The sequence below is a fragment of the Sphingobium sp. FG58 genome (assembly GCF_057809055.1).
Map to the genome: position 1 here is coordinate 1 of NZ_JBMDJF010000012.1, position 57,671 is coordinate 57,671.

At 59.6% G+C, this 57,671-nt stretch carries 44 protein-coding genes (1 of these 44 running past the window's edge); 23 read left to right on the top strand and 21 right to left on the bottom strand.

Going from position 1 to position 57,671, the window contains the following annotated elements:
- From ACODR8_RS14215 to ACODR8_RS14260, 10 genes are all read right to left on the bottom strand, one after another.
- A partial coding sequence (locus tag ACODR8_RS14215) for a glycosyltransferase family protein (RefSeq protein WP_489007852.1) occupies positions 1–373 on the bottom strand: 373 nt, incomplete at its 3' end.
- Positions 374–1,312, bottom strand: a complete 939-nt coding sequence (gene cofD, locus ACODR8_RS14220) for a 2-phospho-L-lactate transferase (RefSeq protein ID WP_489007853.1) — start codon at positions 1,310–1,312, stop codon at positions 374–376.
- On the bottom strand, positions 1,309–2,082 hold the full coding sequence (cofE, locus tag ACODR8_RS14225) for a coenzyme F420-0:L-glutamate ligase (RefSeq protein ID WP_489007854.1): 774 nt from the start codon (positions 2,080–2,082) through the stop codon (positions 1,309–1,311). The genes cofD and cofE overlap by 4 nt, the downstream gene beginning before the upstream one ends.
- 81 nt (positions 2,083–2,163) lie before the next feature.
- Positions 2,164–2,829 (bottom strand): SDR family oxidoreductase, encoded by a 666-nt coding sequence (locus tag ACODR8_RS14230; RefSeq protein WP_489007855.1) that lies wholly within the window; start codon positions 2,827–2,829, stop codon positions 2,164–2,166.
- A 99-nt stretch (positions 2,830–2,928) separates the two neighbouring features.
- Complete coding sequence (locus ACODR8_RS14235) at positions 2,929–3,996, bottom strand: phosphotransferase (RefSeq protein WP_489007856.1); 1,068 nt, start codon at positions 3,994–3,996, stop codon at positions 2,929–2,931.
- A complete protein-coding gene (locus ACODR8_RS14240) occupies positions 3,993–5,162 on the bottom strand; it encodes an acyl-CoA dehydrogenase family protein (RefSeq protein WP_489007857.1) in 1,170 nt (389 codons plus the stop codon). Before ACODR8_RS14240 ends, ACODR8_RS14235 begins: the two co-directional genes overlap by 4 nt.
- 18 nt (positions 5,163–5,180) lie before the next feature.
- The gene (locus tag ACODR8_RS14245; RefSeq protein ID WP_489007858.1) at positions 5,181–5,945 is read right to left on the bottom strand and encodes an SDR family NAD(P)-dependent oxidoreductase; all 765 of its coding nucleotides are present in this window, start codon (positions 5,943–5,945) and stop codon (positions 5,181–5,183) included.
- Between the two features lie 16 nt (positions 5,946–5,961).
- Positions 5,962–7,998, bottom strand: coding sequence for a 3-hydroxyacyl-CoA dehydrogenase NAD-binding domain-containing protein (locus tag ACODR8_RS14250; RefSeq protein ID WP_489007859.1), 2,037 nt, complete (start codon positions 7,996–7,998; stop codon positions 5,962–5,964).
- A gap of 66 nt (positions 7,999–8,064) precedes the next feature.
- Positions 8,065–9,240 (bottom strand): acetyl-CoA C-acyltransferase, encoded by a 1,176-nt coding sequence (locus ACODR8_RS14255; RefSeq protein WP_489007860.1) that lies wholly within the window; start codon positions 9,238–9,240, stop codon positions 8,065–8,067.
- Positions 9,241–9,281: 41 nt separating this feature from the next.
- A complete protein-coding gene (locus tag ACODR8_RS14260; protein ID WP_489007861.1) occupies positions 9,282–10,796 on the bottom strand; it encodes an acyl-CoA dehydrogenase family protein in 1,515 nt (504 codons plus the stop codon).
- A gap of 90 nt (positions 10,797–10,886) precedes the next feature.
- Between ACODR8_RS14260 and ACODR8_RS14265 the strand changes: the two genes are divergently transcribed.
- On the top strand, positions 10,887–11,030 hold the full coding sequence (locus ACODR8_RS14265; RefSeq protein ID WP_489007862.1) for a hypothetical protein: 144 nt from the start codon (positions 10,887–10,889) through the stop codon (positions 11,028–11,030).
- Positions 11,031–11,033: 3 nt separating this feature from the next.
- Here the strand turns inward: ACODR8_RS14265 and ACODR8_RS14270 are convergent, their stop codons facing one another.
- Positions 11,034–12,305, bottom strand: coding sequence for an acyl-CoA dehydrogenase family protein (locus ACODR8_RS14270; protein ID WP_489007863.1), 1,272 nt, complete (start codon positions 12,303–12,305; stop codon positions 11,034–11,036).
- A gap of 318 nt (positions 12,306–12,623) precedes the next feature.
- Here ACODR8_RS14270 and ACODR8_RS14275 point away from each other — a divergent pair, with 318 nt between their 5' ends.
- The gene (locus ACODR8_RS14275; RefSeq protein ID WP_489007864.1) at positions 12,624–14,774 is read left to right on the top strand and encodes a molybdopterin-containing oxidoreductase family protein; all 2,151 of its coding nucleotides are present in this window, start codon (positions 12,624–12,626) and stop codon (positions 14,772–14,774) included.
- A 199-nt stretch (positions 14,775–14,973) separates the two neighbouring features.
- Positions 14,974–16,215 (top strand): acetyl-CoA C-acetyltransferase, encoded by a 1,242-nt coding sequence (locus tag ACODR8_RS14280; protein WP_489007865.1) that lies wholly within the window; start codon positions 14,974–14,976, stop codon positions 16,213–16,215.
- Between the two features lie 59 nt (positions 16,216–16,274).
- Here ACODR8_RS14280 and ACODR8_RS14285 read toward each other — a convergent pair whose 3' ends face one another.
- The 3 genes from ACODR8_RS14285 to ACODR8_RS14295 all read right to left on the bottom strand — a co-directional run bounded on the left by ACODR8_RS14285 (position 16,275) and on the right by ACODR8_RS14295 (position 20,607).
- On the bottom strand, positions 16,275–18,755 hold the full coding sequence (locus ACODR8_RS14285; RefSeq protein ID WP_489007866.1) for a CaiB/BaiF CoA-transferase family protein: 2,481 nt from the start codon (positions 18,753–18,755) through the stop codon (positions 16,275–16,277).
- Positions 18,706–20,229, bottom strand: coding sequence for an acetyl-CoA acetyltransferase (locus ACODR8_RS14290; RefSeq protein WP_489007916.1), 1,524 nt, complete (start codon positions 20,227–20,229; stop codon positions 18,706–18,708). The genes ACODR8_RS14285 and ACODR8_RS14290 overlap by 50 nt, the downstream gene beginning before the upstream one ends.
- 159 nt (positions 20,230–20,388) lie before the next feature.
- Positions 20,389–20,607 carry a hypothetical protein gene (locus tag ACODR8_RS14295; protein WP_489007867.1) on the bottom strand — a complete coding sequence of 73 codons (219 nt, stop codon included), beginning with the start codon at positions 20,605–20,607 and terminating at the stop codon, positions 20,389–20,391.
- A 57-nt stretch (positions 20,608–20,664) separates the two neighbouring features.
- Between ACODR8_RS14295 and ACODR8_RS14300 the strand changes: the two genes are divergently transcribed.
- The 10 genes from ACODR8_RS14300 (at position 20,665) to ACODR8_RS14345 (ending at position 35,706) form a co-directional block, all read left to right on the top strand.
- Positions 20,665–22,863, top strand: coding sequence for a TonB-dependent receptor (locus ACODR8_RS14300; protein ID WP_489007868.1), 2,199 nt, complete (start codon positions 20,665–20,667; stop codon positions 22,861–22,863).
- Positions 22,864–22,920: 57 nt separating this feature from the next.
- Entirely contained in the window at positions 22,921–25,044 is a 2,124-nt protein-coding gene (locus ACODR8_RS14305) for a hydantoinase B/oxoprolinase family protein (protein WP_489007869.1), read from the top strand.
- A 165-nt stretch (positions 25,045–25,209) separates the two neighbouring features.
- Entirely contained in the window at positions 25,210–27,303 is a 2,094-nt protein-coding gene (locus ACODR8_RS14310) for a hydantoinase/oxoprolinase family protein (RefSeq protein ID WP_489007870.1), read from the top strand.
- Positions 27,304–27,344: 41 nt separating this feature from the next.
- Positions 27,345–28,835, top strand: coding sequence for an AMP-binding protein (locus ACODR8_RS14315; protein WP_489007871.1), 1,491 nt, complete (start codon positions 27,345–27,347; stop codon positions 28,833–28,835).
- The gene (locus tag ACODR8_RS14320) at positions 28,832–29,617 is read left to right on the top strand and encodes an SDR family NAD(P)-dependent oxidoreductase (RefSeq protein WP_489007872.1); all 786 of its coding nucleotides are present in this window, start codon (positions 28,832–28,834) and stop codon (positions 29,615–29,617) included. The genes ACODR8_RS14315 and ACODR8_RS14320 overlap by 4 nt, the downstream gene beginning before the upstream one ends.
- Before the next feature lie 79 nt (positions 29,618–29,696).
- On the top strand, positions 29,697–31,112 hold the full coding sequence (locus ACODR8_RS14325; protein ID WP_489007873.1) for an aldehyde dehydrogenase family protein: 1,416 nt from the start codon (positions 29,697–29,699) through the stop codon (positions 31,110–31,112).
- A gap of 68 nt (positions 31,113–31,180) precedes the next feature.
- On the top strand, positions 31,181–31,759 hold the full coding sequence (locus tag ACODR8_RS14330; RefSeq protein ID WP_489007874.1) for a nuclear transport factor 2 family protein: 579 nt from the start codon (positions 31,181–31,183) through the stop codon (positions 31,757–31,759).
- Positions 31,760–31,774: 15 nt separating this feature from the next.
- Positions 31,775–32,857 carry an LLM class flavin-dependent oxidoreductase gene (locus ACODR8_RS14335; protein ID WP_489007875.1) on the top strand — a complete coding sequence of 361 codons (1,083 nt, stop codon included), beginning with the start codon at positions 31,775–31,777 and terminating at the stop codon, positions 32,855–32,857.
- Positions 32,858–33,262: 405 nt separating this feature from the next.
- Positions 33,263–34,405, top strand: coding sequence for a TonB-dependent receptor plug domain-containing protein (locus ACODR8_RS14340; protein WP_489007876.1), 1,143 nt, complete (start codon positions 33,263–33,265; stop codon positions 34,403–34,405).
- A 614-nt stretch (positions 34,406–35,019) separates the two neighbouring features.
- Positions 35,020–35,706, top strand: coding sequence for a TetR/AcrR family transcriptional regulator (locus tag ACODR8_RS14345; RefSeq protein ID WP_489007877.1), 687 nt, complete (start codon positions 35,020–35,022; stop codon positions 35,704–35,706).
- An 87-nt stretch (positions 35,707–35,793) separates the two neighbouring features.
- Here ACODR8_RS14345 and ACODR8_RS14350 read toward each other — a convergent pair whose 3' ends face one another.
- Entirely contained in the window at positions 35,794–36,561 is a 768-nt protein-coding gene (locus tag ACODR8_RS14350; protein ID WP_489007878.1) for an enoyl-CoA hydratase/isomerase family protein, read from the bottom strand.
- A 201-nt stretch (positions 36,562–36,762) separates the two neighbouring features.
- Between ACODR8_RS14350 and ACODR8_RS14355 the strand changes: the two genes are divergently transcribed.
- Genes ACODR8_RS14355 through npdG form a run of 6 tightly spaced genes read left to right on the top strand, consistent with a single transcriptional unit; the run spans position 36,763 to position 44,164 of the window.
- Positions 36,763–38,532 carry an N-acyl-D-amino-acid deacylase family protein gene (locus ACODR8_RS14355; protein WP_489007879.1) on the top strand — a complete coding sequence of 590 codons (1,770 nt, stop codon included), beginning with the start codon at positions 36,763–36,765 and terminating at the stop codon, positions 38,530–38,532.
- A gap of 27 nt (positions 38,533–38,559) precedes the next feature.
- Complete coding sequence (locus tag ACODR8_RS14360) at positions 38,560–39,594, top strand: zinc-dependent alcohol dehydrogenase family protein (protein WP_489007880.1); 1,035 nt, start codon at positions 38,560–38,562, stop codon at positions 39,592–39,594.
- A gap of 45 nt (positions 39,595–39,639) precedes the next feature.
- Positions 39,640–40,251: a peroxidase-related enzyme gene (locus ACODR8_RS14365; protein WP_489007881.1), complete on the top strand. Its 612-nt coding sequence runs from the start codon at positions 39,640–39,642 to the stop codon at positions 40,249–40,251.
- 1 nt (position 40,252) lies between these two features.
- Positions 40,253–41,053, top strand: coding sequence for a crotonase/enoyl-CoA hydratase family protein (locus ACODR8_RS14370; RefSeq protein ID WP_489007882.1), 801 nt, complete (start codon positions 40,253–40,255; stop codon positions 41,051–41,053).
- A 47-nt stretch (positions 41,054–41,100) separates the two neighbouring features.
- The gene (gene cofH / locus ACODR8_RS14375; protein ID WP_489007883.1) at positions 41,101–43,494 is read left to right on the top strand and encodes a 5-amino-6-(D-ribitylamino)uracil--L-tyrosine 4-hydroxyphenyl transferase CofH; all 2,394 of its coding nucleotides are present in this window, start codon (positions 41,101–41,103) and stop codon (positions 43,492–43,494) included.
- Position 43,495: 1 nt separating this feature from the next.
- Complete coding sequence (gene npdG / locus ACODR8_RS14380; RefSeq protein ID WP_489007884.1) at positions 43,496–44,164, top strand: NADPH-dependent F420 reductase; 669 nt, start codon at positions 43,496–43,498, stop codon at positions 44,162–44,164.
- A gap of 44 nt (positions 44,165–44,208) precedes the next feature.
- Here npdG and ACODR8_RS14385 read toward each other — a convergent pair whose 3' ends face one another.
- The 6 genes from ACODR8_RS14385 to ACODR8_RS14410 form a co-directional block, all read right to left on the bottom strand.
- Entirely contained in the window at positions 44,209–45,642 is a 1,434-nt protein-coding gene (locus ACODR8_RS14385; RefSeq protein WP_489007885.1) for a spinster family MFS transporter, read from the bottom strand.
- A 71-nt stretch (positions 45,643–45,713) separates the two neighbouring features.
- On the bottom strand, positions 45,714–46,682 hold the full coding sequence (locus tag ACODR8_RS14390) for a phosphotransferase family protein (protein WP_489007886.1): 969 nt from the start codon (positions 46,680–46,682) through the stop codon (positions 45,714–45,716).
- Between the two features lie 2 nt (positions 46,683–46,684).
- Positions 46,685–47,767: an Rv3169 family protein gene (locus ACODR8_RS14395; RefSeq protein ID WP_489007887.1), complete on the bottom strand. Its 1,083-nt coding sequence runs from the start codon at positions 47,765–47,767 to the stop codon at positions 46,685–46,687.
- 62 nt (positions 47,768–47,829) lie between these two features.
- On the bottom strand, positions 47,830–50,463 hold the full coding sequence (locus tag ACODR8_RS14400) for a TonB-dependent receptor (RefSeq protein WP_489007888.1): 2,634 nt from the start codon (positions 50,461–50,463) through the stop codon (positions 47,830–47,832).
- A gap of 70 nt (positions 50,464–50,533) precedes the next feature.
- Positions 50,534–51,490 (bottom strand): FecR family protein, encoded by a 957-nt coding sequence (locus tag ACODR8_RS14405; RefSeq protein ID WP_489007889.1) that lies wholly within the window; start codon positions 51,488–51,490, stop codon positions 50,534–50,536.
- The gene (locus ACODR8_RS14410; protein WP_489007890.1) at positions 51,483–52,061 is read right to left on the bottom strand and encodes an RNA polymerase sigma factor; all 579 of its coding nucleotides are present in this window, start codon (positions 52,059–52,061) and stop codon (positions 51,483–51,485) included. Before ACODR8_RS14410 ends, ACODR8_RS14405 begins: the two co-directional genes overlap by 8 nt.
- A gap of 303 nt (positions 52,062–52,364) precedes the next feature.
- On the opposite strand from ACODR8_RS14410, the gene ACODR8_RS14415 reads away from it, so the two are divergent.
- The 4 genes from ACODR8_RS14415 to ACODR8_RS14430 form a co-directional block, all read left to right on the top strand.
- Positions 52,365–52,958, top strand: coding sequence for an RNA polymerase sigma factor (locus tag ACODR8_RS14415; RefSeq protein ID WP_489007891.1), 594 nt, complete (start codon positions 52,365–52,367; stop codon positions 52,956–52,958).
- Positions 52,924–53,910, top strand: a complete 987-nt coding sequence (locus tag ACODR8_RS14420) for a FecR family protein (RefSeq protein WP_489007892.1) — start codon at positions 52,924–52,926, stop codon at positions 53,908–53,910. The genes ACODR8_RS14415 and ACODR8_RS14420 overlap by 35 nt, the downstream gene beginning before the upstream one ends.
- A gap of 187 nt (positions 53,911–54,097) precedes the next feature.
- Entirely contained in the window at positions 54,098–56,653 is a 2,556-nt protein-coding gene (locus ACODR8_RS14425) for a TonB-dependent receptor (RefSeq protein WP_489007893.1), read from the top strand.
- Between the two features lie 54 nt (positions 56,654–56,707).
- On the top strand, positions 56,708–57,671 hold the 5' portion of the coding sequence (locus tag ACODR8_RS14430) for an alpha/beta fold hydrolase (protein WP_489007894.1). It continues 65 nt past the right edge of the window; the window shows 964 of its 1,029 coding nt (coding positions 1–964); its start codon is at positions 56,708–56,710; its stop codon lies off the right edge, out of view.

Here is a 57,671-nt window from a genome sequence, read left to right on the forward strand (position 1 = left end):
AAACGCCGCAAAGCCTGACAGGCCGCGTCAACGCCACCTTCCGTCGGCACTTACGTAAGTCGCTACTGAGCGACAGGACGGCCTTCGCGCCAAGCGCGGCCGCAAATTTCGCACCCTGCGTGAGCGCAGCGTTGAGCCCCGGGACGCCGACCTCAGCAAGCGCGACAGCGCCTGCGGCGCGAGCCTTATCAAGCAGGTCTGGCGATCGGCTCACAACGATACACCTCAGCGACGAAACGTTGCCGATGACGGATAGCACATGATCAAACATGCGATGGTTCAACGCCACTCGCTGCACTGGCGACAGGATCGATGCAAGGCGGCTTTTGCCTGTTTCGGGCAGCTGTGCCGCAAGAATGGCGTAGGTCGTCACCTAACTTACCGAGACCGTGAGGCCCCGCGCGAAGGCGAGGGTTTCGGTGGCGAGTCGAGTCTGATCGGCATCGTTTTTCATCAACGTATTCGTCGCAAAAATTGACGGCCGATCTGCCAGCATGTCACCGCGATCGCCGCGATCAATTACCAGACCATCCAACAGGCCGTCATAGGCAGCCACTATCCCGGCTGCATTCGTCGCCAGCCCAAGTTCGGTGAAGATCTTGGCCGCGGGACCCTTGACCGCTTGACCCCCGATGAAAGGTGATACTGCGACTAACGGCACGCGGCGGCGGTTGAGGCGATCGTCGATGCCCCGCAACGCCAAGATCGGGCGGATGCTCAATATCGGGTTGGATGGGCAGAGAATGATCGCTTCGAGTTGGGGATCGTCGAGCGCATCGGAAAACGCCCGGCTCGGCCGTGCCGCCTCGACGCCTTCGAAGTGAATCGAGCGAAAGCGGGGCTCAGCACGGCGTCGAACGAAATAATCCTGAAAGGGGAGAGCGCCTTCGTCGGTATCGACAATCGATCGAACAGGCTCATCGCTCATCGGAGCGATTCTTTGTGTGACGCCAAGCCTTCCTGCAAGACGAGTAGTGACGTCTGACAGACTTGCCTCGCGCAGCATGACAGTGCGCGAAACATGCGTTGCGAGATCTCGGTCACCAAGGTTGAACCATGTTTCTCCTCCGAGCCCGCCGAGGGCCTCCATAAAGGCCCAGCTTTCGCCGGCTAGCCCCCAGCCTTGTGAGATGTTGTTGATCCCTGCCATGGTGTACATAACGGTGTCGAGATCGGGACAGATTGTTAGGCCCAGATGCTCGAAATCGTCGCCGGTATTGACGATCACGGTCAAATCTTCTGGCGAGAGCACTGCCGCTAGCCCCCGCGCGAGCTTGGCACCGCCGACACCGCCCGCGAGCGCGAGGATCATGGAAACAGGTCCATTTCACGAGATCGGATCAAATCTGCGGCGCGCCCGTCGACGCGATCGCCGCGTACACCGCGGATGAGAACGACGGGGCGACGTTCGTCGGCTTGCCCCATGACAAGAGAGGCTGTCGCTGCAATCTCATCGGCGAGGGCGAGTTCACTTGATTCAAGGAGGCGTCCGTGAAGGTCAGCGCGCCCGCGCAGATCAAGGACCCCAGCAATACCGCTAACTCCGATGGCAGTACCAGTCGTGCCGTTGCGCCAAGCCCGGCCAAGGCTATCGATAATCAGGACAGCAACGTCGACGCCCGTCCGCGTGAGAAGGTTCGCACGAATGCGGCGGCAACTTTCGTCGGGATCGATCGGTAAAAGAAGCGCCTTGCGGCGCCCGCCATGATCGATGTTCGATTGATCGATGCCGGCGTTAGCCAAAACCAGGCCCAAGCGGTGGCGAACAATGATGACGCCGGGCCGGATGCGCATCACCTCACTGGCTTCCGCCAAGATCAGTTCGACCAGTCGCGGATCCTTTTGAGCCTCGGCGGCCAGCGTCTTGGCGCGGTCCGTCGGCATCACGCCGTCGAGATCGACAATCCGTCCCTCTGCTTTTGAAACAATCTTCTGCGCGAGAACTACGATATCGCCTTGATCGAGCCGCGTGGCATTCGCATCAAGGGAGGCCGCGATCACCTCAGCAAGATCGTCGCCGGGCTTGATCAAAGGTACCGCGCCCAGCGCGAGCGCTGACAGGCTGGCGCCCATATCAGTCATTACCAGTCCCCATTGGAGCAATCGAACCAAATTTTCTTAAGCCCGGATACTTAACATAGCTCTTGTGACGCACAAATACATCTAAACCCGCCCCGTCACCGGAATGTTTGCACCCGTGATTGCCGACGCCTGCCTGGACAGCAGGAATGCGATCACTTGCGCAAGTTCGACCGGGACTACCCATCTGTCCGCATCGGCCTCTCCCATGTCCGCACGGTTCGCCGGCGTATCAATGATCGAAGGCAGTACCGCATTGACCCGTACTCCTTGGTCCTTCAGTTCCTCTGCGAGCGCTTCCGTAAGGCGCGCAACACCGGATTTGCTCGCTGTATAGGGGCCCATGCCAAGTCCGGCCTTGAGCGTCGCCGCCGCGCCCACATTGACGATGGCGCCTCTGGTCGCGGTGAGCGACGGGAGTAACGAACGGCTCATATGAAGTGCCGTCATTACATTGATCTTGTGCAGGAACTCCCAACTGTCGGGGCTGCCATCCGCGATGGTTTCCCAACGAAAACCACCCGCAATGTTGACGAGACCGTCGATTGGTCCATTCGCAAGGACTTTAAGGGCGGCGCCTTCTGCTCCCTCCGCAGTGGTCAGGTCTGTCAACCCGATGAAATTTCCCTGAAAGCCTTCGGCTTGGCTGGTGACATCAATTCCAGTCACCTCGTGACCTTTTTCGATCAGAACGCGTGCGACGGCCTTGCCCAGCACGCCAGCAACTCCAGTGACAACGGTATGACTCATGTAAACTCTCCTAAAATTATCTTTCGGCCGCACCGCGACACTCAGATCCAAGGTCCAGGCAACGCGAAGGGACGGCAGGTGTCTCTAAACAAGTAATTTTTAGCGCGACGCCAGTTCCGCCTGATGCCATGCCAGCGCGAAAAGCTCGGGCAACACCGCGACACGCTCCGTCGCCTGCGCGCTTGCCGCAGTCCCACGCAAGACCCGGCCTTTTATGCCGTGGAAGATCGCTCCCAGCCTGAAGAAGTTGAAAGCCATGTAGAAGCCGTAGTTGGGCATGGCTTCGCGCCCGGTTCGCGCGCAATAGGCCGCGACATAATCTTGCTCGGTGGGAATGCCCAGGGCAGCGATGTCGGACCCGCCAAGGCCTGCCACGATGTAGGGCGGCATCCGGTACATCATGGCGTTGTAGGCAAAGTCCGCGCCGGGATGCCCCAGTGTAGATAATTCCCAGTCCAGCACGGCCAGAACCTTCGGCTCTGTTGGATGGAAGATCATATTGTCGATCCGAAAGTCACCGTGGATTACGCTGGTCTCGTTGTCATCGACCGGCATGTTCTTCCGAAGCCAGGCGATGAGCCGGTCCATGTTCGGATCGCGCCCGGCGTCTGCGTCTTCCTCATATTGCTTCGACCAGCGGCCGATCTGACGATCGAAATAGTTCCCGGCACGGCCATAATCACCAAGACCAACGGCATCATAATCGACCCGATGCAATTGTGCCATGGCATCGTTCATCGCATCGAAGATCGCCGCCCGTTCAGCCTCGCCCACGCCGGGAACTGTCGCATCCCAGAAAATGCGGCCTTCCACCATGTCCATGACATAGAACCATGTGCCGATGATGCTGTCGTCGGTGCAGATGGCGTGGACGTGCGCGACGGGGTAGGCGGCCTTGGCCAGGCCGATCAGAACTTTCGCCTCGCGCTCCACCGCATGGGCGCCCTTGAGCAATTGTCCAGGCGGCTTGCGACGCAGCACATAGCTATGGTTCGGGGTCAGCAACTTATAGGTTGGGTTGGACTGGCCGCCCCGAAACTGCTCGACCTGCATCGGTCCGGTAAAGCCCGGCACGTTTGCCGCCATCCAGCGTGCGAGCGCCGCCTCGTCGAAGGCATAGCCCTCCCGTACGGCGGTCGTGCCGAGATTGTCGTTACTGCCACTCATACGCCCTGCGCCTTGAGGAAGTCGCGTTTGATCTTCTTGGCGAGCGACCATTTATGGACTTCGGTCGGACCGTCATAAATGCGGAAAGCACGAATCTCGCGGAATACCTGCTCTACGATCGTATCGCCCGATACGCCCGTGCCGCCCATCACCTGCACGCAGCGGTCGGCGACACGCATCAGCGCCTCGGACACGGCGACCTTCGCCATCGAACTTTCCGCCGTGCCGAGCGAACCGCCGTCCAGCACGTCGGCGCACCAGTCGATCATCAGTTCCGCCTGTTGCAAGTCGATCAGATTTTCCGCCAGCATGAAGCCGACGCCTTCATGATCCACCAGCAACTTCCCGAAAGCCTCCCGTTTGCAGGCATAGGCGGTTGCAATTTCCTGCGCCCGTGTCGCCGCACCATGCCAGCGCATGCAATGCGAGAGGCGCGCGGGGCTGAGGCGAACCTGCGCATATTTGAATCCCTCGCCGCTGGCGCCGAGCATCTGATCTGCGGGCACACGCAAATTGTCGATGGTGACGACAGCGTGGCCGCCCGGCATGGAACTGTCGATCGTGTCGAGCAGCCGTTCGATGCGGATCGCGGGGTCAGGCAGGTCAACCAGAAACAGGCAGGCGCCTTCCTGCGCCTTGGCCATGATGATGCCGACTTTCGCGCCTTGCGCGCCGGTAATGAACGCCTTGCGACCGTTGATGACCCAATGATTGCCATCGGGATGGCACAGGGTCTGCATCATAGACGGATCGGCCCCTGCGCCGCCTTCGGCCGCCGGTTCGGTCATGAAAAAGGCCGATCGGGCCTCCCCCGATACCAGTGGCGCGAGGAAATGGACCTTCTGTTCCGGCGTTCCGACCTTGCCCAGCAGGTACATATTGCCCTCGTCGGGCGCCATCGTGTTGACCGCAACCGGCCCAAGCGGGGAAAGTCCCGACCGCTTCAGAATGATAGCCGTCTCGCGCTGGGTGAGATGGGAGCCGTCGTCAAGAATGTGCGGGGTCATGACGCCGGCCGCCCGTGCCTTGGCCCGCAGTTCCGCGACCAGATCCTCCGGCGGTCCATGCCCATGGCTTTCGATACGCGCGTCCTTTTCATAAGGAACCACGATGTCGCGGACGAAGGCCTCTACGCGATCCGCTATGGCGAGGGCGCGATCAGTCATCTCATTGTTCCTTGTTTTTCAAAGCGTGCTGACCAGATGGCCGCCGTCCACCTCAATCACCGATCCGGTCATGTAAGCGGAGAGATCGGATGCGAGCAGCAGCAGCGGCCCTTCCAGATCGTCAAGTTGCCCCAGGCGGCGCTGCGGGATGCGTTTGATCATCGCCTTGCCGGCGTCACTGCGCCAGAAATCGTCGTTGAGTTCTGTCGCCAGATAACCAGGCGCGAGCGCGTTCACCCGAATATTGTAGCGCGCCAGTTCGAGCGCCAGTGCCTTGGTCATCTGGATCGCACCTGACTTGGACACGGCATAGGGCAGGACTCCGCCTGCCTGGCGCAGACCCAGAATCGACGCGATGTTGATGATGGACCCGCCTGTGCCGCGTTCCCGCATCGCCCTGCCGACCGCCTGCGACATAAGGAACATGCCCTTGAGATTGGTGTCGATGACGGCGTCCCAGTCGTCCTCCGATTGATTGAGGGCAGCGCCGTCCCGCACCAGTCCGGCATTGTTAACGAGAATGTCCACCCGCTCCAGCAACGGCGCGATTGCGGCGATGGAGTCAGCGCGCGTGACGTCGAGGCTTACGGTTTCACAAACGCCTCCCAGCGCAATGATCTCAGCTGCCACGCTTGCAAGTGAGCCCTGCCGACGTGCACCGATGATGACGGAGGCTCCCGCCGCCGCCAGTATCTTTGCGAAGTAGGCACCAAGGCCCCCAGATGCGCCCGTGACGAAGGCGACCTTGCCCTCCAGTCGCCAGCGTTGCACAATATTGTCCATCTCCAGGTTCCGCCTTTTATGCAGGATAGAAGGGTTGATAGCGCGACGATCCTTTTTTCAGCGAATCCGCAACCGCGAACAACGGGCCAAAGTGATCGCGATTCCGTTCGAGTCCGTCGATGATGCTTTCGATCCCAGCCTGTGTCGCCCACCAGAGCGGGCCACCCGTCCAGCGCGGCCAGCCGAAGCCCAGCATCCACACCGTATCGATGTCGGATGCGCGCTGAGCGATGCCTTCCTCCAGAATGAGCGCCGCCTCGTTGATCATGATATAGACGGTGCGGACCATTATCTCATCGTCCGATATAGCCCGCGGCACAATGCCGGTGTCGGCCCGGAACCGCTCCACGATCGCGTCCACGTCCGGCGATGATACGGGTCTGCGCCGTTCGTCATAGTCATAATATCCGCCGCCGCTTTTTTGCCCCAGCCGTCCCTTGGCACATAGCGCATCGTTCAGACTGTCGATCCGTGTCGGGTCGCGATGCCAACCGATGTCCACCCCAGCCAGATCGATCATCTGCAAAGGACCGATTGGCAGGCCAAGGCGCGTGCTGACCGCATCGATCTGCGCGATGGTAGCGCCTTCGAGCAGCAACTGTTTCGCCTGGTCGAGCCTGGGTAGCAACATGCGGTTGCCGATGAATCCGTAGCATACGCCGGAGAGGACAGGGGCCTTGCCGATCCGTTTGGCCAGATCCATGCAGGTCGCCAGCACGTCCTGGCCCGTCCGCGCGCCCTGGATGACTTCGACCAGCCTCATGATGTTGGCCGGGGAGAAGAAATGCAGGCCAACCACATCTTCGGGCCGCTTCGTGACGCCGGCCATCTCGTTGATGTCGAGGAAGGACGTGTTGGACGCAAGGATCGCGCCCGGCTTTGCGATCCGGTCGAGCGTGCCGAAAATCTCTTTCTTGATGGCCATGTCCTCAAACACGGCCTCGATGATCAGGTCGCTGCGGCTAAGCTCATCGAACGCTACCATCGGCGCGAGCAGGCCATTGGCCCGTTGCTCCTGATCTGCCGTCATCTTGCCCTTCGTAACGCTGGCGGCAAAAGTCCTGGCGATCGTATCGACACCGCGTTGCAGCGCGTCGGCTTCCTTTTCGACAAGCGTGACGGGCAATCCCGCGAGCAGGAAGTTCATGGCGATGCCGGTGCCCATGGTGCCCGCACCGATCACGCCGACCTGCGCGATGGGGCGCTTGGGCGTGTCCCTGGGCAGGTCCGCGATCGTGGCCGCGCGGCGTTCGGCGAAGAACGCATGTTGCAATGCACGGGCCTGGTCACTCTTGACGAGTTGCTCGAAGAGCGACTTTTCGAGGGCAAGGCCCTGTGCAAAGGGCTGCCGGGCCGCGGCCTTGACCGCTTCGATGCAGGCCTTGTGCGCCTCCAGCCCGCCAAATTTCCTGGCGTTCGCGGCAATGTGCACATCGACATCGTCGGCCGTGGCCGTCACGGAAAGATCGCGGGTCCGGCGCGGAGCGACGAGCGTTCGTGCATAGTCCAGCGCGGCTGCGGCAATGTCCGCATCATCGATCAGCCGGTCGATCAGGCCCAGCGCCTCTGCCTCCAGCGCGGTAATCGCCGCGCCGGTCGCGATCATGTCAACGGCCGCAACGGCACCGATAAGCCTAGGCAGCCGCTGAGTTCCGCCAGCGCCGGGCAGCAAACCCAGCGTGACTTCGGGCAAGGCGAGCCGCGTGCTGCGCGCGGCGATGCGGAAGTGACATCCCATCGCCACCTCCAGCCCGCCGCCCAGACATTGGCCGTGCAGCGCGGCAACCACCGGCTTGCTGCAATCTTCGATACGATCGACCAATGTCGAGAGGCCCGGTTCCTCCTCCGGCCGATCAAATTCGCTAATATCGGCACCCGCCGAAAACAGCTTTCCCCCGCCACGGATCAGGACGACGCGCACCAGCGCATCCTTTTCGGCCTGATCGATCGCCTCGAAAAGTGCGCGGCGCACGGATGCGCCGAGCGCATTCACCGGCGGGTTTTCGATAACGATTTCGAGGATATCCCCGATACGGCTATGGCTGAGCATCATGCTTCTCATTCTTTTTGGCTTGGACTGTCGGAGGAGGCGGAAGGCGTTGACCTGCTGTGAGACCCTTTAGAGCACTTCAAACAGTCCGGCTGCGCCCATGCCGCCACCGATGCACATCGTCACCACGACATGCCTTGCGCCACGCCGCTTTCCCTCGATCAGCGCATGGCCCACCATTCGCGCGCCGCTCATGCCATAGGGATGGCCGATCGAGATCGCACCACCATTGACGTTCAGCAGTTCATCGGGAATGCCCAGCGTATCGCGGCAATAAAGAAGCTGCACCGCGAACGCTTCATTCAGTTCCCACAGGCCGATGTCATCGATCGAGAGGCCGAAGCGCTCCAGCAGTTTTGGCACGGCAAATACGGGGCCAATGCCCATTTCGTCGGGCCGTGTGCCAGCGACCGCCATGCCGACATAGCGACCCAGCGGTGCCAGTCCACGGCGTTCGGCCAGCTTTTCTTCCATGAGTACGCACGCCGATGAACCGTCGGAGAGCTGGCTGGCATTGCCCGCGGTCACGATTCCGTCTGCGATGACCGGTTTTAGAGATTGGAGCGTGTCGAGCGTCGTCTCCGGGCGATTGCCCTCGTCCTTGCTCAGCGTGACCTGGACCTCGGAAACCGCCTTGGTCGCCTTGTCGACCTGCTGCATGGTCGCCGTCACGGCTATGATTTCGTCGTCGAACTTGCCGGCGGCCTGCGCCGCGGCGGTGCGTTGCTGGGATTGAAGTGCATAATCGTCGCAGGCATCGCGGCTGACGCCATAACGGGCGCCAACCACTTCGGCCGTCTGGAGCATCGGCATATAGACGTCGGGATGGCGCGCTTGCAGGGCCGGGTCCACCGCCGCCCGCATTTCCGGTGTCTGGATCAGGCTGATCGACTCCAGCCCTCCACCGATCGTCACGTCCATCCTGTCTGTCACGATCTGCTTGGCCGCTGTGGCGATCGCCATCAGGCCGGATGCGCATTGCCGGTCCAGCGATACGCCCGACACGCCATCGGGCAATCCGGCGGCAAGCAGCGCCATTCGGGCGACGTTGAAAGCGGCGTGGCCCTGTTGCAGCGCGCAGCCCATAACGACATCATCCACTTGGCCGGGATCGATACCCGCACGCTCGACGGCGGCCCTGATCGCGTGCGATCCGAGGGTCGGCACGGGCAGGGCGTTGAAAGCACCGCGATAGGCGCGGCCGATGGGGGTGCGGGCGGTGGAAACGATAACGGCGGAACGCATGGGCGGAACTCCAATGGGAATGCGGTGAACAGGCTGCCTTGTCAGGCCAGCAGGCCATTGTCGGGGACATCATAGAATAGTGCCGCGCCAGCTTGTGCGTCGGCGCGCAATCCCAGTGCTTCGGGCACGACGCAGCTGAGATAAAAGCGTGCCGCAGCCCGCTTGCCGGCGGCAAAATCAGGCGTTGTCGTGGCGTCCGTAACCAGCTGGTCCTGACGCGCCATCAACCATCCGCCGGTCAGAACCGCGACCATCGTCATGAACGGATAGCTACCCGCCAGCCGATCGTTGATCGGCGCTGCGATCATCCACTGTGCGACCTGTTCGACAGCGTCTGCCAGTGCGGCGATGGTGGGGACATCGGCAGCATCGCGCCGGACATCGGCCAGCAGGCTCGCCAGCCCAGCGCCCCCGTCACCCACAAGCTTTCGCCCGACTAGATCGGCGGCCTGGATGCCGTTGGTTCCTTCGTAGATTGGCATGATGCGGGCGTCGCGATAATGTTGCGCCGCGCCTGTTTCCTCAATGAAACCCATGCCGCCATGGACCTGGACGCCCAGTGCTGCCACTTCGCAGCCTATGTCAGAACCATAGGATTTGACGAGCGGGGTCATCAGGTCGGCACGAACTTGGGCCTGTGCATCGCCAAGATGTGCACGGTCGAGTTGGCCTGAAGCATAATAGAGCATTGCGCGCGCCGCCTGGGTCAGGGCGTTCATCCGCAACACCATACGTCGCACATCGGGATGACCGATGATCGCCACCGGCTCCATCCCTGAACTGCGGTCCGCACGAGGCGACTGGATGCGATCGCGGGCGTAGGCGACGGCGAGCTGGCGCGCACGTTCGGCGACCTGTATGCCCTGATTGCCGACGTTGATCCGGGCGTTGTTCATCATCGTGAACATCGCGCGAAGCCCGCCATTTTCCCCACCCAGCAGTTCGCCGAGGCAATCGTCATGGTCGCCATAGGTCATGACGCAGGTGGGCGAGGCGTGGAGGCCCAGCTTATGTTCGATCGAGGCACAATGCACATCATTGGCGCCGACTGGGTTACCGTCTGCATCCAGCCGCTGGCGCGGCACGATGAACAGGGAAATGCCCTTCGATCCGGGAGGGGCGTCAGGAAGCCGGGCGAGCACGAGATGGACGATGTTTTCGACCAGATCGTGCTCGCCGAACGAAATGAAGATTTTCTGGCCCCGGATCCGATACAGGCCGTTCCTGTCCGGTTCCGCCACTGTCCGCAACGCGCCAAGGTCCGACCCTGCCTGCGGTTCGGTGAGGTTCATCGTGCCAGACCATTGGCCTGTTATGAGTTTCGGGAGCCAGCGCGCTTTCTGCTCGGCCGAACCATGCGCCTCGATCGCCTCGATCGCCCCTGCCGTCAGGGTCGGACAGGCGGCGAAGCCCAGATTGGCGGCGCTGAGATTTTCGAGCACCAATGTGGCGAGGCTGAACGGCAGCCCCTGACCGCCGAAGTCCGACGGCGCCGCGATCGTACCCCAACCGCTTTCCACGAAACTGGCATAAGCTTCACGGAACCCGGTCGGCATCGTGACCCTGCCATCTGCCCATCGTGGCCCGGGATCGTCCCCGATCCGGAGCAGAGGGGCGAACTCGCCCTCCGCAAAGGCGGCGCTGCCATGGATGACGGCCTCGATCACGTCGTCGTCAAGGGCGCCGAAAGGCTCGCGCCCGATCAAATCGTGCACCCCCGCTATATGCCGCAGGAGGAAGCGCTGTTCGGCGACCGGACAGGCGAAAGTCATGACTGTCTGCTCCTGTAAGCGCTATTTGCGCGTGCCGAGCAGGCCGCGCGCGATCACCCACTTATGGACTTCGGTAGGTCCGTCATAAACGCGCATGGTCCGCAGCTTTGCCTGCATCAGTTGCAGCGGCACTTCCTTCGTCATGCCCATGCCGCCGAAGGCCTGCATGGCCTGATCCACCACGGTGTAGGCCATTTCCGTGGCATACCATTTGATCATGCTGATTTCGGACCGGACGTCGTGGCCATTGTCGAGCTTCCAGGCGCAATCATAAGCCATCAGCCGCGCGGCGTGGATCTTGGTTGCGGCTTCGGCCACCCAGAACTGTATAGCCTGCCGTTCCGACAACGGTGCGCCGAACGTTTCCCGTTGCGGCGCATAGCCTACCAGCATGTCGAGCGCGCGCTGCGCCATACCAATCGACCAGGCCGCCATTTGGATGCGCCGCGTGGCGAGCCGGGTTTGCATGGGGGCAAAGCCCTGTCCCTCGACGCCCAACAGCTTCCAGCCCTCGACGCGGCAGTCATCCAAAGCGATTTCATAGGTGGACTGGCCACCCAGCATCGGGATGCGGCGCAGGATGTTGAAGCCGGGTGTGTGTCGGTCGACCAGAAACGCGCTCATGCCGCCGCGCGCTCCCTTTTCAGGGTCCGTCACTGCCATCACGATCGTGAAGTCGGCCTCGTCGGCATAGGTAATCCAGATCTTGCGACCGTTGAGGATCCAGTCGTCGCCGTCGCGCACGGCGCGCGTCTTCATCATTGCGGGGTCCGACCCGGCGCCAGGCTCGGAAATGCCGATGGCCGATCTCGTCTTTCCGGCGGCGAGCGGAGCCAGATAGGCCTCTCGCTGACGATCATCGACCGTGGCGATGAGCATACGCAGATTGGGCGAATCCGGCGGCAGTACATAGGGCGTCACGGTGTAGCCGATCGCTTCCTCGACCCCCACCATGGCGACCATGGGCAGATCGGCACCGCCGACGTCCAGCGGCGCATCCAGGCCGAACAGCCCCAACTCGTTCGCCTTGGCGTCGAGAAAAGCCTGCTCCTCCTTGGTGACGTACATTTCCTTGCCGGCGGCTTCCCGCTCCATCACGGCGGACTCAAGGGGTATCATGAAGTCGCGGGCGAACTTCGTGACAAGCTCCTTGATCATCTGATGTTCTTCGCTCAGCTCGAAATGCACAGCCCATCCCTTCCCGCGTTTTGTTTGAACTCCAGCTAAGGCCTGTGCGGCGATTCGTGGCGTGGAGCTTTCCCGCCAAACAGCAATATATTTGAAGTTCGTCAAGTTAATGCTTGACAATTTTGGCCAGAATTACGCTTATTCCTGCCCGTAGGGGCACGCCCGGCAACAAAAAACAGCGTGTATCGGGTGTCAACACAGCCCATGAGCAGGAGAGAATGTGCCAAGCAAGGATCGCCGATGTTGCCGGACGCCGCGTCGCGTATCGAGCCCGGCAAGACTTTCATCAAGATTTTCACGCGCGACAGTTCGCAGCGGCCCATTGGATGCGGCGGCTGATCACAGTCGCGGCTTTGTCCGTCCAACATACGCGACGCGTGCGGACGCCGCCCATTTGTCCGCGGATTTTGGAAAGGATTGATCGTGAGCAGCAGCAATCTGGACAAGACGGTGCACACCTTCTGCCGGGTATGCGAACCGATGTGCGCTTTGGTTGCCACCGTAAAGGACGGTCGCTTGACGTCCGTGATAGGCGACAAGAACAGTCCTTATTCGCACGGCCATTTCTGCAAGAAAGCCACGGGTGCCGTGGAGGTCATGTATGATGAGGATCGCGTTACGCAGCCGCTAAAGCGTATCGGTGGACCAGGCGAATTCGCGCCGGTTTCCTGGTCGGAGGCGATGTCGGATATCGCCGACGGGCTTAAGAAGATCAGGCATCGGCACGGAGCCAGCGCCTTTGCGACGTTCCTGGGCCAGCCGCCGACGAACAGTTTCGCCACGGCGGTCTGGTTTTCAGCTTTCAAGCGGGTTTTCGGGACGCGCTGGAATTATAGCGTCAATGCCGAGGATGCGGCGTCCCTTCTGATGGCGAGCGAGTTGCTTTTCGGGTCCGCACTGCTGTATCCACGCCCTGATCTGTGGCGCACGGATTTTGCGATCATCATAGGCGCCAATCCCATGGTTTCGCATGGTTCGGTCTGCACCGAGCCGCTTATGCGGGATGCGCTGCAAAGCGTGATCAAGCGCGGCGGGCGGGTCGTCGTCATTGACCCGCGTCGCAGCGAGACGGCCCAGTCTTTCGAACATGTGCAGGTCAATGCCGGGACTGATGCATGGCTCATGATGGCGATGCTCCATGAAATTATCGCCAACGATTGGATGGATGCGGACTTCGTCGATGAACATTGCAACGGGCTGGAAGGACTGGTGGAGCAGGTTCGACCATTCACGCCCGAACGCGCTGGTGTGGAATGTGGCGTGTCGGCTCAGCTCATTCGCGAGCTGGCCCGCGATTTTGCCCAGGCCCGCTCGGCCACCATCTATGGGCGGACGGGGACATGCACCCAGCGCTTTGGCACCCTGAACAATGTTTTGCAGAGCCTTCTTTGCATCGTGACGGGCAATCTCGATCGACCGGGCGGGTCGCTATTCACCTGGTCCAGCCTCACCAAGAACAGATTTCCGGCGACCCGGGAAACGACGGTGCACAGTCGCGTGAGCGGCCTTCCCGCACTTGGTGGCATGTTGCCCTCACGATGCCTGGTCGAGGATGTCGAAACGGCCGGCGAATGGCAGGTCCGCGCCTTGCTCATGCTCGGCGGCAACCCGGTTCATTCCAGCGGCGCGGGCGGCGAAGGCTTCGCTGCCGCGCTCGAAAAGCTGGAGCTTCACTTTTCGCTCGACATTTACATGAACGAAACCAACCGCCATGCCCATTATATTCTGCCAGTGGCGACGATGTTCGAACATGCGGATATCCCCTACAAATATCTGTCGAACATGTTGAGGCCGGCGCTGTTCGCCACCGACGCCGTGGTCGAGCCGAGAGGCGAGGTTCGTGAGGAATGGGAAATACTGAACGAGCTTTGTCGTCGGACAGGTCTGGGGGGCTGCTATGATAATCGCTGGCTTCGCAGACTGTCAGCCATGGGCCTCGCCTTGAGTCCGAAGCGGTTGATGGACTGGATGGTGCGGATGAGCGCAAGCGGGGACCGTTTCGGGTTGCGCCGCAACGGCTTGTCGCTGCGCAAGCTGCTTGGCCGGTTTCCCCATGGCAAAAGCCTGGACGCCGAGTTGCCCAGCGGCGTTTTGTCCGATGTGATTGCCACGCCAGACCGGAAAATTCCGCTCGCGTTTCCGGAGCTGAAGATTGAGCTTCAGCGGTTGCGCGAGTTTGAGCATTCCGCCGAATTTCCCTTCCGATTGACCGGTATGCGTGAAATGCTATCGATGAACACCTGGCTTCACAATGTGCCGTCCTGCATGACGGCCAAGCGACGGCATCATTTGCACATCAGTCCGGTCGATGCGACGCGTCTTTCCATTGCCGATGGCCAGGAGGTCACCGTCAGGTCCCGGGCAGGAACGCTTTGCGCACCGGCAAAAATCTCCGACAGGATGAAGGAAGGCAATGTTGCGCTGCCGCACGGCTGGGGGCATAATGGCGGATGGCAAAGAGCTAACACCGTTCCCGGCGTTAATTCCAACATCCTTGCCGCAAAAGACCCTTGCGACATAGAAGCCTTGGCGGGAATGTCGATCCTGAACGGTATTCCGGTCAATCTGAGCTAGCTTCATCAAAGCGGTGCGGCGCTGGCAGGCATTGTTTGAAGCAGGCCGCCGCCGCAACCAAAGCGGGTTATCTTTGACGGTCATCAAGTTAATGCTTGACAGTTTCCACTCGTGATCCGCTAAATCCTTAAGCGATGGCTGCGTGTGCGGCCGCAAAACAACATGGCCTGCATGCCAGTCAGGCCCAGGAGCGGACATTATGCAGGAAGCATGGATCATCGACAGTTGCCGGACCCCGCGCGGTATAGGCAAGATCGGCAAGGGTGCGCTGACAGACATCCATCCGCAACAGGTCGGCGCGGCCGTGTTGAAGGCGCTGGCCGATCGCAACGGCATCGACACGGCGGATGTCGAGGACATCATCTGGGGCAACGGGCAACAGGCCGGCAAGCAGGGCAACGACCTTGGCCGCATGACCGCGCTGGACGCAGGCTATGATCCCCGTGCGAGCGGCGTCACCATTCACCGATTTTGCGGATCGAGCCTGACTGCCGTCAGCCTGGCTGCGGCTAAGATCATGGCGGGGATGGAGGATCTCAATGTCGCTGGCGGCGCCGAGTTGATGTCCTACCGCAAATTGCTGCCGCGCGATCCGGCTGTGCCCGCGCTTCCGGATGCTGGCAATCGACGGTTGCGGGCGCGCCATCCGCAGACCAGCCAGGGTCTTTGCGCCGATGCGATCGCTACCCTGGAAGGGATCGACCGCGAAGTGGTTGACGAACTCGCTTATGAGAGCCAGCGCCGCGCCGCACGGGCCATTGCCGAAGGACGCTTCAACCGCTCGCTGATCCCCGTCTATCACGAGGATGGCAGACTTGCGCTTGATCATGACGAATTTCCCCGGCCGCAGACCACGCGTGAAGGGCTGGCTGCGCTCACACCATCGTTCATCGGAACAGCGGATACGGCTTTCGACGCCGACGGCACGACCTTCGGTGACCTCATTCGACAGGTTTATCCCGACCTGAAATTCAATCATGTCCACCATGCCGGCAATTCGTCGGGTGTGGTCGACGGGGCAGGGGCCTTGCTGCTCGCCTCGCCAGACTATGCGCGCAAGCATGGCCTCGTGCCCCGCGCGCGTCTGGTCGCGATGGCGGAGCTGGGCGATAGCCCGACACTGATGCTCAACGCTCCCGTACCGGCAACACGCAAGGTTCTCGCCAAGGCCGGGCTGACGCCCAACGACATCGATTTGTGGGAGGTGAACGAGGCGTTTGCGGTCGTGCCCGAGAAATTCATTCGCGACCTTTCGCTCGATCGGGAAAAGGTCAACGTCAATGGCGGCGCGATCGCGCTCGGTCACCCGATCGGCGCGACCGGGGTCATGCTGGTCGGCACGTTGCTCGATGAACTTGAGCGGCAGGATCTCAAGCGTGGTCTGGTGACAATGTGCGCGGCGGGCGGAATGGCGCCGGCGGTGATCATAGAGCGGATGTGAAGCTATAAAAGCCGTCCGGCATAGCAGGCGTTCCAGCCCGCTATGCCGGACGGTCGGCGTTACACAGCGGCTATCAGATCCGCGGGCCGTTCGAGCGCGCCCTCATCGACCAGTCTGGCGATGGACGCATCATCCAGGTCAAGCAGTTCGCGCGCCAACTCCACTGTATGTTCGCCCTGCATCGGTGCAGGCAGTTGCGGCGGACGGGGCAGGAATTCGGATTCCACCACCAGATTTTCGGCGAAAAATGGCTCCTCGATCCGGGGATGGGAAACGAGACGCAGAAATGCGCGTTCACGAAAATAGGGGTGGGCAGGCAGATCGGCCACGCGCAGCATTGCAGCAGCCGGTACGCCGGATGCCTGGAGGGCGTGTGCGGCTTCGTCCGGCTTCTTACCGGCAAGCCAGTCCCTCAGCGCGCGATCTATGTTTTCGTGAGCCGAAAGTCGCCCGGCGGGGTCGGCGACGGCCCGAATATCCGCCAGATCGTCCAGGCCGATGACGCGGCACAGCGCAACAAGGTCGGCATCGTCACGAACGGTCACGACGCACCAATCATCCTCTCCCGCGCAGGCGAACACGCCCCATGGTGCGCTCGCCTGAGGCAACGCTTCCACTTCGTGGCCGCGTGCTTCGGCAGACATAAGCGCGATATCAGCCGCCATATGCCCCAGCATCACTTCGGCCTGCGCGATGCTCACTGTACCGCCCCGGCCCGTACGCAGCCGACGAAGCAGCAACGCGATGACCCCCGCCGCGCCGATGCGTCCGCAGACATGGTCAGGATAGACGGTGAGCGCGTCGCTGAAGCTCGTGATATCGTCCGGATAGCGCCATTGAAGGCTCAGTCCGGCGGCTGCGCGCACCAGCGGGCCATAGCCCATGCGCCGGCTCTCAGGGCCAGTAGAGCCGAAAGCGGAACTGTCGACCATGATAAGCCGAGGATTGCTGGCCAGTAGTGATTCTGGCGCCAGGCCGAGCGATTCCAGCGTGCCCGGCTTGAAGTTGGACAGGATGACATCGGTTTTGGCGGCAAGGTCGCGAAACAGCGCTTTCCCTTCCTCCGAGCGCAGGTTGAGGCCCAGGCTGCGCTGATTGCGGTGGCCGACTGCGAAGCTGACGCTGATCGGCTCGCCACGGGTCTGGCGGCTGCCGTCAGGGAAGCTCGCATTCTCCACCTTGATTACATCTGCGCCCAGATCCGCGAGCAGCCGTCCGGTTTCCGCGCCGACGACGATCACGCCCAGATCGAGAACGCGCAGTCCTTCCAGGGGAAGCGCGCCATCCTCACCGGACGGAACGGAGGCGGGGGCAACGCGATCCGGCCAGCCTGTCTTGAGCATCTCCTGTCCGTTGCCCAGTTCAGGTGCTGGTCCGGCCTGCCCGGCCCGAACGCCATCGAACTCGACGATCCCGTTTGGTGCCGCGATAGCGATGTCAGCGGTAAGTTGGACATCGGCAAAGGCGTTCCGGCTGGTAAACTGGGGCGACACCGGCGCCTGGTCCAGAGCGAGCACGGGGGAGAGCGGCAGACCGCGCCGCTGCGCTTCGCTTTCCAGCTCGGCGCTAGTTTTGTCTGCGAACAGCGCGGCGATGCGTGGAATCAGCGTTTTCGACTTGTATCGCGCGCGCAGGGTGTTGAAAGAGGGATCGGCAAACTCGTCGGGACGTCCAAGCCAATCGAACATCGCCTGCCACTGACGCGGCGCCAACATGCAGATACGGACATAACCATCGGCGCAGGCAATGATCGGATATTGAAAGCGGGCTTCCGGCCGGCCTCTGGGCAGCTTGCTCGCAGGGACGCCCTGGGCGGCACTGCCCGAACTCCCATAGCCTGGATCAAGCGCCGCCGTGGCGCCATCCAGCAGCGACATGTCGAGCCAGTCGCCACTGCCGCCCGTCACACTGGCATAACGCGCCGCGATAACAGCCAACAAGGCCTGACCGGCAGCACAGTGGAGGGCAAGTTCGCCGGGCGGCAAAAGCGGCTCCCGTTCGGGCAGGCCGGACCGGGAAAGTTCGCCGCTCATCGCATGAAGTACCGGGTCCGTTACCTGACAACTGCTAAAGCTCGTGTTGGCGCCAAAGCCGCTGAGGGAGAGCACCACCAACGCCGGATTGGCGCGGCGTAGCGCCGCGATGTCGATGGAGCCTGCGGTCGCCCGGCGCATCCTTGAATCCTCGATCACGATGTCGGCGGTGCTCGCCAGCGTGTCGAACGCGGCGCGGTCTGCGGCCAGGTCGAGATCCAGGGCGATCGATGTCTTGCCGAGATTGGCTATCGCAAAGCCCAGGGCGACGTCGCCGACCTTGGCTCCAGCCTGGCGATCCGCGCCGCCAGCGCGTGGCTCTACCCGGATAACTGTCGCACCCCATTCCGCAAGCGTCCGGCCGATCTCTCCTAATGTGCCTTCCACGAGGTCAAGAACACGAAGCCCCGCGAGCGGAAGCAAGTCAGTGTGGCTTTTCATGACGTAGGACCCCATTTTAAAACGTCGCCGTTTCAAGCGGCTTCCAGCTGGCGTCGCCGCCGGCAAGACGCATGATGGTTCCGGTAAGGCCGACAGGCGGACGGTCCCATGATTGTAGCAGAGCCATAGTCTCTTCATCGAGCGCTGGCACGCGGGCGATGGTTCGTTCGCCCGCAGGCGTGCGAAGCACGACTATTCCCTCAAGCGCCTGGCCGTCCCGAGCATATCGCACGGTAAAGGCCTCCAGGCTCGCAGGGCCGTCATAATCTTCGCGGACGGGCGGCGCAGGGCCGCGCAACGCGTCGGCGGCGTCTTGTACAGACCAATTGTCCGGCAGCACCTCCTGCGGCGCTTGGGTCCCAAGCAGCAGCGCATGGTGCTTGGTTACATAGCCGCCCTGGCCATAAAGCAGACCGCAAGCGTCTGTCCGCAAGCGGAGCGCACGGACCATCGCGCAAATCGCATGGCTCATATAATTGTGCAGCGGGCCACCAAAGAAGGTCAGGCCGCCAGTCACGCTCGGCTTCGTTACATCCGGATCGAGGCCGAGGAAACGAAGCGCCATTTTCGGTACGACCGGGAAGCAGCTGTAAAGCTCCATCAGCGAAAGCGAATCGACGCCGCCCGCCTGCCGAACGACTTCGCCCAGAACCGCCTCCTGCGCCGTACTGCGGTCATAGCGATCGCGGTGGAGGAAATCGGCTGGCTCGTTGGCGGCCGCCCCGCCCAGGACGTAGACTAGCTGCCCGTCGGCAATGCCGGACGCACGGGCTTCCGCCAAAGTGGTCACGATAAACGCCGATGCCTGGTTGACCGATGGGTTGGCGACCATGAGCTTTGGATAGGGCCAGTTTATCAGACGATTGTCGGGACTGATCCTGGCGATGGTTCCGGCATCGGGGGCGCTGTCGATCCAGGCAAAGGGGTTGGTGCTCGCCGCCTTGGCATATTGCGCCCACAAGCGTGCCGATTCGTCATGTGCCTGCGCCGGATTCTGGCCCCACGCGGCTTGGCTGGCCGTTTCGTACAGGGGATAGATGCTTGCCGGATCTAGCATGTTGTAACGTTCCGCCAACGGACTACGGACTGTTGAGAGTCCGGCGAAGTGCGCCGTTTCGTCTGGTGGCGCCAGCGGTGTCCACAGCAGCTTGAAGCCGGACGATCGAGCGCGCGCGCGTGCGCTGGTCGCTTCTCCGCCAACAATGGCGCAGGCTTTGTGCTCGCCACGGATGACCTTGAGCGCCGCCTCATGCAAGAGGCGCACAGGGGTCTCTCCGCCGCGCCGGCTGTTCGCCGCATGTGCGGGCGCGATCGCGAGCCGGGCGCAAATGTCTGCGACCGGATCCTTGTAACGCCAGCTCGTAAGCGCCACGAGATCGATCGAATCAAGCTTTGCTAGCCAGCCGCCGCCAGCGTCGGCATCGGCCTTGTCGAGGGCCTGGGCGATCAATGCTGTCGGCTCGGAGACCTGGGCGGGATCGCGGGAGCGATCGACGACTTCGCCAATTCCAACCACCACCGCTATGCGCTCGGCAGGCACTTTCAACTTACATCCTCCACGTGGTACGCCAGCAAGGCCCAGCAGTCCGATATTTAACAAGGCATTCGGACCGATTGGCCAATGTGAATGGCTCTTGCTTATCTACTCCGACGCTTGCATCTTAGTTGATGGGTGTCAAGTATATATGAGACCCTGAGCTCAGACATCAGAATCGGACGAGAGGGTGATGAAGCGCACGATTGGCGAGGTTCCGGGCACGTACTTGCCCTGATCCCTGGCCATCGGTGCTTCGATATAACCTGTCCGACTCCACCGAAATAAATCACTCCAAGTTCTTTGATGATCATCAAGTATATGCTTGACGACATAAAAATATGATGGCAGTTTCGATGCTGCACCGCCGATCATGGCGGCCACATAAATAGGTGGCGCTGCAAATTTGCAGACGGGCAATGTTGGAGAGGTGAAGAAGTGATGAGGGTGAACAGGAAATTTGGTTTCCTCGCTGCGGTCAGCAGCATGGCAATCGTCGCTCTACCTGCTGCCGCGAGTGCACAAGATAACTCGGGTGCCGGTATCGAGGATATCGTTGTCACTGCTCAAAAACGGACGGAGAATGTGCAGGATGTTCCTGCCTCCGTGACCGCGATTGGTCAGGAGGCTTTGGACCTTCGGCAGATCAGCAGCGTCTCCGATCTTCAGTCGCAGGTCCCTTCGCTGGTGGTCGGCAATCTCTTTGGCACCAATCTCATTACTTTGCGCGGGATCAGCACCGGCCTCACCTCTGGTACCGATGATCCCTCCGTTGCGACGCACATCGATGGCGCTTATCAGCCGCGCTCCCGCAGCATTGACGTCGCGATGGTGGATCTGGAACGGGTAGAGGTTGTTGCAGGGCCGCAAGGCACGCTTTATGGCCGCAACGCGACCGGCGGGGCCGTCAACTACGTACTGCGAGGCCCAAGCCAGGAATTTGAAGGCGAGGTGACCGGGCGGGTCGGCAATTACGACCGCTATGGCGTTTCCGGCAGTGTTTCGGGACCGATCGGTGACAAGGTCGGCGTGCGTGTGACTGGCCTTTACGATAATCAGTCCAAGGGTTTTACCAAGGTGCTGAATGCTAACGCCCCCCGGGACAGCCTTGAGGGCAATCGGGTGATCGGCGGTCGCGCGGTCATTGAGTTCAAGCCTACTGAGCGGCTCACCATTGCCTTGCAGGGTATCGGTCTTGGCTCCAAGTCCTCGACTGCCTTTTTCCCGTTCGCGCCATCCCTTAATGCGGCGATCAATGCTGCAAGCCAGCCCCAGTCCTATAAAGCCCACGAAGTCTATACGGATGTCGATGCCAAGCTGAACAGCAGCTACTATCAGGGGATCGGCACGATTAATTTCGAGCTGACGGATGATGTCTCGCTCAAATCGATCAGTGCCTATCAGGATTATCATCAGTTGATGGTGATAGACTCCGATGGCAGCGCTACTGCGCCATTCCGCGGTCCAACGACATCGATTACGAATTCCAAGACGTTTACGCAGGAGTTCAACCTCAATGCCAGTCTGTTTGACGACAGGTTAAAATCCATTTTCGGCTTTTTCTATTTCAACGATAAGGTTGACATAGACACTAGCCTGACAATTTTCTCTACGGGAAATCTGCGTTTCGACACATTCCAGAAATCCAAGTCATACGCATTTTTCACCGATCATACATTTTCCGTAACTCCGTCGATCCGTTTGATCGCTGGTCTACGTTACAATCATGATAACAAGACGGCGCTCCAATCCTTCTTCATCGACCGAGCCAATGGCACGACGATAACCGGGCTGGCACCGACGACCACTGAGATTTCTTTCAATTCCTGGACGCCGCGTGTCGGCTTTCAGGTCGATCTGACCGACAAGATCATGGCCTATGCGCAATATTCCAAAGGCTTCAAGTCGGGTGGATTTGCGTCGAATGTGACTGCGGTAAACGCCTATGATCCCGAAAAGATCAAGGGCGGCGAAGTGGGCATCAAGAGCGATCTTGCCGATGGGCGGGTACGCCTGAACCTCGCCGGATTTTATTATGACTATAGCGATCTGCAGGTTCAAAGCGCGGCGCTCGTCAGCGGCGTTTCGGTTTTCCGTGTTCGCAACGCCGCTGCTTCGCGAATTTACGGCGTTGAAGCGCAGTTGCAAGCTGTCTTGGCGGACGGCCTCAAATTGGACATATCAGGGGCCTTGCAGAGCGCGAAATACACAAGCTTCCTGACCTGCAACAATACAGCCTTCCTGGGTGCCTGCGGCAGCGCCGCTACATCGACCCTCGTCAATGTGAAGGGCAACTGGTTGAACCGGGCACCCAATTACACGGCAAATGTCGGACTCGAGTATGAAACGGAAATCGGCTCGGCAGGGAAAATGACCTTGCGTGGTGAATCCTATTTCAGCGGAAGCGTCTATTATGACGAATTTGCAACGCCTCTTCTGAAGCAGGATCCGTACAGCCTGCAAAATGTGTTTGTCTCATTCACGCCTGCAAGCGACCGTTTCACCATTCGCGCATTTGTAAAAAACATCGCGGATATTGATTACAAGTCTTCGGCCTTCTTCCAGACATCCGCGTTTCAGCAAACCGGAACCTGGGGTCCGCCGCGTACCTTTGGCGCCGAAGTCACTGCGCGATTCTGAAAATAGTGGGTGCAGTCCATTCGGACGGAACCGAATAGAAAGTTACGGAACAATCCTATGATCGATCCCATCGTCCTTGAAGTCCTTCGGTGCAAATTTGAAGCGATCGCCGGCGACGGTGCCCGTACGATCATTCGCAACGCAATCAGCCCCGTGGTTGCAGAATCGAAGGACTGTTCCTGCGCGATCTACAGTGCGGAAGGCGAACTCATTGTCGGTGGCGGCAAGGTACAGATCGCCTTCCACATTGGCGGCAACGGCATTCGAGCCATTCGGGATCTTCATGGCGATACGATCGCCGATGGCGATGTATTCCTCGTCAATGATCCCTATAATGGCGGCGGTTTGCACGCCCAGGATGTCATCGTTCATATCCCCGTGTTCGTCGATGGTCGGATTGTCGCCTGGGTCGGGGCTTCGGCGCATATGATGGATATGGGGGGGATGGTGCCGGGTTCCTTCTCCACGTCGGCGACCGAAGTCTATCAGGAAGCATTCCGGCTTCCCCCGGTTCACCTGTTCCGCCAAGGCGTTGAGCAGAAGGACATATGGGCGATTTTGCGTAACAATATCCGCCTCCCCGATGTCGTGGAGATGGATCTTCGTTCATTGATTGCAGGCGCTTCGGTCGTCTGTGGTCAGATTTTGCGGGTCGTTGCCGACTATGGCGACGATGTTTTTCAAAATGTCATCAAGACACTCTCCGATCTGACGGAGGCGGAGGTGCGTCGTCGTATCGCAGAACTGGAACCGGGCGTTTATACCACCCGGAGCTGGACCGAATGGACGGAAGAATTCTATCATATTCCCTGCGAACTGCGGATCGAGCATAATCATCTCATCTTCGATTATCGCGGCGCATCCCCGCAGACCAAACATTATTTCAACTCCAAGCCGGACGTCATCAAAAGCCTGCTGGGTGTTGGCATCGCCGCTTATATTGCCCGCGGCCTGCCCTTTAACGAAGGGCTGTTTCGCGCATTTGATGTCGTTTGCGATCCAGGGTCCATTCTCGATGCGCAACCGCCAGCGCCGATCGGCGGGCCGCATCTGGAAGTGGGGCAGAATGCGATGGAGGTGGGTGTCCGCGCTCTTAATCTCGCCCTAGCAGCTTCGCCCGGTGCGCGCGGACGTACGCACCTGTCGGGCCCACCCTCCAGCTCTGGCTCTGCATTGCATACGCTTTCGGGGATCGGCCTGGAGGGAGAATCCCAGGGCTGGATCATGCTTGAGGGCGCCTTGGGCGGTGCATCGGCAGCGCATAGTCGCGACGGAATAGAATTTTCGCGGGAACTGGTCGGCAACGGTCAGTTGATCGACCTAGTCGATGTCGAGATCCTGGAATCCTGGTATCCCATCATGTTTGATTGGCGCAACCTGCGGTCTGGCACCGGCGGAGGCGGGGAATTTACGGCAGGGAGGCCTATTTCGCTCGCCTATTCGGTCGTCGGAACGAAAGCGTTGAGCCTGACCATCATGGGTAATCGCGAGCGGCTGCCCATCGCGGGGACGGCCGGTGGCCTGCCGGGCAACATCACGCGCTTCCACGTTCGCAGAGCAGTCGATGCCACGGTCGAGCCACTTGCCTGCCATCAGGACGGCATTCCGCTGGCCGAGGGCGACAGGCTGATGCTGGAGGTGAGTAACGGCGGCGGCTGGGGAGATCCCTTGCTGCGCGACGTCGATGTGGTCGAACGGGAGGTGTCGCGCGGGCTTATATCGTCGGATGAGGCGGAGCGGGTCTATGGCGTGATCATCGGCGACCGTGATGCTACCGATGCCCATCGGGGTGAGATCCTCCGCCAGCGTCTGGCGAAGGCCGAGTCGGCCGCTGCTCCGCTGGCATGGGACGACAATCTGCGGCAGGTATCAGAGGGTGTTTCGGGACCGCTGGCGGTTGGAATCGATCAGCGCGGTTCGGTAGCGGTTAGTGTGAGGTCCGGCGCTCCACTGGCAATCAGCCCAAATCATTGGACAGGTGGATGTCCACGCATCCGGAATTTCATCGAGACCCACCCTGATGTGGAGATCAGCGCCTATCTCGACCCTGACACCGGGCATCTGCTCCTGGTGGACGTGGTCCCTGCAGGGAATGAATGCAGCTCGACGTCGATGCCCAGGCGATGGACCGATGCGGAACGTGTCCTCAATGCGGGGCACAAGGCGCAATTGGTGGGTTAGTCCCGATGCCGCCAAGCGACCGGGCGTCAATGTCGTCATCCGGTTCTCAAAAGAGCGCAAGCTGGCGGGGCTTCCAAATGTTTATGGCAGGCCGATTTTCCGCGCTGTCGCGGTTCGTGAAGTGGACGCAGGAAGAAGTTGCGTCGGGATTTGGGAGTGATGTTTGTGAGCGAGAATGCCAACATAGTTGCGGGCAACCAAGCGCGAACTGAATCCGGTTACGTCATCGGCATCGATGTCGGTGGCACGTTTACCGATGCTGTCTGTAGCGATGGCCAGACCAGTTGGAGGGCCAAATCCCCCACCAATCCTGCGCGCTTCAGCGAGGGAGTGATAGGTGCGTGCGCGCTGCTCGCACAGGCGGCGGGCTTGACGCCGGCGGGCCTTATGGAACGGGTAACACGCTTTGGCCTTGGCACAACGGCCGTGACCAACGTGCTGGCGACGCGTCGCGGACGCACCGTTGGGCTGCTGACAACCAAGGGTTTTGAAAACCATTTGCACGCCATGCGCAATCATCGCGACGTCCGCGACGGTTGGATCGAAAAATTCTGGATGCCTGTCGAACCCGAAGCCGTTCGCGGCATCAACGAACGGGTCGATCGCAACGGCGACATCATCCGGCCTCTGGGGGGCGCAGAAGTTATCGAGGCCGCGCGTGACATGATCGAGCGCAATGGCGTGAACGCCATTGCCGTGTCGTTCCTCTGGTCGTTCCGCAATCCAGTCCACGAACAGCAGGTTGTCGCCCTTCTCAAGGAAAATTTCCCTGACGTACCCGTCTATAGCGGCGTCGATCTGCATCCCATCATGCGAGAATATGAGCGCACCACATTGGCGGTTCTGAATGCATTCGCCGCCGATGCGCTGGACGGCGTCGAGGAACTGGAAGAATATCTGCGAGGGCTTGGTCTTAAATGCCCGATGCTTTTGCTGCATTCCGGCGGGGGTGCAATCAGCGCTCAGGAGGCGCGGCAAACGCCGCTGGCACTTGCCTCGTCGGGACCTGCGGCTGGCTCGGTCGCTGCGGGTGAAGTGGCGATGACGGCTGGTCTGCCGGACGCCATATGTTGCGACATGGGCGGTACGAGCATTGATGTGGCGGTGGTGACGGATGGCATTCCCGAGCGCCGCCATACGGCAGAGCTTGGCGGGATCGTAATTGGCCAGTCGGCGATCGATGTCGAATCGGTCGGTGCCGGCGGCGGATCGATCGCCTGGATCGATGATCGCGGACTGTTGCGCGTCGGACCGCAATCCGCGCGCGCAACGCCTGGACCCGTCTGCTATGGCCGGGGTGGCACCGAACCAACGGTGACCGACGCGATGGTGTTGCTAGGCTACATCGACCCGGCATCGTTCAATCGCGGCGGGATGCAGCTCGATGTCGAGGTCGCGCGGGCCGCCTGCGCGCGTCTGGGCGAGCGGCTCGGCATGGATGCGATGGGAATCGCTTATGGCATTCGCGAGATCGCGCTAGCGGAAATGAGCAAGGCGATGCGCGCGCGCATCTCGTCGGGCGGGCTCGATACACGGCGCTACGGCGTGATCGCCTTTGGCGGCTCCGGGTCGCTGTTCGCGACGGCGATGGCTAAGGAACTGGATTTGCCGTGGGTGCTGACGCCCGCTCTGGCGTCGGTACTGTCGGCCTATGGGGCGGCGACCGCGGATATCCGCCGCGAACGATCACGGGCGGTGGATCAATTCCTGCCGCTTGCGAATGGACAGGCCATGGAAAGCCTGAGCGAACTGATCGAACGCGCCGAAGACGATCTCGCCGCGCAGGATGTCGACCCGGCCAACCGTTCCGTTCACTGCGAAGCGGAAGTCCGGTTTCATCGGCAGAATGCTTCGCTGACCTTGACGATCGAAGATGAAAGGCTGGACTCTACGCTGCTGCTGGAGACTTTCAGGGACAGCTATACCAAGCAATTTGGCGCCAGCAGCATCACGGCCAAAACGCCGATCGAACTGTCTACCCTACGTGTGACCGGGATCGGCAAGACCATCCGGGCCGTCTTGCCTCAGTCGCAGGCGGAGGGGGCCAGCCAACCGCTCGTGCCGATCAGCCAGCGCGATGTGTATCTGACGGCGCGCGCGCCTACGCCGGTGCCGGTGTTCGCTGCGGCCGATTTCCGGATCGGTCATAGCCTACACGGCCCCGCGCTGGTCGATGTCGGGGACACGACATTGTGGGCACCGGAGGGATCGGTGGTCGAATTGATCGCCGGCGGTACGCTCAAGACCACGATCGGCTGACCGATAGTGAGTGTGGATCTGAAAGATGGGAGAGGGCGGGCATGGTAACCATTCCTCTGCGCGACATTCCCCGGCATCATGCCGCGCGGCTTGGCAAGGATGCCACTGCCGTTCGGGTCGGGGGAAAGTCCCTAAATTGGGGCGAGCTTGATGAACGATCCACGCGCCGCGCAAATTCGCTGCTGGCGCGAGGGGTTCTGCCTGGCGACCTTGTGACGCTCGCGCTTAACAATGATGTGCATTTTTTCGAATGGACATTTGCGATCTGGAAGCTTGGCGCTGTCCCTCACGCCGCCTCCTGGCGCAGTTCGACGAGTGAGCTTGCCGCGATGCTCGAACTGGCTCGTCCGAAGGCCGTGATCGCCAGCGAACACGAGCGTCTGGCGAATGTCGGTGCGTTACCCGCCGACTGGGGGCTGGACGGCGCAGACGCAATTCTGCCGGACGCGGTCTCTCCCTATTGGAAGGCGATGTCCTCCGGCGGGTCCACCGGGCGCCCGAAGATCATCGTCGATCACAAACCCGCTTTGTACGACAGCGAAACCACCTATCTCGGCGTCGCCCAGGGCGAGGCGGTGCTTAATCCCGGGCCTCTCTATCACAACGCACCTTTCTCCATGGCCCATAACGCGCTGTTCAAGGGCAATCCGCTCATCAATCTGGCAAAGTTTGATGCGGAGGCAACACTCCGATGCATCGATATGCATCATGTGGCCAGCGTGAACTTCGTGCCGACCATGATGCTGCGGATCTGGCGCCTGCCCGATGATGTGAAGGCCAGATACGACGTCTCGTCACTGCGCAACGTCTGGCATATGGCGGCGCCGATGCCCAAATGGCTGAAGCGGGCCTGGATCGACTGGATTGGCGCGGAGAAGATCAACGAGGCCTATGCGGGCACCGAATCGGTTGGCGCGACGACGATCAATGGTGTGGACTGGCTCGCGCATGAAGGGTCCGTAGGCAAGCCACGCAATTGCGAGGTCAGCGTCCGCGATGAGGACGGGGCCGAGGTGCCGACCGGTTCCATCGGCGAAGTCTGGCTCAGATCGATGTCACCGGAAAAGGCCTATCACTATATCGGTGCGGCCCAGCCAGCGAACGATGGCGGATTTGAATCCCTGGGCGACCATGGTTGGGTCGATGCCGGTGGATTTCTGTATCTGGCGGATCGTCGCACCGACCTTATCATTTCTGGCGGATCGAACATCTACCCGGCAGAAGTCGAAAACGCGCTGATGGAACATCCAGGCGTCGAGGTTGCGGTCGTAATCGGTTTGCCGAGCGAGGATCTTGGCGCGTCCGCGCACGCTATCGTCAAGCTGAATGTCGAACATGGCGACGGTCTGACCGGTCCCGATCTGATCGAATTCCTTCGCAGTCGGCTCGTCAGTTATAAATTGCCGCGCAGTTTCGAGTTCACAGCGGCCGAGTTGCGCGACGATGCTGGCAAGGTGCGTCGGTCTCAACTGCGCGATGCGCGTATTGCAGCTTTGGAAAATGCTCGGCCAGTGGCCCAGGGGACCGTATGAAATTAGGACCTGATATTGCCGCCGTCATCACAGGTGGCGCCAGCGGGCTTGGAGAGGCAACGGCGCGGCGCCTGGCTGGGCAAGGTGTCAAGGTCGCGCTTTTCGACCTCAACGAAGAGCGCGGTGAGTCTGTCGCAGCGGAACTCGGCGGTATTTACTGTTCGGTGGATGTTTCCTCCGCGCTTTCGATCGATGCAGGCTTCACCAAGGCACGGGCCGTGATCGGTCAGGAACGCATCCTGATCAATTGCGCCGGCGTAGGGAGCGGCAAGGCCCGCACCGCGTCGCGTGATCGCGAGAGCGGCGAAATATCGGAACATTCCCTGGAAAGCTTTGCACGCATCATCCAGGTGAACCTGATTGGCACCTTTTGCTGCATCACCAAGAGCGCGGCCGGGATGCTGACGCTCGATCCGCTGGCTGACGGCGACCGCGGCGTCATCGTCAATACAGCGTCCGTGGCCGCAGAAGATGGGCAAATCGGGCAGGTGGGCTATTCCGCGTCGAAAGCGGGAGTTGTGGGTATGACATTGCCGATCGCGCGCGATCTCGCGCGTGAAGCCATCCGGATCAACACCATCCTCCCCGGTCTGTTCAGCACGCCCATGTTCGCGCGCGCCAGCGAGGAGTTCAAGGCCAAGCTGTGCGCCACGGTACCCTTCCCCTCGCGATTGGGCATGGCCGAGGAATTTGCCCAACTGGCCGAAACCATGATCACCTGTGGCTATTTCAACGGCGAGGATGTCCGGCTTGACGGGGCCATAAGGATGGCGCCGCGCTGACCTGTCTGCCGCACTATCGATGGTTCGGCGTCTGTTGCTTGATCAGATGTGGAATATCTATCCAATCCCGGAGTTAGCGATGACGTTTGACGACAGTTTCACACTCACGATAGCCGGCGAAGCCGTGACTACTCCCTTGCAAGTGGATGTCATCAATCCTGCCACAGGCAACGTCTTTGCCACCGCCCCGGCGGCCGACGGGGCACTGCTCGATCGCGCCGTTGCCGCTGCCCGTAATGTCTTTCCGCAGTGGCGCGACACGCCACTGGAAGAGCGTCGACAGGCGTTGCTGATGCTGGCTGATGCGATCGAGGACCAGGCGGGCGAATTCGGTGCTTTGTTCACCCGCGAACAAGGCCGTCCCCTCGCGCTTGCCACCCGCGAGATCTTCGCTGGCGCCACCTGGCTGCGCGCGGTCGCGCGTCAGGATGTCGCCATCGATGTCGTAGAGGATAGCGCCGCCCGCCGCGTCGAGGTGCATCATGTGCCGCTCGGCGTCGTGGCGGCCATCGTTCCCTGGAACTTTCCGTTCCTCCTGACGATCTGGAAGATAGCGCCTGCGCTGCTGACCGGGAATACTGTCGTGCTCAAACCCTCTCCCTACACGCCGCTGTGCGCGCTCAAGCTCGGGGAGTTGGCCAGCACTATCTTGCCTGGCGGCGTCCTGAACGTCCTTTCGGGCGACGACAGCCTGGGACCGTTGATGTCCTCGCATCCGGGTTTTGCGAAAATCTCCTTCACCGGGTCCACTGCCACGGGTAAGCGGGTGATGGAAGCGGCGGCGAAGGACCTTAAGCGTATCACCCTGGAACTGGGCGGAAACGATGCCGCGATCGTATTGCCTGATGCCGACCCTGAGGCGGTAGCCGATGCGATGTTCGCAGGCGCATTCTTCAACAGTGCGCAGGTATGCATCGCGACGAAGCGGCTTTATGTCCATTCCGACATATATGAAGCCGTGCGCGACAAGCTGCACGAACGTCTGCTAGCAGCGGTGGTCGGCGATGGCGCGATCGCTGGCGTCACCCACGGCCCGTTACAGAATCTGGCGCAGTATCGCCGGGTGAACAAGCTTATCGACGATGCGGAAGCGGCTGGATTGACCCTTTTGCGCGGCAGCGCCGTGCCCGAAGGGGAAGGCTATTTCATCCCCCTTACCCTGGTCGACAACCCGCCCGAAGATGCTGCAGTCGTATGCGAGGAGGCATTCGGGCCGGTGCTGCCGATAATGCGGTTTACCGACATTGATGACGTGATCGCCCGGGCGAACGACAGCGAATATGGATTGGCTGGTTCGATCTGGTCCAAGGATATCCATCAGGCAGTGGCCATTGCCAAGCGCCTCGACACCGGGTCGATCTGGATCAACCAGAACCGGCAGGTGGCGCCGCATGTGCCATTTTCCGGTTTCAAACAGTCGGGCTTTGGCGTCGAGAATGGCCGCGAAGGTATGCTCGAATTTACGCAGACCAAATCTATCTACATCCCGAAATAGCGGCTTGGCGGCGAGGCGACGTCGCGCGCCCAGCATGAATGTCGGTCCTAAAAATAGAGGAGGTCGAAGTGACGAGCGAGCAGTCATTGGAAACTTTGCTGGACAAGCAGGCGATCCACGAAAATCTCATGCGATATTGCCGTGCCGTTGACCGAATGGATCTCGATCTCATGAAGTCGACCTATTGGGCCGATGGTACGGACGATCATGGTCGCTTCGTTGGGAACGCGCATGATTGGTGCGATGAAGCTGTCAGGGCCAAGGGAAAGCTGATCAGCAGCAATCATCATGTTTCCAACGTCTATACCGAAGTGGACGGCGACTTCGCGAGACGCGAAAGCATGTTCTTGGTCGTTACGACATATAAGCAGCATGGCTCAGCGATGTTTCTTGGCGGGCGATACCGCGACCTTTGCGAAAAACGGGATGGCAGTTGGAAAGTGCTGCATCGCGTGTGCGTGTGGGACTGGAACCGGGAGATAAAGGCCGATGCCGGGTGGCACCTGATGAGTGCGCCCGAACTGTCCAACTGGGGGCAATTCTTCCCGAACGACCCCATCCACCAGGATTGGCACGCAAGCCCCCGGACGAATGCGGCGGCTTCAGGCCGCCTCGATGTATCCGTCACCGGCTCGGATGCCCCATAACAATAGGAGTAAAATATGAGTGTTGAAGTTTGGGCGTCGCTAGTATCGGATGGCAGCAGTCAGGAGCCACGAGGCATCGCCCGTCGTGCCCAGCGTCTTGAGGCAGACGGATGGGATGGCGGCGTTCTCGCTGACTCGCAGACCCTGGCTGCCGATGCCTATACGGTACTGACATGGTGTGCCGCCGCGACGAAGACGCTGAAACTGGGAACGGGGACGAGCAATCCGGCCACACGGCATCCATCCGTGCTGGCGAGTGCTGCGGCTTCTATCCAAGTAGCGTCTGAAGGCCGAATGACGCTCAGTATCGGTCGCGGCGATTCGTCCCTGGCCTATATCGGCGCGCCGCCGGTGCCGCTCAAATATTTCGAACGCGCCCTTGCAACCATCCAGACCTATCTTCGCGGGGAAGAGGTTCTTAAGGAAGATGCTGCGAGTTTCCTCGGCGGATTGGCTACCAGTTTTGACAATTTGGCCATCGGCTCCGCGCCTGAAACAAGCCGCCTCAAATGGCTGCCGGCGGATTTTATCAAGCCTGATCTGGAAGTGGTTGCCACTGGTCCCAAGGTGATCGCCATTGCCGCCCGGCATGCTGACCGCATCGCCCTTGCCGTAGGTGGCGATGTCGAGCGCCTTGCCTGGGGCATGGCATCGGCGAGAGAGGAAATGGAGAAGGTGGGGCGCGATCCGTCATCCGCGAAATTTGCCGCGATCGTTCCCTTCTATCCGCATACCGACGTAGATTTTGCGCGACAGTTGGCACAGGGCATGGTGGCATCGATGAGCCGCTTCTCGATCATGAACAAGAAGGTGGTCGGCCCCGTATCGGAGAATGAGCGGGCCAATCTGGAGCGGGTCGCCAGTTCGTACGACATGAAGAACCATGGCGCGAATGTCAGCAAGCAGACCCAGGCGCTGGATCCGGAATTCATCGACAAGTTCGGCTTGGTCGGCGACCCGCAGCGATGTGTCGAACGACTGCTGGAAATATCGGAACTTGGGATCGACAAACTGATCCTGTGGACAGCGGATTCCAATGGGCGACCAGGGGAAAGCTATAAATTTGCTGTGGAGGATGTTCTTCCGAAAATCAGGTGATCGGTCTGGCGGGTCCTTGAGCACGCCGTGACTTGGATATATTGCCAGAGATGACCTCGCTAATTCCAGAAAGTCTAACACTCCAGCCGTATTTTCGGCTGGAGTGTTAGACTATTAAACGTGATTTATCATCCTGCCACGGGAGATCCGCGGGCGACGGAATGGTTTTGTGGTCTCCGGCTTTTGATCAATCCAGTTTTACACTCGGATCGCGCCGATCGCCACATAGTTTGATAATCATCAAACTTATACTTGACGAACCTCAAAGATAAGATAGTTTTTTAATCATCCTAAGACCCACAAGACCGCATCACGCGGCGAGGGCTTTTGATAGGGGGAGGATTGAGAATGTTCGTTTGCACGAAATTTTTTTCGCATATGGGGCTACTGTGCACAGGTAGCACCTTGGCCCTTGGCCTTGCCGCTCCTGCGGCAGCTGCTCAACCGGATTTGGCGCAGAAAGCGAGCGACCCGGCGGCTGGCTCGACCGATGAGAGCGGGTCTGAGAACATCATAGTCACCGCGCGCCGGCGAGAAGAGTCGCTGCAAAATGTGCCCGTCGCGATCACCGCGTTCAGCGGCGAAGCGCTGCGGGAAAAGAACCTTGTGAGCACGGCTGATCTTCCGTTTCAGACCGCGGGCATGACGACCCGACCTTCCCAACTCAATCGTGAGGCATCCGACTTCTTCATTCGCGGTCAGGGCGTCACGCTGGGCACGGCTGCTTCGGTCGTCACCTACTTTGCAGAGGTCCCCAACTTCCCGTCCACGGTTGGGGGAACTGTCGATTTCTACGACATCAGATCGGTACAGGTTCTCAAAGGTCCACAAGGAACCCTGTTTGGCCGGAGCACGACAGGTGGCGCCGTGCTTGTGGAGCCTGTACGTCCAGGTCCCGAATTTGGCGGCTTTGTCGAAGCAAAGATGGGAAATTACGAATATCGCGAGATCACGGGCGCCCTCAACATACCAATCATTGCTGATACCATCATGTTGCGCGTGGCTGGCCGCATTTCGCGCCGCGACGGTTTCACCACCAGCACTACGACCGGGCAGAAATTGGATTCTCGACACCGCGACTATTATCGTATCGGGCTGCTGGTGAAGCCCACCGACTGGCTGAGCAACTATACCTTATTCTATGGCAGATCCGCCGACGAGACCCCAACTTCGACCCAAATCATCGACTTCAACCCTTCCTTGGGCAATTTCAACACCAGCGCCACTGGGGCAGGCCGCGCTGCGGTGACCGGCTTGTGCGGCGCAATTTCCGCGCCAGCGGTGGTGGCCGGCTGCATCTCGACCCGCCTCGCGCGGCTCGACGAAGCGCGCAACCTTACCGAATCTGAATTTAATCGGATCAAATCGGGTGGAGACCAGGCCGTTCGTTCGCGACCCACCAGTTTCCGCCAATACTCGCGGGGAACCGATCAGGTTCTTCAGAACACAACGACCGTGGACTTTGGCAAAACGCCGCTCGGTGATCTTACTTTCAAAAATATCTTTGCGACGCCGCGCAGCATTCGCGTCGGACAGTTGGCGGAGTAGCGGAACACTTCATCGTCGCTGTCATCTCATGGACCCGAAGGATCGGTTCAAGGTGCGGCATGGCAAGATGCGTCTGCAGGTTTGCAAGATGTCTGTGCCAAAATGGATGTGACGATCATCGAAGGCGTGCTTTCGTGCGATCACCTTCCCATGTTCGTCGAGATCCGTGCACGTTTGTGCGAGCGACCTCGTGCGCAGGACCAAAGGGCGGTCATCGCCTGAAATCCAGCAGGCGTTCGAGTATATCCGCAAGCGCTACTGGGGCCGATGCTTCATGTGCATCGGCTTTGTGTCTCTGCTGCCCCCGAGGAGCACAGCCGTGCATATGACCGCGACCGTTTGTACACGGACGGGGATAGGTGCTTCCCTGCTGTCAGAAGGAAATGGCCCTCCTGAGGCAGGAAATGGTTTTCCAAGGCTGTGGCTGCAGCCCAGCATAGCGGCTTGCTGCAACACTGTATTTCGTTGAAGAGGAGAGGGTTCGCTGTGTCGGGGAGCCAAATGCGATGTCCAATTGGGCCGGAAGGTAGGAATGACTGCTGTTTCTTATGTTCAATTATGCGAAGCAGGCGCGTAGCTTGCGGCTTCGGGCGAACAAAAGCGGCTTGGATTCAATGACCGAAAAGAGGCATATGACAGTTAAACCACTACGTCGCTCACAGGCCCAGCGTCGTGAAGAATCGCGGGCACGGATTCTTGATGCTGCAATGCAACTTGTCATTGAACATGGGTTCGACCGCTTCTCTTTGCAGGATATCGGCAAGAAGGCCCATTGCAGCCATGAACTGGTCAATTTCTATTTTGGAAACAAAGACGGATTGCTTAACGCTCTGGCTACACATATCATTGGCACGATCTCTATCGAACTGCAATCTCTTGACGGTCAGTTCAACGGGTTTGAAAATTTCGCACGACAAATTCGATATATAGCGACCGTGGCTGACAGGGGCGGCGCGACTTTCACTGCCTATATGCGTATCGCAGGGGAGGCTGCCTTCCGCGAACCTGTTGCACAACTGTATAGGGACCGTCGAGGTCAAACCGTCGGAATATTTCGTGATTCTATCGTTGCGGGGCAGGCCAGCGGGGACATTCGCCGCAGTGTCGATGCGGATCAGGTGGCAGAGGTCGCGTACGACTTCGTGCGAGGTCATGTCGACCGGCAACTTCTTGACCGTAACAACATGTCTCATACCAGCTTCAATTTTGTGGTCGATGGCTTTATCGAGTTGCTTCGGACGCAACTTGCGGTCCGGAGGCGCATTGACAAGCGAACTGGCGCTCAACAAGTCGAGCAGTGAACAATGAGCGACCACAAATGAGGCCGACTCTGCTTTTTCCAGGCATCTATGGGTTCATCGGCTCGATTAACAGCAGAGTTCAACGTGTCAACGCGTGATGAAATTGCCAGGTCGTCGTTCGGCGACAGCGCGTAGGCCCTCCTTGTAGTCAGCAGTGGGAAACAACTTCTCCTGTTCCTTGGCTTCATGTGCCATGCGATCGGTAACCGAGGCGGCCAGTCCGGCCCGTAGCGTCGCCCGGGTCGCGATGACGGCAAGTGGAGCGTTCTCAGCGATCTCTCTCGCCAACGCGAGTGCACAATCACGCAGTTCTTCCGGTCCGACGAGGCTGTCAATCAGGCCGATGCGTAGGGCCTCTTCAGCGCCTATGCGTCGGCCAGTGCACAGCAACATTGCGGCATTCTGTTGGCCCACCACAAGCGGGAGCGTGTGTGTCAGGCCAAAGCCCGGATGAATACCAAGTTTGACAAAATTTGCTGAGAAACGCGCGGCGGTCGTAGCGATACGAAAATCGGCAAACAGCGCCAGACCAAGGCCCGCGCCGATCGCGGCGCCTTGTACTGCGGCGACGACCGGCTTGCGACCGGCGAACAAACGGGACGCTGCAGCATAAAAGCGTCTGGCGGTGTCGCCACTGCCCTCGTCGCGAGAGAAATCAGCTCCGGCGCAGAAGGATTTTCCCTGACTGGCCAATATGATGCAACGAACATCGAGTTCCGCGTCCAGCCGCTCGATGCAATCCGCGAGTTCCGTCAATATTGTCGCATCGACGAAATTATGCGGTGGCCTGGATAACTCCACCACCGCAACGTGCCCGTCCACTGTGACTGAAATTTCTTGCGTCATGCTGGACATAGCTAAACTCTCCTACCTCCCGGTCTGGTTGCGCCGGGGTTCCGTTGCCCAACGGTCAGGACATCGGCGCACATAGTGCCGCGATTCTCGTCATATCAAAAGTCGTTGCCGCTTTCGATTTAAGCTGATAAAACTTGCTGAGTGTCAAGTTAATTTGAGTCGAGCACGCGCTTGAGCGGGCCGGTAATGAGAGGAGTTTCCATGTTCGATCTGCTTATTCGCAATGCGACCATCATCGACGGCACGGGCTCGCCGGGCTTCGGCGGAAATGTTGGGGTCAGGGATGGAAAAATCGTCTATATAGGGTCGCAAGAAGAGCAGGCGACGAGCGTTATCGATGCCGCCGGGCGTCTCCTCACGCCAGGCTTCATCGACACCCACACCCATTACGATGCACAGATTACCTGGGATCCTTGGCTGCGGCCCCATACGCGCCATGGTGTGACCACCTATATCTGCGGCAATTGCGGTTTCGCGCTTTCGCCCTTGTCGGCAGGATCGCTCGACTATCTCGTGCCGATGCTCGCCAAGGTGGAAGGTATTCCGCATGAAACGCTGATCCACGGGGCCAAGATCGACTGGTCCAGCACGGGTGAGATGCTCAAGAGCTTCGATGGCCAGGTCGGCGTCAATGTCGGCTTCATGACCGGCCATTCTACTCTTCGTGTCAATGTAATGCGGGATCGTGCTCATGACGAGCAGGCGACGCGCGAAGATATCGATGCGATGAAAGCGCAACTGCGCCAGTCGCTGAGTGACGGTGCCATGGGCTTTTCGTCGAGCCACATCGAAACCCATGTCGACCATGAGGGCGAAGACGTACCGTCGCTCCATTCACCGCATGAAGAATTGCTGGAACTCATGTCCGTGGTGAAGGACTACGAAGGGACCATGGTTGGCTATGTGCTGACCGGCTACAAGCCTGACGAGACTGCGATGCGCAAGATGGCCGAGGTGAGCCTGGCTGCTAACCGGCCTTATGCATGGCCTTTGCTCGTACCCGGCCTTCATGCAGAGGACATGATGGACGCCAAGATGGCGGCAACCGACGCCGCACGCGAAATGGGTGGAGAACTGCGCGTGCAGGCGCCCTCATGCCCCGTGGGTGTTTACATCAATTTCAAGAACGGCCTGGGCTTCGACATGTTTCCAGGCGTATGGAAGGACGTCTACCGCAAGGATCATGCGGGCCGGGTAGCCGCGTTTGCGGATCCCGAGATGCGCAAGCAGCTGGAAGAAGATGCGGGCAAACTACCCCCGGGGGCGAACGGCCAGTATCGCGCCAAGTTCGAAAATTATGATGTGCAGACCGTCAAGTCCGAGCAGTATCAGAAATATGCCGGTCGCAGCATGGGCGATATCGCCAAGGAGGAAGGGCGTAGCGCTTTCCAGATCATTCTCGACATGGTCGTTGCCGATGACCTTGAAACCGTATTTGTGCCACGCGATCCGGCGGTCGATGAGCTGGCAATCTGGAAGGATATCGTGCGGTGCATGCGCGACAGTCGGACGCTGTGGGGCGGCGACGACGGCGGCGCACATCTCGACGTTCTGGAGGCCTATTCGCACAGCACGCGCTTCATCCAATCTGCCGTCAAGCAATATGGGCTGATGCCGATCGAGGAGGCGGTCCATAATTTCACCCAGGTGCCGGCGCTGTTCATTGGCCTTCGTGATCGTGGAACCATCGCCGTTGGCAACCACGCAGACCTCGTGCTGATGGATCTCGACAAGGTTCAGATCACCCCGGTTGAATTCCGCGCGGACTTCCCCGCCAATGGTGAGCGACTATATACAGGTGCCGAGGGCATTGATTATGTGATCGTCAATGGCACGCCGATCATTGCCGAGGGCGAATATACCTGGGCCAAGCCGGGCCAGGTGCTGCGCGCCGGTAAGGACAGCTACACCGTCGACATTCGGCAGGGCGCCAAGATTACGGAAGCGCCCCTTCTCCAGGCGGCTGGCTGAGCGGACGTCGCTTTCTTCGCGACCATCATGGAAAGACAGTTGATGAAAGCCATTCGCGTCACCAAGCCGGGCCGGTATGAAGATCTGGAACTGATCGAGGAGCCGACGCCCGAGCTTGGGCGGCGCGATGTGCTTATCCGCGTCCGCGCTGCGTCTCTCAATTACCGCGACACGATCATCGCAAAGGGTAGCTACCCCGGACCGCTCGCCCATCGCGTGGTGCCGGTTTCCGACGGTGCCGGCGATGTGGTCGCGGTGGGTTCCGGGGTTACGCGCGTCAAGGTTGGGGACCGCGTCACCGCCAACTGCATCTGCGACTGGATCGGCGGTCCTAACATTGCCGAATATCGTGGCAATAGCATCGGCACGACGATCAACGGGATGCTTGCGGAATATATCTGTGTAGAAGAACGAGCCGTCATCATCCTTCCAGATAGTCTGACGTATCAAGAGGCGGCCTCGCTGCCTTGCGCGGCTGTTTCGGCCTGGTCTGCTCTGCATGTCGCCGCACCGCTTGCGCCGGGGCAGACCGTCCTGATCCAGGGAACCGGCGGGGTCGCGCTATTTGGCCTTCAGATCGCGCGTATGTTCAACGCACGCGTGATTGCGCTGACTTCGTCTGAAGAAAAAGCGGAAAAGCTGAAGGCGATGGGTGCCGCTGCCGTCATCAACTATCGCGAGACGCCCGATTGGGAGCACCCCGTGCTCGACCTCACCGACGGCAAGGGTGTCGACAAGATCATCGAGATCGGTGGTTCAGGAACGATCAATCACTCGGTGGCCTGCGCTCGCGCCGGGGGCGAGATCGGGCTGGTCGGCTACGTCACGGGTACAGAAGGTGGCGTTTCGCCGATTGCCATGCAGATGCGATCGGTGAATATCAAGCCGATCTCGATCGGTCCGCGTCTCTCGTTCGAAGCCTTGCTCGCCGCGATGCATGCCACCGGCACGCGCCCGGTGATCGATTCCGTGTTCCCCTTCCTCGAAGTCCGCGATGCGCTTCGTCATCTTGAAAGCGGTGCGCAGGTCGGAAAAATTATTATCGACATGGCGCAATCATAAGAAAGCCGGGAATTCATTTCCGGATACGAAAAGAGGATCACCCACATGACCATGCCGGACGGCGCTACACTGCATCCGGGCTATACCGTGCCGGATGATTATGGCTGGCTCACGCCGCGCGCCGGGTTTGAGGTCGATCCTGACAGCCTTGCCGACCTGCCGGTCCCCGAACGCAATGCCATCGCGATCCTCTCATCTTATGAACCGGAAGGGCGGGGAAGGTTGGGCGCCTATGTGATACCGATATTTTTCGACCCTGCTTATGGGCGCCTCACCCTCGCCGAGCGGGAATTTATCGGCGTCGTCGTTTCAGCAGTCAACCATTGCATAACTTGCCTGATCGTCCACACGCATCTGTTGGGCCGGTATATCGGCGATCACGGGCGCGCACGACGGATCGGCATCAATTACCGCCAGGTCACGCTTTCTGCGCGCGAGCGGGCAATCGCCGACTTCTGCGTGAACCTGACCAGCCATCCCAGCCATCAAGAGCAGGCGGACATGCAGCTGCTGCGCGATGCCGGGCTGGACGATGAAACGATTTATTATGTCGTGGAACTCGCTGGACTGTTCAACATGACGAACCGCACGACGGCTGCCTACGGGATGCGGCCTGACGATGATTTCATGCGCGCAACCGCGCCGACGAGCGAGTGAAATGGAAGACACGCAGACCTCGGTTATCGTTGAACGACAGGAACATCTTCTGATCGTTACGATCAATCGCCCCGATGCCCGCAATGCGGTCAATGCGGCAGTACATACGGGCCTGGGCAAGGCACTGGAACTGGCGGAAAATGATCCCGACATACGTGTCGTCGTGCTGACCGGGGCAGGGGACAAGGCGTTTTGCGCCGGTACGGATCTCAAAGCCATGGCGCGGGGCGAAAGTAACTGGCCTGACGATCGCGAACAGAAAAGCTGGGGCTGGGCGGGCGTCGTCCGCCATCCGATCGGCAAGCCGATCATCGCGGCGGTAAACGGCTTCGCGCTGGGGGGCGGCACCGAACTGGCGTTGGCTTGTGACCTGGTGATCGCGGCAGACCATGCCGAGTTCGGCCTGCCCGAAGTCAAGCGCGGGATCTTCGCCGCGGCAGGCGGCGCATTTCGTTTGGCCCAGCAGCTGCCACCGAAGCTTGCGATGGAGTTACTTTTGACCGGCGATAGCTTTACAGCGGCGCGCGCGCTGGAGCTAGGCTTTGCCAACCGTGTCGTACCGCTGGCAGAACTCATGCCCACGGCGCTGACGATCGCGCGAAAGATTGCCGCCAATGCACCCCTTGCGGTGCAGGCGAGCAAACGGATCGCCAGGGGTATCGCTGAGGGGAAGATCGCCTCCGACGCCGATTTCTGGGCCGCGAACAAGCAGGAGGGATCGTTCGTCATGCGATCGGCTGACGCCCGCGAAGGCCCCCGCGCCTTCGCCGAAAAAAGGCGACCAGATTGGCAAGGCCAGTAAAACGGGTTGGACGGCTCCATAGTGCACATGACTTAGCGAAGATCGGCATGATGAATATCTTGAACTCTACGGCATTGAAGGCGCTGCTCGATGGTCCGCTGGACGAACTGCTCACTGCGGCACGGGAGCGGCGGGACGGCGCTCACCCGCGGTTGCAGACCTATTCCCCCAAGATATTCATACCCCTGACTCAGCTGTGCCGGAACCTGTGCCACTATTGCACATTCTCCCAGCCGCCGCGTCCCGGTGAAGCGGCCTATCTTACCCGTGAGGAAGTCCTTTCAATCGCGCGCGCAGGCAAGGTTGCGGGCTGTACCGAGGCGCTCTTCACGCTCGGCGACAAACCGGAACTTCGCTTCCAGGCGGCTCGCGACGAGTTGGCGCGGCTGGGCCATGCCACCACGATATCCTATCTGGTCGAAATGTGCCGGGCAGTGTCCGAAGAAGTCGGCCTGCTGCCGCACGTCAACGCCGGCGTCATGGATCGTGAGGAGATGCTTGCTCTTCGGGGGGTATCGGTCAGCCAGGGCCTGATGCTCGAATCCGTATCTGAACGCCTCTGCGACAAGGGTGGGGCGCATTATCGTTCGCCCGACAAGCTGCCCGCTGCCCGGATCGGTACGATCCGTCTCGCCGGGGAATTGCATGTGCCGTTTACGAGCGGCATCCTGATCGGCATCGGCGAGACGAGGGCTGAACGCATCGAGGCGTTGCTGACGCTGCGGGATCTGCACGAGCAATATGGTCATATCCAAGAAGTGATCATCCAGAATTTTCGCGCCAAACCTAGAACGGTCATGGCGGGAAGCCCCGAGCCGACGATGGAAGATCTGCTGTGGACCATCGCGGCCGCGCGGCTGATCATGCCGGACGAGGTTTCGATCCAGGCCCCACCGAACCTGTCGGCTGACGCGTTTCCCGAGTTGCTCTCAGCCGGGATCAACGACTGGGGCGGCGTGTCCCCCGTTACGCCCGATCATGTGAACCCGGAGGCACCTTGGCCGGAGATCGAACGCTTGGCAACCGCAACCGCCGCAGAAGATTTGATCCTGGTTCCTCGCTTGCCAGCCTATCCCGCTTGGGGGCTTGGCGGGCTGGACCGCTGGCAGACACCCGCAATGGCGAAGCTCATTCGCGCGTCGGCTGACGCCAGCGGGTGGGCGCGCGGGGATCGATGGGCGCCCGGCCTGGCAAGCGAACCAAGCCTCCTGCCACCTCGACTGAAAACCGTCACACCGGTAATCGTAGATATTGTAGCCCGGTCGGTTGTGGGAGAAGCGCTGAGCGAAACGGAGATCGTCCGCCTGCTTGAAGCGCGCGACATCGATATGGACTATATATGCCGCGCGGCGGACCACCTGCGGAGCGCAACATGCGGTGACACGGTCACTTATGTCGTCAATCGCAACATCAACTATACCAATATCTGTAACTATAAATGTGGATTTTGCGCCTTTTCAAAGGGTGACAAGGCGGAACAGCTGCGCGGCAAGCCCTACGATCTGGATATTGCAGAGGTCGTACGGCGAACGCGGGAAGCCTGGGACCGTGGCGCGACCGAGGTGTGCCTGCAAGGCGGCATCCACCCTCATTATACAGGTCATACCTATCTCGCGCTCGCTCGCGCCGTGCGAGAGGCGGTTCCTGACATACACATCCACGCCTTCTCTCCGCTGGAGGTTACGCAGGGCGCCGCGACGCTGGGCCTTTCGATCGACGACTATCTCATGATGTTGAAGGGGGCGGGGCTGGATACGCTCCCGGGCACGGCCGCCGAGATTTTGGATGATGAGGTTCGCGCGATAATCTGCCCGGACAAAATCAATACGTCCGATTGGCTTGCGGTGGGCAGGGCCTCGCATCGCAAAGGTTTCCGAACCACGGCGACCATGATGTTCGGCCATGTCGAAACGCTGCGACATTGTGCGCGGCATCTGATCGCGATCCGCGATCTGCAGGCGGAGACTGGTGGCTTTACCGAGTTCGTCCCATTGCCTTTCGTGCATATGGAAGCGCCAATGGCCCTGAAGGGCCTCACCAGGCTCGGTCCGACGTTCCGCGAGGTTGTACTGATGCACGCCGTTGCCCGGCTGGCGCTTAATCCACATTTTGGCAATATCCAGGCCAGTTGGGTCAAGCTGGGTAAAGCCGGCGTCAGCGCATGTCTCAAGGCCGGCGTCAACGATCTGGGCGGGACGCTGATGAATGAAAGCATTTCGCGCGCGGCCGGCACGCAGCATGGGCAGGAACTGCCGCCGCGCGAGATGGAGGCGCTCATTACCGCATTGGGGAGAATTCCCCGCCAGCGCACGACATCCTACGGCAAGGTCAATGCTGAGACCCATCTTCGCGGGGTGAAGCCTTCCCCGCTCGCACCCATCGTCCTGACGCCTCCGGTCAAGCGGAAGGCCATTTCAACAAAACAAATGGAGAGCATATAACGTGGCACAAGATAAGAAGAGCATCGCGATTCTGGGTGGAACGGGAGCCGAGGGTGGAGGTCTGGCGCTTCGCTGGGCGCACAAGGGATATGAGGTCATTATCGGCGGTCGGTCGGCTGAACGGGCCAACGCCGCGGCCGATGAGATAAACGCACGGCTCGGCACGCAAATGGCGAGAGGCGCGGCGAACGCGGAAGCGGCCGCCGCTGCCGATATTGTCGTGCTTGCGGTTCCCTATGCCGCCCAGAAATCGACGATCGAGGATGTTCGCGCCGGCCTGCTTGGTAAAATTCTCATCGATGTGACCGTGCCGCTGGTGCCGCCCAAGGTGAGCCGGGTGCAACTGCCCGAAGGCGGTTCGGCGGTGGAGGCGGTCCAGATCCTGCTTGGCAGCGAGGTGCGCGTCGTGTCGGCATTCCAGAATATTTCCGCCCATCATCTGACCCATCTGGACGCTGAACTCGATTGCGACGTCCTCGTCAGTGCGGACGATGCATCGGCAGCGGACGAAGTCGTTGCCCTGGCGCAGGCGATCGGACTGCGCGCGTGGAATGCTGGCGTGCTGGCGAACTCCGTAGTGGCCGAAGCGCTTACATCCGTACTGATCGCGCTCAACCGCCGCTACAAGGTTCCGGCTGCCGGGATACGGATCACGGGCGTTCCTGTGTAATCGTTACTAGGTTACTGTGGAATGAGGCGCAAATAGTCTGCCACTCATTCCCCGATGGAGGGCAGATTTCCGGGCTGTTTTTCAGCCCTTTGCTTTCGATCGCGCACCAGCCATGCCGCATAGGCATAATGTGCGGCAGCCCACAGCATGACGACCGACGTGAGTACCAGCGCATCACTGGTCGCTGTGGCAAGTGAATTGGAGCAGGCGTGGGCCAGCATCTCGGCACTGCCGGCTGGCGCGCGCCCCCCCGGACAACTGGTGACGAAGCTACCGGGCATATCTGCGGGGAAATAGCCCGCCGCCCGAAAGTCTATAATGTAGCCGGTGATCAGTGGCCCCATGCCCCCCACCAGGCCAATGATCATGAATACGAGTGCTGACGCCGTAGCGCGCATGCGTGGGGTCACCATTTCATGGATCATGCCGAATGTCGGCCCGACATACAACATTTTCAGTGCGGCGGCTGGCGCGATGAATGCGGCGGCCAACAGGATCGTCGGCTGCTGGAATCCGATGATGAACAGCGGCGCGGCCACAGCCATGCCGGCGGCGGGAACGATGCCGAACCGTGCCATGCCGAGCGGACGGAGCCGGTCGCAGATCATTCCGCCGAATATGCTGCCGATCGTACCAAATATGCCCATCGTGACGCCATACATAAGACCGGCGTCACCAAAGCCCAGACCGTACCGGCGGATGAAATAGGGCGCGGAGAATTGGGCAAAAGCGTAGCTTGCGACGAGCACCAACGCCGCCGCAATGACCATGTGGCGACTTTGCGGCTGGCCCAGAACGATCCTGCATACGGACATCAGGCTCGGTACCGGCTCGCTGCTTTTGCCGATGCTGCTTGACGGACCGCGAAACGGGTCACGAAAGAGTAGAAGGCATATAAGAGCGAGGACGACGCCGACCGCTCCAAGGGTCCAGAAGGCCTCGCGCCAGCCCAGACGCTGCACGATCTGACCACCTGCAACCGCACCGACGATGCCGCCAACGCTTACGAAACTCATGAGGATCGCGATGGCGGTGGTCCTGCGGTCGCTACTGAAATAATCCGCGACCAGCGATTGGGAACTGGGGGAACAGCCTGCCTCGCCGACACCCACGCCTGCGCGCGCCAGAAACAGGTGCATGAAGTTGCGAGCGGCTCCGCAAAATATCGTCATGAGCGACCAGAAAAACAGACAGGCGGTGAGCAGTCGCCAGCGATCAACCCGCTCGGCGATCCGGGCGATTGGAATCGCCATTGTGCTGTAGAGGACCGTGAATGCGAGGCCCCCCAGCCATCCGAGCTGGGTATCTGTCAGTTGCAGGCTGACTTTCACCGCTTCGCCAGCGACCGACATGATCACCCGGTCGGCCTGACTGAGCATCATAATCAGGCAAAGCACGCTCAATATTACGGCATTGCTATGTTTGGGTGGGCCCGCGCCGTCTTCAAAATCTTGCTTGGTAGACGCTGTTTCATGCATGAGCCCGGTTTCCGATATGCTATGATGGCTGCATTTCTTGGGTTGGCTGAAAGCTGTGCTTCCATCGGGGGTCATGCGGTCAAAAGCCGAAGGTGATCCCGATACGCCATCGTCTGGTTGCCCCGCATCCCGGCGAGCTGGCTGCCCGATGCTGCCCGCAGCATGAAGAGCACGTCCCAGAAGGCGAGGTCCTCATATCGTTTTCCTGTTCGCTGCTCATACAGGTCCAGAAAACGGTCGCGCTCGCGCTGCTGCACCGACGGGCTGGAGCCAAAGAACTTGACCAACGCCCCGCAATAAAAGGCTACATCCCAGGCAGGGTCCGTCAGCTTGGCCAGTTCCCAGTCTAGAACCGCGACGACCGAGTTGCCCTCGAAACGATAATTGGAGATGTTCGGGTCGCCATGCACCAATGCTATGCGTGAACGCGAAGGCAAACGCTCTTCAAGCCAGGCGATCGCGCGAAGAACGAGAGGGTCGTCGCCGACCCCGCGCCCTTGCACGATCTGGATCATATGGTGCAACGCATCCCGCGCGCAATTTTCCGAGGAGGGGACATCGAGTATCTGGTCCAGACCGTTTGCTCGCCAGTCGAGTTGATGGATCGAGGCCAGCACGTCGATATAGGATGCGAGCTTCGCGTCACGCTGCGGATCGTCGAGCGGAAAGAAACGCGGCCCGGTCTCTCCCCCCACGCAGCGCATCGCAAGGAAGGGCTCGTCCAGCAGTTGGGCATCCAGTTCCAGCCATAATGGTTCGGGTGCGGGTATCGCGGTAGGCGCAAGCGCGCTTAGCAAAGCGAACTCGTCTGCGATCTGCATGTCGAAAGGCGAGGCCACGCCCTCCTTCGATGATCGCCGGAGAACGAAGGGAAATGGCTCACCTTTGACCGTGCAATCGATGCGCCAGGTCTCGTTGGAATAGCCGCCAGCAAGCTTGGTCACGCCTGTGATGAGGACGGAAGATCCCAGACGCGCGCCCAGCCAGTCGGGCAGGCGTTGCAGTAGTATTGGCGCGAGACCAGGGACAGCATCGCTCATACCTAACGCCGCCTGGCAAACATGGCGGTGATGATCACGCCATAACCGACGTTGCCTTCATGCGTGAACCGGGCGAGCATCGGCCCGTTCATATAGCCGTGCTCCTGGCGAAACGCGGCATCGGACATATCGAAACTCTCTCCCTCGACATGCAAAGCAAGGCGCTTGCGCCCATAATATCCTTTGAAATACCCATTTCCCTCGGGCGACCGCTGAACATAGGGCGTTGCCTGCAGCTGGGTCAGTCCGCCAATCTGGTCGGTGAGCGTGAGCGTTACAGATACCGCGTCGCCATTCTCACCACGCTCGATGCGCGGCTCTGCCCAATTGCAAAAAACCGTGCCGGGGCCGTCGCTGTTTGTCGACATAATCGCCCCGTCGGCGATGAGCAGTTCGCCATGCATGCCGGTCCAGAACCATCCATGGAGCGTGTAGTCGGTAAATTCGGCCGAAATCCATGCCCGGCGCGTCTTGTCCTCGCGTGGAGCCGGTTTCGCGACTTCGCCGACAGGTGCGTGGGTCTTGGGGTCGATCACCTGATTGGGGAACGCCCCGCGCACGCCCCAGGAACGGTCGCGTGATCCGATCAGTCCTGCATCGAACCGCGTTCCACCGATCTCCACCCAGCCTTGGTACGACCCGCTCTGCATCACATGCATCTGGTGATGTTCAACCATGTTGTTGCGCCTGATGAACACAGGCCGGAACTCAAATGCGGGGGTACGGGATCGGAATGTCACATCGCAGTGCACACCAAAGCCGTTGTCATCGGTCCAAATGCGCCAGACACGCATCGGTTCGACAACTTCGATATGCAGCGGCCCGATGTTCAGATTGCCGCGATCATGAAGAAGAGGCCGCGCGACCCGCATATTATACTGTTTGTCGCCATGAACACCGCAGACCCAGCCATCGATCATGTCGCGGTTGGGAAACACGCCGAAGCCGATCTGGAACAGGAAATCAGTGCCTGCGGCGTGAATGTTGAATAGACCTCGATCCTGAAATCTTGGATCGCCGGTAGCAACATGGTCCAAAGTGTCGATGGTCTGGTGGATCAGATAGTCGTCGAACGGAGTCAGCATCGTGATATGGCCTGTTCAGTCGGTTTTGCGTCTTGCATGCTAAGCGGGGGGCAATTGGCGCCTTATCCGCCGAACCGGTAAGTCGCGCGCAGCATCACCTGTCGGCCGCGGCTGACATAGGCTTGGGTGTCGGCAAACGTGCCGGCCAGCCCACCAGGCGCTGTGCCCGTGCCAACGACGCCGGAACTGCGCAAGAACGTGTATTGGTTGGTAAGGTTCTTCCCCTGGATGGCGAACTCCCATCGCCTGGAGCTGTCGCGGAAACTCATCGTCGCATCCACAAGCGCATAACTGTCCTGCACCCCACCTGGATTGCCTGTCGGGTCGGTGTCCATCGAGCTGAGATAGGAAATGTTAGACGTAAGCCCGACCTGTGCGCCGCTGGCGAGGTCGATATTGTAGGACAACCCGCCATTGATCGACCATCTTGGTGAACGGGACAGCCGCTGACCAGAGCGATCCTGCAACGAATAGGTGCCGTTCGCGGCCCGCGCGCCAAAATTGCAGCCTTGCCCCTGTGTTTGGCCGCGATAGCAGGCGACGATATACTCGTCGAATACGCCGCGGGCGTAGGCTACTGCGCCGTTGAGCGACAATCCCTCGATTGGCGTGCGGAAATCGGCGGTAAATTCGACACCATCGGTGGAAACGCGACCGGCATTCTGCGTGCTTAAAATGCCGCCGACATTGGTGGAAATTTGCAGGCCCTTGAGATTGTAGGTGTAAGCGGTGAGATCGACCCTCAAGCGGCGATCGAACAAGAGCGCTTTCACCCCGCCTTCGAACCCGGAGACCGTCTGCTGGTCATACCGGACATCGCTATTGGCGATCCGGACGCCCGGAGCATCGAAGCCGCCCGACAGGAAGCCTTCCTTATATGACCCGAAAATGGTGGTTGATCCGTTGGGACGGTATGCGATCGTCGCTTCCGGCGAGAAATTCTTCCAACTCGCGCGGGTGACGGCCAATTTCTGATTAACAGGCGGAAAGCCGGTCTTTACGTCCGCAAGGTGTTTGCGCTCATAAGAATAGCGACCACCGCCGCTCAATTCCAATCCTTCGAACGGGGTGAGGATGACCTGTCCGAAACCAGAATATGCCTTGCCCTTTTGAATTAGGTCCCATGAAGATCCGGGGGCCAGGGCCACGGCGCCACTATATGTCTGGGTCAGGCTGTGGATGTCGCTGTCGGAAAGGTGCGTGCCGACCACGAAGTTGAAGAATGAATCGAAGCTGCTCTGCAGACGAATTTCTTGTGATCGCTCCAGGAAATCGAGTTCGATCGCTGCAGGCCTGATGCCGGCGGGGTTAGCGGTCGCTGCGGTGTTGTCGTTCATCCGCGACTTGAGGTCGTAAACTCCTGTGATTGAGGACAGTGTAAGGTGATCCGTGACGTTCCATGACAGGTTCAGACTGTAAAGCCCCTGTGTCTGTCGTAGGAACGGCTGACCATCCCCGAAACGCGTATTCACCGCGTTGGCAAATGGTCCGGGCGTACCAAAATAGGTCTTATCGTCGGCCTTGCAGGCGATCGGATCGCCCAGCTGGGACTTTCCGGTCGGGCAATCGACCAGCTGACTGTTGTCGAGTGGGCCGTTGGTGCGGAGCGATGAATAATTTGCCCGGAGGACAGCTGTTAATGTCGTGCTAGGCTCATATTTCACCGTTCCGCGAACAGCATATTCCTTTGCCTTCCCAACATCTCGATTGGACGGCGCATATATGTTCGCCGGATCGATCAGGTTTTCAGCAAATCCTTTGAGATGGGATGCGTAGACGGCCACTCTTGCCCCGATTTCCTGGGTGATAGGACCGGAGATGAAGCCCTCGGCGGTGAATTCTGACCCATAGGGTTCGTAGCCGGCGCTGATCTTGGATTGCAGCGTAGAGGTAGGCTCCGCCCCGGCGATCGAGATCACGCCAGCGGGGCTGTTCTTGCCGAAGAAGAGCGCCTGGGGACCCTTGAGGACTTCAACCTGGGCCAAATCCATCATGGCGAGGCGGCGCACGACAGAACGCGACACCTGCACACCGTCGATATTGAACGATACGGCCTGATCGGCTGTAGGATTGCTTTCAGATCCCGAGATGCCGCGGATGGCGACGATCCCCTGCTGTGAGCCGCCGCCCTCGCCGGACAAGAGATTGGGTGCGAGCTTGTTGAGTCCGTCGATTGTATTGATGCCCAGCTGATTGAGCCGTTCGCCGCTGACTGCGGTCATCACCACAGGCACTGAGATAGACGTCTCAGCGCGCTTGCGCGCCGTCACAATAATATCTTCTTCACCGATATTTGTGGAGGCCTGCTCCTTCGCGGCGACTGGCGTGGTGTCGTCCTGGACCGGCGTACTAAAGGAGGCAGGGGTGGCTTTGACCGGCAGCGGCTTATTCAATTTTACAATGGCGATAGCGCCCGAGGCGTCTCTTGTCGCGTCGAAGCCACTACCGACCAGCAGCGTCCTCAATGCCGCCTGCACGGACATCGTGCCCCTAAGGCCAGCTGTACGGATGCCGCCCATCTGATCAGCCCGAAAAACAATCTGGATGCCGGACTGGCGCGCAAATGTGGAGATTGCTGCGCTGAGGTCGCCTGCTGGAATTTGGAAACTTTTTGTCTGCGCGACCGCAGGCGTGGCGAGGGCTACAAGGCAGGTACTGGCTACGAGCGCCGTCGCTATGGATTTAGGCAAGTACATTTTGATCCTCTCCCCGAGACAATTTTTTGTCTTTCAATGGGAAGAGTGCTGGAGGCGCAAACCCCCTACGTTATTTTTGCGAAATTTTTATCTCCGCGTCACTCTCCTCGATGCGCAAGCCGTATGCGTCGCACATCAGGCGTGAAAATCCTTCGACATTTCCGGTCTTGAACGCGCCGTCGATTCTGATTGCGGCGACCCTGGCATCGGCAATCACCAGTTTCTTGTCGTTGTAGCGATTGAATTCCCGCGCAGCCTCATCCAGCGGCGCATGACTGAATATTATCATGCCGCTCCGCCACCCAAGCATCGCCTCTACCCCTGCAAGATCGTTGCTATGCACATAGGATGCGCTGCGCTCGGAAATCGCCCAGCCGCCCCGCTTTAGCTTCAGCGTGCTCCCCACAGCACTGTTGGCCAGTCCCAGTTGCACTTCGCCTTCCAGCACCGCAGTTCTGATCGTGCCTCGATCCTTGCGGATCGCAAATTTGGTTCCCAGATCGACGACCTCATAACGGCCGACCAGCACCTTGAAAGGCCGCGTGGCATCATGGGAGACATCGAAATAGGCTTCCCCCTGGTCGAGCAGGACCAGCCTGCTTTGCCTGGTCATGGCGACACGGACACTGCTTCTTGCGTCCAGTTCTATCCGAGTCCCGTCCTCGAAGGACAGAATCATCGGTTGGTCAGTGCTTGCAAATTGTCGATAGTTGGACGCCTCTGGTTCCCGCAGTACCAAGAATGCCGCCAGCAACAATAGTAAAGACGCTGCAATGGCCGCAGCTCCGCGAAGCGAAGCGAACGTCCTGATGAGGCGCATGGCCATAGGCGGTGGCAGCGGCGCAGCGTCGATGGCTCGTATCCGATCGGCGGATTTCCAGCCGTATTCCAGCCTCCAGAAGACCGCTTTATGGCGATCCGACTTATCTAGCCATGCTTGAAACTGGGCCTCTTCCGTTGGCGACCATCCGGCTTCTTCGCGGGCTAGGAGAAAGAGCGCGGCGCGCTGTTCGATCTGTTCAGTCACGGTCACCCCCCTTCACTAGATGCGTGACGTTGTATCGCTTGTCCCGTCGTATTCGGCCCTTGCCTCCCAGCATAAAGTCGACAAGTGCGCGCATGCCAAACGTTAGCTGACGTTCAACAGCGGCGACGCTGACGCCGAGTCGCTCTGCGACCTCGGTCGTCGTCAGCCCCTCTACTTTTCGCAACCGCACCATTTCCCGGCAGCGGGGCGGCAGGTGATCCATGGCTTCAATCACGCGGCCCAGTTCTTCCCTTGCCGTCGCATGTCTCTCGGGCGTCAGATAATCGTGATCGCTTGTTACCTGCTCCATATCGGCAAAAAAATCGAAAGAGACGATCTTGTCGCGTTTCGCGCGTGAAATAAGAAGATTTCGGGCTACCGCAAACACATAAGCCTGGCCGTTTTGCGGGATTTCCTGCCTCGCGCCAGTCAATGTTCTTTCATACACGTCTTGCAGCATGTCGTTGATTTCGCTTCGATTCTTCCATCTGGCTCCAAAAAAGCCGAGCAATTGCGCTTCCATCGGCAAAACGACCGCGATGAACCACGTCTTGATCCGCTCCTCGTTCATCGCTCTCCCTTTGAGAATTAAGACATGCGAACGTCAAAATACCCTACGCTCAATATTTATCTTGCCGGGGCGGCCCTTGATGTATCCAGCGCATCGAGGGATTTTCGGGCCGTCGCGCTTGATGATAGTTAGCCGAGCCTGCTGCAAACGATAAGGTAAGGGTGTCTCCATTCGCTACCTTTATGATCGTGGGCAGATCGGGATGTGGGACCCGTCTTGCCGCCGCGACAAAAAAATGAACGGCAATCGTCGGAAATCGCGTTGTCATGTATCTTATACCCGTCGACTAGGCGTCTCTTGAGGATGAAGCATGTGGTAGGGTGCCGCAGCGATATCATCGCATGGGTCGGGAGCAATATCGTTCCCTACGAAGGGGATCTGCGTGCTTGGCTTCGTCGCAGGGCGTTGCCTGCTCAGGATATCGATGACATCGTCCATGACGCCTATTTATGCATCGCTCAATTGTCTGATGTGAAGCATATCATGAATGGTCGCGCTTACCTCTTCACCACAGCGCGGTCCGTTATGCTTCGACGCATTCGTCGCGATCGCATCGTTCGCATAGAGAGCATGACCGAAGTTGAAGCCATGAGATTGCAGGATACCGATCCGGGTCCCGAACGGCAGGCGAGCGCCCGACAGGAACTGGCGCGCGTTCAGCGCCTGATTGCCGCGCTTCCTGACCGTTGCCGTGAAATTTTCCAACTCCGGCGCATTGAAGGCGTGCCTCAGCGCCAAATTGCCGAACGTATGGGACTAGCTGAACATATTGTGGAGGCGCAGGCAGTTCGCGGGTTGAAGCTCATTATGAAGGCCATCGCACAAGAAGAGGGGAACCTGGACCGACTGCAAGGAATACGACATGAGCAAATCCGACCTAGGCGGCAAGATGATTGAGGATTACGCAGCGCGATGGGCTACCACGCTCGACTTCGGAGTTTTGTCTGCGGAAGATGAAGCGACACTCAGCGATTGGTTGGCCGAAAACCCGCTCCATGTTGGTGCGCTCCTGCGCGCCCAAGCAACGCTTGCCTATCTGGATCGCGGACGAGCCCTTGCATCCGAGTTGGAGTCGTCGGACAAGCCGAGTTTGGCAGAAGCTGTCGCCATTCCCAGCCGTCGGCACTTTCTTCAGTTGTCGACCGGCGCTGCCGCGCTGGCGGCGGGCTTTAGCGCGATATTTGTTCTGCCTCGCCTTGGTGGCAACCAAATCCAGACAGACATTGGCGAAGTCCGCCGAGTGCCGCTGGCGGACGGATCTGTTGCGGTTCTCAATACGGCCAGCCGCCTGGCAGTCGCGTTGCAGCCGGGCCAACGCACCATTGCGCTTGAGCAAGGAGAAGCCTGGTTTCAGGTTGCACATGACAAGTCGCGTCCCTTTGTGGTGGAAGCCGGAACCGTACGTGTGCGCGCCGTCGGGACGGCCTTCGCGGTACGCCGACGCGGGGAGGGGGCCGATGTGCTCGTCACGGAAGGCGTCGTCGAAACCTGGATAGATGGACAGGAAGGAAGTCGGCGTCGCCTCGGCGCGGGCGCTCGGTCTTATGTCGCTGCGACCAACGATACCGTAGGTTCGGGCGCTGACGAGGAGGTGTCACCCGATGTGGAGCGGGCACTGGCGTGGCGTGGCGGCGAAATCGTCCTTGATGGCGAGACGGTCGAATATGCGGTGGCCGAACTCAACCGCTATAATCGTCAACATATTGTCATCGGTGACGCATCCATCGGACAGGAGCGTCTGGTTGGCTATTTCCGAACCGGAGACCCAGGAAAGTTTGTCGCAGCGGTCGCTGATATGACCGGTGCGCGTGTCGTTCGTAAGGACGGCGAAATTCTACTTACGCGATAACCCGGCTGACAGCGGGTGGCGCGTAAACGATCACGCCCAGTACAGACCGCAGAGTCCGGTGACTTACAACATGCTCATTTTGACAAAAATGTGAAAAAATAAAATCTCCCCCGTCGGAAAGGGTTCTGTCGTGCATCAAGGCATTAGGGAAGGGCGCGATTGCGTGCCGTCGACTTGGGGGAAATCTATGGGGATCTCGATCGCAATTGTCGCGGCCATAACCGCTCAACCTGCAGTAGCGGAAGTGCGCGCATTCGCCATTCCAGCGCAGCCCGCCAGCTCGGCTATTGCTGAATTCGCCAAGCAGTCCGGCCTCCAGATTCTAGCGAGCGAGGGCCTGGTACGCGGCAAGCGGGCCAACGCGGTCATTGGTCGGCTGGAAGTCGAAACCGCGCTCCGACGCCTTCTCGCCGGCACCGGGCTCGTAGCCAAGCAGCCATCTGATTCTACAGGCATCATCACGATCAGGCGAGCGGCAAATGTACCTGACACCCAGTCTTTTGCTCCGGCAGTCTTGACTCAGGGCGAACTGAACATTCCAGATGGAGATATAGTCGTCACTGCGCGACGTCGCAACGAGACGTCGATTTCTGTTCCGGTCGTCGTAACCGGCATCAGCAAGAGTGAAATCGACCGGCGCCATCTAACTCGCGTTGAAGAATTGAACGCTGTCATACCGCAACTCCAGATAGGGCAGGGTTCGATTCAGGGCGGAAGTATCGTACTGCGCGGCATCGGCGCAAACGCCAACACAACAACAGCGGATCAGGGCGTCACCTTCAACATCGACGGCGCACAGGTAGCCCGGTCGAGCGTGCGCCGCATTGGCCAGATGGACTTGGCGCAAATCGAAGTCCTGAAAGGTCCGCAAGGACTTTTTTTCGGCAAGAATAGCCCCGGCGGCGTGATTTCGATGCGGACTGCAGATCCAACGGGCAAATTTGAAGCAAAGTTATCGACGCTTTACGAGTTCATCGGGCGAGAGGCCCAGATCGACGGCTTCGTTTCAGGACCGGTGACAGATACGTTGGGTGTCCGCGTCGCGTTTCTTGCCTCCCACATGTCAGGCTGGGAGAAAAATATCTACCCGGCAAGCGAGCCTTTTGGCGTATCCCGAAGTCGACTACCCCACGATCGGGAAGTCGCGGGTCGACTGACGCTCAAATTCGACCCTTCGGAAATATTCGACGCCCGATTCAAGCTGAGTTACGGCAAGCTGAAAAGCGCAGGCAATCCATCTACCAGGCAATATATCTATTGCCCGCGCGGCATCCCGCAACTGGCGCTTGGAGCCAGGGCCGCTGCGGAGACCTGCAAGGCCGATGACAAGGTGTCCTATACAGGCTTCGGACCGAACTTTCAGGGACTTGGCCTGAACGACGGTGATCCCGTTCTCGATCAGCAGCAACTGCTAAGCTCGCTGGAACTTAATTATCGACCTTCCGAAACACTTACCTTCACATCGTTGACCAGCATCTACAAGGCGAAGATTGATTGGGTCTCTCCTTATCTCTCTACCTCCGACGTCAGCCGGGTAATCGTTGGCGACTATCATATCGATCTGCGGGAACTGAGCCAGGAATTGCGGTTGGCCAGCAGCTTTCAAGGACCGGTCAATTTTCTCGTCGGCGTATATCTTCAGGACAGCAAATTTCTTTATGACTTTCAGGATGTGCGCAATCCCAGCAATCCCTTCAAGATCAGTGGCGCGGACCTGAATCTCGGGGGGGCACATGCGTCGGTATTTGGCCAGATCCGTGTCAATCCGGTCGAGAGCGTCGAAATATCCGGAGGCGGTCGCTATTCCTGGGAAAAAAAGAAGGTGTCGTTCAGAAACGTGGCGAACATACCTCTTCCTGCCGACCCCGATCATACATGGAAGAACTTTTCCCCCGAATTGAGCGTCGCATGGCGCCCCACCACCAAGCTAACCGTCTTTGCGAACTACAAGAGGGGTTTTCTTAGCGGCGGCTACACGCCAAGCGGCGTTCCCTATGAGCAACAAGTCACCAAAGGGGGCGAGGCTGGCGTCAAGGCGTTGTTGTTCGGAAACCGACTACGCGCCAATTTTAGCGCCTATCATTATGTCACCACTGGATTGCAAGTCACATATCTCGATGGCACGCAGTTTGCGATTGCGAACGCTGGCAAGGGTACGGTCAAGGGTATTGAAGCCGACCTGAACTGGCAGACCGGTGTCGAGGGTCTTACCCTGCGCGGCGCGCTTGGTTACAACAGCGCTCGCTACAACATTTACAATGCCGGTTGTTACCCTGGGCAATCCATCGCCGCGGGTTGCAATTTCGGCCTTCGTCCGACGGGAGCATATTCCTTACAGGATCTTCGGGGGCGCCCCTTCAACAATGCGCCTGACTGGTCTGGTAACGCGGGCATTAATTATGAAAGCGATTTGGACGGAGGCTGGCGTCTCGGTCTGTCGACCGACGCGAGCTACTCCAGCAGCTACTATACAGAGTCGAATCTCGCGCCGAGCAGCAGGCTTGGCGGCTTCTGGATGCTGGACGCCAATATTCGGCTGAAGAGCGGCGACGGACATTGGGAGGCTGCGTTGCTGGGCCGTAATCTGACTGACCAGCATCCCTATCAGCTCTCGAACTCGGTTCTGTTCACTGGCGGTCCATCGGGAACGAGCGGTCCAACTTTCGACGCGGATCGCTACGCCATCGTCAACAGAGGGCGGCAAGTCTCGCTCCAACTCACCTACCGCTTTGGTTCGCACTGACAGGCCAGACCAGTGTCCAGTGATGGCAATCCAATCAGTTACAGGATCAATGGTATGACAACTGACACGAGCATAAGGAATAATCAGGCCGCGCGCATAGATGAAGTGTCCGGTGTTTCGCGCCGCGCGGTGGCAGGTGGCTTCGCCGCTCTCGTCGCTTCGCTCGCGGGAGCAGGAGCAAACGATGCTGCTGCAAGCGAAAAGGTGGCGAGGCAATATTGGCCGATTTCCTCGGGTACAGATTTTGCTACCTCGGACTCCGCCTATCTCGATCCTGATTATCCCTCGATGCATTTTCCGCACATTTTTATGAGCAAGGGCAAGGTGATCCAGTCGTTCATGTGGCTAGCTGACGGACCAGGGGCGAGGGGCTGCGTCATCCTCTCACCTCAGCGTTATGGTGGCGACTGCCTCGACAGTCTTGTGCCAGCGCTGGTCGGCGCCGGTATCCATGTCCTGCGCTTCAACCCGCGCGGAATGTGGGACGACAAACAGGAATATTCCTTTGTTACTGCCCTAGAAGATCTGCAATCGGCCGTGGCTTTTTTGCGACAGGACGGGGGACAGCATATCGTACCGCCCGGCACGGGTATTCCCCGATCCTTTGCGGTTAATCCGGATCGCATTGCTGTCCTTGGAAAGAGCGGCGGCGGCGGTATGATGGGCTGGATCGGCGGTGCCGAGAACCCGGACCTCAACACGGTAATATCGGTGGGACCCGGCATATTGCCCGAGCGACCATTTTCACCAAAATACGCGAAATTCTTTAGCGACCTGAAGGAATCCACAGGGGGACGTGTCGATCTTCGGAAGGAGCTCGAGGCTTTGTCCCCTGCCGAATATGCTCGCTTCGACATGATGAAGGCTGCGCCGAAGCTCGTTGACAAGAATGTTCTTTTGATAGGGCATTCCATTCGAGAATATGTGGACACCCATCACAAGCCCATCGTGCAAGCGATGCAGAACGCTGGCGCGAAGCATTTTGCGCAGGTGATCCTGGAGGCCAATGATTATTATC

Excerpts from the sequence above, each read along its gene's own strand:
- cofD (WP_489007853.1), bottom strand. The coding sequence starts at position 1,312 with ATGATCCTCGCGCTCGCGGGCGGTGTCGGCGGTGCCAAGCTCGCGCGG.
- cofE (WP_489007854.1), bottom strand. The coding sequence starts at position 2,082 with ATGACTGATATGGGCGCCAGCCTGTCAGCGCTCGCGCTGGGCGCGGTA.
- ACODR8_RS14230 (WP_489007855.1), bottom strand. The coding sequence starts at position 2,829 with ATGAGTCATACCGTTGTCACTGGAGTTGCTGGCGTGCTGGGCAAGGCC.
- ACODR8_RS14235 (WP_489007856.1), bottom strand. The coding sequence starts at position 3,996 with ATGAGTGGCAGTAACGACAATCTCGGCACGACCGCCGTACGGGAGGGC.
- ACODR8_RS14240 (WP_489007857.1), bottom strand. The coding sequence starts at position 5,162 with ATGACTGATCGCGCCCTCGCCATAGCGGATCGCGTAGAGGCCTTCGTC.
- ACODR8_RS14245 (WP_489007858.1), bottom strand. The coding sequence starts at position 5,945 with ATGGACAATATTGTGCAACGCTGGCGACTGGAGGGCAAGGTCGCCTTC.
- ACODR8_RS14250 (WP_489007859.1), bottom strand. The coding sequence starts at position 7,998 with ATGATGCTCAGCCATAGCCGTATCGGGGATATCCTCGAAATCGTTATC.
- ACODR8_RS14255 (WP_489007860.1), bottom strand. The coding sequence starts at position 9,240 with ATGCGTTCCGCCGTTATCGTTTCCACCGCCCGCACCCCCATCGGCCGC.
- ACODR8_RS14260 (WP_489007861.1), bottom strand. The coding sequence starts at position 10,796 with ATGCCGACCGGGTTCCGTGAAGCTTATGCCAGTTTCGTGGAAAGCGGT.
- ACODR8_RS14265 (WP_489007862.1), top strand. The coding sequence starts at position 10,887 with ATGGATGACGGCCTCGATCACGTCGTCGTCAAGGGCGCCGAAAGGCTC.
- ACODR8_RS14280 (WP_489007865.1), top strand. The coding sequence starts at position 14,974 with ATGCAGGAAGCATGGATCATCGACAGTTGCCGGACCCCGCGCGGTATA.
- ACODR8_RS14300 (WP_489007868.1), top strand. The coding sequence starts at position 20,665 with ATGAGGGTGAACAGGAAATTTGGTTTCCTCGCTGCGGTCAGCAGCATG.
- ACODR8_RS14305 (WP_489007869.1), top strand. The coding sequence starts at position 22,921 with ATGATCGATCCCATCGTCCTTGAAGTCCTTCGGTGCAAATTTGAAGCG.
- ACODR8_RS14315 (WP_489007871.1), top strand. The coding sequence starts at position 27,345 with ATGGTAACCATTCCTCTGCGCGACATTCCCCGGCATCATGCCGCGCGG.
- ACODR8_RS14320 (WP_489007872.1), top strand. The coding sequence starts at position 28,832 with ATGAAATTAGGACCTGATATTGCCGCCGTCATCACAGGTGGCGCCAGC.
- ACODR8_RS14325 (WP_489007873.1), top strand. The coding sequence starts at position 29,697 with ATGACGTTTGACGACAGTTTCACACTCACGATAGCCGGCGAAGCCGTG.
- ACODR8_RS14335 (WP_489007875.1), top strand. The coding sequence starts at position 31,775 with ATGAGTGTTGAAGTTTGGGCGTCGCTAGTATCGGATGGCAGCAGTCAG.
- ACODR8_RS14345 (WP_489007877.1), top strand. The coding sequence starts at position 35,020 with ATGACCGAAAAGAGGCATATGACAGTTAAACCACTACGTCGCTCACAG.
- ACODR8_RS14350 (WP_489007878.1), bottom strand. The coding sequence starts at position 36,561 with ATGTCCAGCATGACGCAAGAAATTTCAGTCACAGTGGACGGGCACGTT.
- ACODR8_RS14355 (WP_489007879.1), top strand. The coding sequence starts at position 36,763 with ATGTTCGATCTGCTTATTCGCAATGCGACCATCATCGACGGCACGGGC.
- ACODR8_RS14360 (WP_489007880.1), top strand. The coding sequence starts at position 38,560 with ATGGAAAGACAGTTGATGAAAGCCATTCGCGTCACCAAGCCGGGCCGG.
- ACODR8_RS14365 (WP_489007881.1), top strand. The coding sequence starts at position 39,640 with ATGACCATGCCGGACGGCGCTACACTGCATCCGGGCTATACCGTGCCG.
- ACODR8_RS14370 (WP_489007882.1), top strand. The coding sequence starts at position 40,253 with ATGGAAGACACGCAGACCTCGGTTATCGTTGAACGACAGGAACATCTT.
- cofH (WP_489007883.1), top strand. The coding sequence starts at position 41,101 with ATGATGAATATCTTGAACTCTACGGCATTGAAGGCGCTGCTCGATGGT.
- ACODR8_RS14385 (WP_489007885.1), bottom strand. The coding sequence starts at position 45,642 with ATGCATGAAACAGCGTCTACCAAGCAAGATTTTGAAGACGGCGCGGGC.
- ACODR8_RS14390 (WP_489007886.1), bottom strand. The coding sequence starts at position 46,682 with ATGAGCGATGCTGTCCCTGGTCTCGCGCCAATACTACTGCAACGCCTG.
- ACODR8_RS14395 (WP_489007887.1), bottom strand. The coding sequence starts at position 47,767 with ATGCTGACTCCGTTCGACGACTATCTGATCCACCAGACCATCGACACT.
- ACODR8_RS14400 (WP_489007888.1), bottom strand. The coding sequence starts at position 50,463 with ATGTACTTGCCTAAATCCATAGCGACGGCGCTCGTAGCCAGTACCTGC.
- ACODR8_RS14410 (WP_489007890.1), bottom strand. The coding sequence starts at position 52,061 with ATGAACGAGGAGCGGATCAAGACGTGGTTCATCGCGGTCGTTTTGCCG.
- ACODR8_RS14415 (WP_489007891.1), top strand. The coding sequence starts at position 52,365 with ATGAAGCATGTGGTAGGGTGCCGCAGCGATATCATCGCATGGGTCGGG.
- ACODR8_RS14420 (WP_489007892.1), top strand. The coding sequence starts at position 52,924 with ATGAGCAAATCCGACCTAGGCGGCAAGATGATTGAGGATTACGCAGCG.
- ACODR8_RS14425 (WP_489007893.1), top strand. The coding sequence starts at position 54,098 with ATGGGGATCTCGATCGCAATTGTCGCGGCCATAACCGCTCAACCTGCA.